Source organism: Poriferisphaera corsica, from assembly GCF_007747445.1.
Taxonomy (GTDB): Bacteria; Planctomycetota; Phycisphaerae; order Phycisphaerales; family Phycisphaeraceae; genus Poriferisphaera; species Poriferisphaera corsica.
The window spans coordinates 4036181-4093851 of sequence record NZ_CP036425.1; the positions used below are offsets into that span (position 1 = coordinate 4036181).

The window sequence follows — 57671 nt, forward strand, 5'->3', positions numbered from 1 at the left end:
AATATCCTCCAAAAAGCCGCATGGTATACTATTCAAAAGTACCAAAAAGAAAACAAAATCCCGGTCACTGCCAAACAAGCTGAACTAATCGTTCAATAGAGACAATGCCCAAGCAATCATCTACAAACGGACAACTCCTTGAGAAGATGGAAACCTTCCTCTTCTCGCTCCCTCACGTGTTCGCAACCATCCAATGGGGCGGTAAAGCCTACAAGCTCCCCGACACCAAAGGCAATAAAAGCAAACCCAAACTCTTCATCTTCTCAACGCTCGGCTCAGACGACGACGGCTCATACCTGCACGCCGAATTCAAACTCCCACTTCAACAAGCCAACGACGCTGTCGAAAAATACGATTGGCTCAACTTTTCTACCTTCGGTAATTGGGCCAAAAACGGCTGGTGCTCCGCCAAAATCCGCAAAACCGCTCACCTCAAGCCGCTCCTCGCACTCTTCAAAATCACCTACGAAAATCTGCCCAAACCAGCCGAAACATCAGAACCTAAAACTGCAAAACGTCCTTCCAACTCAAAGAACAAACAACAACAGACAACCTCGTCTCCAATCGCACGTAAAATTGATCGCGTCATGGATCAGATCACCCTACCGCCTGATGACGAAGCCTTCGATCGGCTGTAAAATACCTCGCTACATACAACCACACCGTGTTGTATGCATGCCCTAACCGCATGCCTTTTTTCGTCATCGACCTTTGCCTGTGAGTCCACGATGCCCGACACCTATATCATTGCCGCTCTCTACCACTTCACCAAGCTCGAAGATTTCAAAGATCTGCGCGTCCCTCTAATGGACCACTGCAAGCAGTACAACATCACCGGCACACTCCTCCTCGCCGCAGAAGGCATCAACGGCACCATCGCAGGCTCACGATCCGACATCGACTCGATCCTCACCTATCTCCGTTCCGATCCACGTCTCGCCAACCTCGATCACAAAGAATCAACCGACACGCAAAACCCATTCCGCCGCATGAAGGTTCGGCTCAAAAAAGAAATCGTCACCATGGGCGTCCCCGACATCGACCCCAATCAAACCGTTGGCACGTACGTCTCACCACAAGACTGGAACAACCTGCTCAACGATCCCGACACCATTCTCGTCGACACCCGCAACGACTACGAGTACGCCATCGGCACCTTCAAAAACGCGATCGACCCACAAACCGAATCCTTCCGTGAGTTCCCTGAATGGATCAAGCAGAACCTCCCCACAGAGCAGTACAAAGACAAAAAAATCGCCATGTTCTGCACCGGCGGCATCCGCTGTGAAAAAGCCACCGCATACATGCGTCAGTTAGGCTTCCCAAACGTCTACCACCTCAAAGGCGGCATCCTCAAATATCTCGAAACCGTCCCCGAAGAACAATCCCTCTGGGAAGGTGATTGCTACGTCTTCGACGGCCGCGTCTCCGTCAAACACAATCTCGTCCCCGGCAACTTCGACATGTGTTACGCCTGCGGCCTCCCCATCACACAATCCGATACCACCCACGCCGACTACGAGCCCGGTGTCTCCTGCCCCACATGCATCAGCCAGACCACCGACAAGCAAAAAGACCGCTTCCGTGACCGCCAAAGACAACTCACCACCACCCAATCATGACTCACACTCCTCCCGCCTTGTAACCGACCCCCAAGACACATTAAAATACAGTCTCAGTGGAACCCCTGTTATCGCCTGCTAATCACGCAAAGGAACCAACCATGCCGCGATTGCGTCCACTATCCATTTGTCTTCTATTTATCCTCTTCGCCACGTCTTCTGTCTTCGCACAAACCGGCAACACCCCTGAAGATAAAGGCCCCATCCAAGTCTTCATCCTTTCCGGGCAATCCAACATGGATGGCCGCGGCGTCCCCGAAAAACTCACGCCCGATCAACTCAAACTCGTCACTCCTTCTCCCGACATCCTCTACTACTTCCACCTCATGCCCGGCCTCGACTACGCCGAAATCGGCAACCACAAATGGGAACAACTCGCCATTTTCACCAATCGCTGGAAAGCAAAACAGTTCGGCCCAGAAATCACTTTCGCCAAATCCATCGCAAAAAACATGCCTAATCAAAAGATAGCCATCCTCAAACTCTCACAAGGCGGCGCAAACCTCTACCGCGATTTCTCTCCCACCATCAACGACGAGGAAATCCACGGCTACCATCTCTACCCATGGCTTACACGCACGGCTCACCGCGCAATCGGCCGCCTCGAGCAAATGGGCTATCAACCCAAGATCAACGCATTCATCTGGGTTCATGGCTGGTCAGATGCTTTCGCCTCCGAAGCCTCTGCCAACAATTATGAAAAAAACCTCACCGAGTTTTTTCAGTATGTTCGTCGTGATTTCGACAACCCCAAACTCCCCATCGTTTTTTCACAGATCAACCCCGACATCAAAGTGAAATGGGCCCCGCCCGTTCTCTCCGCTCAGACCGCAGTCGCCGCCGCTGATCAAAACAGCATCATGATTCCTTCCACCGACCTTACCCTCCTCGAGGACGGCGCTCACTTCACCCCCGACTCCTACATCACCCTCGGCAACAACCTCGCCAACGCTTACATCAAACTCAAATCCCAACTGGATGAAGCCGAGAAGGAAGCGAAGACCACCGAAGCAATCTCCGAATAAACCTCATCCAATTATCAGCTAATAAACCCGCCCACAAATGCGTGCGGGTTTTTCTTTGCCAAACAATCTTATGCCACATTGATCCAACAATTGCCTCTCGAAACCTTACTTAAAGGCCCACCATCTTCAATCAAATCCACCTCAACCATGAAAAAACCCGCTAAAAATAGCGGGTTTTCTTACATCCATATCTTTACCAACTCATCCCACTCTACGCCGCATCAATCCCAACACCCCACCAACACCAAGCAGCATCAACCCACTCGGCTCAGGAATCTGCATCGTAAATACACCACTCGAATGATCCATAAACACTAGCCCGATCGCCAACATGCCATCACTATTCAACCAAAAACTATGCTCATCAATCGTTTTAATCTCACGCATATCCCCACCACCAACATCAAACAAATCCCCTTCCTTCACGAGCAGCGACAATACACCTTCCGTGTCATACAGCAACACGCCATGCCCAACGCCACCATCCGCCTCAACACTTGAATTGAAAACCATATTCCCAACAGCATCCGTAAATAGTTCAATGCCTTCTTCATACTGAGGCATATGATTTTCATACCGAGATCCGTGATAAACAAACTCACGCCCATTCGTCCCCACATACGTCTCATCCGCATCCGCCGCCACAATCAATTCATCCCCTTCCCATACAATTAACTCAAAATCACGAGACGGCCAACTATCGGGCACATATCCAATTAGCCCAACGCGTCCATTCTCAGAAATCACCATCTCATCCTGAAAACGAAATTCCGACAAGCCTTCCTTGTTTGCCCAGCTATCCTTGTAACTTAATAACCGACCAGCATGCACTAACTCACCATCTCGCTTAACTAATAAATCAATACATGCCATATAATCTGTATCAGAAACCGATGACATCGCTATGAACGCCAGATCACCCCGTGAATTGGTCGCCAATGGATATGGCAACGCATACCCATCCATACTCGCAGAAACCGATCCATCCACCGCATTAACCACATCTTCCCCAGTCACCAACGTTTCAAATCCCTCCCCATTAAACTTCACAATCTTGCTCCCCTCATCAGTCCGAAGCCCCATCACCAACCCACCATCAGCACTCGGCTTGTAAATCTCCGTCATCCCCTCCGGGTTAGGCCGCAACATCACCTGCAACCCCAGCCTATCTTCACTTGAAGTCGTGCTCGTCGATGCGATCACCCGATCCTCGCCGGTTTCAGCCGAACGATAAACAAATGCATCATCATATCCCTGATGAGCGCCAACCTGCCTGACCGTCCCCATCCCCATCTGATATATCCCAGTCACCCCCTTATCGACCGCATCTGATGCACCCGGCTCATTACGATATATCTCACTAACCCCGCCATCGTTCCATTCGTAATATAGATTCGCCCTGTCCTCCGCCAGGCTGCCCGACTTACTGCCAAAATAAAGATTCCCATTCATCCACTGCAACTTCGTATGCAGCCATGCCTGCGTCTCTTCATATAAAACCGTCCCACCAATATTTCCATCACTATCAAACCGTTTGACCAACATTCGGCTATCAGAATCTACATCATATAAATCAACCGTATCAACAAACCCAATCTGCCCATCATCACCTATCGCCGCCATCGCGTAATGGTACGCTTCCTGATTCTTCTCAAGCTCCCCATAATCGATCGATGCCTCAAAATGATCAACCGTATTCCAACTCATCACTGCCCCGCTAGATACACTGCACAGCAGCACACCAGCAACTAAGCTACTACTCAACGCGCACAAGTTCATGACTTTCCCTCTCGCTCAACGATCCAAATTAATGCCTATACACCGCCACACACATCCTATCTGCCTCAAAATAATAACACATATTTACCCGGCAACCTATCGGCAGCAAACTTTACTCATCCAAATGCAACATCTTTTCGTTAACAATTAATTTAAAAAAAGGCCGCAATACTTTGCGGCCTTTTACCATTGTTTTCTAGCATGATTTCGCCATCAACTCACCCCACTCTACGACGCACCAATCCTAACACCCCACCAACACCCAGCAGCACCATCCCGCTCGGCTCAGGTATCTGCATTGTAAACACACCCTGCGATCCATCCGTAAAAATCAAACCAACTGCCAATAGTCCCCGATCATTCATCGACAAACTATATTCATTGATGAACGAAATCTCACGCAGATCCTCACCCACTCCCGCATCAACATCAAACAGATCCCCTGCTTTCACAAGTAGCGAAAGCACCCCGTCTGTGTCATACCAAACGATACCACCATACAACTCACCATTCTCCTCAACGACCGTATTGAAAACAATATTGCCCGTCAAGTCATTGAACATGTTTGTATTATCACCTCGATTGCCCTCCACTAGTCCATTCTTCCTACCAGCAAACACAAACGCTCTACCATTCTTCCCGACATAAGTCTCACCAATTTGTCCCGCAATTCTCAGCTCACCATCCTCAACTACGTAAAAGGCCTGCTCATTATCAAAATCACCAATTTGATCACTTGCCACAAAAGCATACCGACTATCCTCAGTCAACACTGCAGCATCAACCGAGTAAATTAACGGACCACCATCGACCTGCCACGGACTACTATTCGCATCAAGACGCCCCAAAGCCACGATATGCTCAAGATCATCCCCTTGCTTAAAAAACAAATCATACCCATACCGCTTACCACTCAATTCACTATAAGTAACGAATGCCATATCTCCGCTCTCATTGAACGCAACCCCTTGCCGGCTCTGCTCATAAGCACCATCAACTTGCGTTCTGATCGCTCCATCTACTTTACCGACCAGATCATCGCCCGTGATGTAATCTTCAATCGTCTGCCCATCAAATCTCATGATCGCACTAGAGCCATCTTTCTTCTGCACACTCAGAAGCCGTGATCCATCTTCCAAACTAAAAACCTGATCCATCCAAGACGAGATTTTATCGCCATAGTACAATGGCGACTTCAAATATTGAACATTCAGTGCATCCCCATAAGCAGCATTCTCATCCCCGGTATAAGCAATGACCTTTGGCGCTGCATCCCAGCCCGAATAATAAGCATAAAAAACTTCTTCATTTTGTAAGAAACTCGCGATGTAACTCCCATCCTCCTGCAACCCACTTACCCCTAAAACTCGCTCAGCTTCAATACCAAAATCCCCAATCCCCTTCACATGCAATGCTTCCCCATTAAAATAAGTAAGCTTCTCCTCCCACTCCCACGTATCATTGTCAATCTCAATCAACTTCGTAAGAATCCTCCCACCCGCTATAACGTCGTGTTGTTGAAACATAAAGGAATGATTCTGATATCGATATATTGGCGTCATCTGTTTATTCGGTGAATACACACGAGATTCAGAATATTTCAGTTCTCCACCTGCAAAAATATTTTCAGCAATATACGTGCGATAAAAAATCTGACCAGCATCGTCAACATTCACATAATGATTCTGCCAATACGCCTCATCCCTTTGTTCATAATACGCATCCTTATAAACATCAACCGTATCCCACACGTATGGCTCAGCCACCACCCTATCGCCCACACTACCCAACAATCCAGCCATACCAATAGCCAACCCGAAACGTCTACTTACACCATAGCCCATATTTATTTCCCTCAGAATATATCACTGTAATCCTAGAATCTAACAATCGTATCTTATCAAAACTCAACCCCATCAAGCAACAACGACCAAAGCGAAGTTGAATGATCGCGATTTTAACGATGCACATCTCTCTAACTTCTTGTCCATTTTGCCCATCTTCACAAAAAGCCCGCATTTCTGCTGGCTTTTATAGATTTACATGTTTTTAACTGACGAACCTAAAAATCCCAAACTAACTCATGGTTAGCCACGCATTCAGCCAGCTGCATATAATCCTGCGCACCATTACAATTGACATCATAATCAAAGATCGACTGACCAAACGACGGCGACTCCGCCAACTTAATATTTCTGCGAATCGGCGGATCAAAAATCTTTGCCTGCGACCAAGGCTCATCCCCACCCTGCGCCCCCTCTAAAAACCCTTCTAAATCACCGATCACTTCACCCGCCAAAATCGTCTGCCCTTCATGCATACAAAGCACGATCCCCGCAACCTGCAAGTTTGGATTGAAACCCTGCCTCAACATCGTAATCGTCTCAAACAATTTACCCATCCCCTGCAACGCCAAGAAGTGCGCCTGCATCGGCACAATCACTTCCTTCGATAACGTCAACGCGTTAATCGTCAACAAACCCAGCGACGGCGGGCAATCAAGTAATATAAAATCATACTCCTTCGCAATCGGCTTCACCTTCGTTCGAAGCACCGACTGCGCCGCGCCCGTCACCACTTTATCCGCCAACTCACTCTCCACTCCAGCCAGACTCACATCCGCCGGCAAAACATCCAGTTTCTCATAACCTTCAATCGACTGCCGTATATCCGCCGCCGTCACCTCATCATCAACCAACAAGTCATAAATCGTCTGCTCCAACTGTTCCGGATCAACACCCAAGTACAACGTCAGATGCGCCTGAGGATCTAAATCCAATAACAACACCCGATATCCAAGCCGCCCAAGCGCCGCACCAAGATTAACCGCCGTCGTTGTCTTACCCACCCCGCCTTTCTGATTCATGAGCGCAATCACGCGCGGCGACTTCAATCGCTTCACTTCACCGCCCTGCTTCTTGACCGGCTTCTCAACCGCCACCTCTTGCTCCGACTTCTCCGATTGCTCAGCAGGCTCGTCAACCTCATTCTTTTCTTCTTGCCCCGTTCGCTCATCCAGCGATTCCAACAATTCATCCGCGCTCACCATCTGAATCTCAGCTAGCTTCTCATCACCAATCACATCTCCCCCGCCTTCAACCTCGCGACTGACTATCTCATGATTAGTCTCGCCCGCCATATCCATACCATGATTTTCTATCGCATGGTTAGCCTGAACATCTGCCGCCCGCCTGATCTCAATCTCCTCCACCTTCATACCACTATCCTCACCCCCACTCCCCCCGCCATTCCCCATGGGCATCTCTTCCATCAATTGACCATCACCCACAAATTCCTCCGCATCAGGACCAAGCCCCGCGCTCACACTCACTGCGCCAATCCCCCACATCTCTCCAACCCCCATATCATCTCCGCCACCCAAAACTTCCACCTGTTTCTTTTCTTCCTCATCAGCACTGACCACCTGCCCCGCATTCACAACCTCTTCACGCGCTGCCGGAATGGACCACGATCCTCCGCCCGTCATGATCCCCCCCACAACTGATTCACCCACGCCATCACTTACCACGCCAACAGATTCATCAGCCACCCCCTCCACGTTCGCCTGATCGCTTCCCACCTCCACAGGCTTGCCCACCGGGATATTCATCCCTTCACCGCTACCCGCGCTGTTGGATTCAAATGCGTACTCAGAATGATTCGTTGGCTGGTCGGTCACGGCCGCCTCCCTGCTTGCTGGTCTTCTCAAATTTCCTGCTCACAGTATATCAACACAGCCCCCGACTGTGCCCCGATAAATCACCTCATCTTCCTCCAAAATCCCCCTTCCAAACCCCTTATCCACACTTTATTGCCCCTGTTCACACCGCATCACAGCCCATCGGCTAGCCCATACCCTCAATCTGTGAACAATTTCTGCACAACCAGGCCGATAACATTCCCATTTCTACACACTCCCCCCCAACTCAGCCGATACATAGGGTTATACCTGCTCTCAACAAGGGACATTTCCATCGAATGTTCCCCACTCATCGCCTCTAATCTTAACCCCAATCCCCTGCTCTAACCCGCACCCCCGCAACCCGCTTCACAGCCCCAAAAATCGCACTTTTGTGCCTCCTCCGCAGGATTTGGCAAAACGAACATATATAGTTACGCTTAACCACTCAGTGCAAGACGCTTGATCGCTCTTTCTGGTCTAAGTCTGTGTAAAACAAGGAATAATAAAATATGTCCACGGCTACAGCACAGGGTACGGTCTCTCAGGTCATCGGCTCCACCTTCGATGCCCAGTTCCCAGAAGACCAAATGCCCGAAATCTACAACGCACTCGAGATCGATCTCGAAGTTGAAGGCACAACCAAAAAACTCGTCGGCGAAGTGCAGCAGCACCTCGGCGGCGGACGCGTTCGTGCTGTCGCACTCGGCTCAACAGACGGCATGTCACGCGGTATGCCCGTCCTCGACACCGGCGCTCCCGTTTCCGTGCCCGTCGGTGAAGAAGTCCTTGGCCGCGTCTTTAACCTGCTCGGCGAACCTGTCGACAAAAAAGGCCCCGTCAACGCGACCCGTACCCGCGCCATCCACCAAGAACCACCTAAATTCACCTCACTTTCCGCAAAGACCGAAATCCTCGAGACCGGCATTAAGGTCATCGACCTGCTCTGCCCATTCGTCCGCGGCGGTAAGATCGGCCTCTTCGGCGGTGCAGGTGTCGGCAAAACCGTCATCATTCAGGAAATGATCGCTCGTGTTGCCCGTGAGTTCGGCGGCTACTCCGTCTTTGCTGGCGTCGGCGAACGTACCCGTGAAGGTAACGACCTCTGGCGTGAAATGGCTGAAGCGGAGTACACCGATTCAGAAGGCAACACCTCGCGCGTTCTCGATAAAGTCGCCATGGTCTTCGGCCAAATGAATGAGCCTCCCGGAGCACGTCTCCGCGTCGCACTCTCAGGCCTCTCCATGTGTGAGGACTTCCGTAACTCCGGCAAAGAAACACTACTCTTCGTCGATAACGTCTTCCGTTTCACGCAGGCGGGCTCTGAAGTCTCCGCACTTCTCGGCCGCATGCCTTCTGCTGTGGGCTATCAGCCAACACTGGCAACCGAAATGGGTGAACTCCAAGAGCGAATTACCTCGACCGAACAGGGCGCAATTACTTCGATTCAAGCGGTTTACGTCCCAGCCGACGACTACACCGACCCCGCTCCCGCAACGACCTTCTCTCACCTTGATGCATTCGTTGTTCTCGCACGTGGCATCGCTGAGAAAGGCATCTACCCTGCGGTTGACCCGCTGGCATCAACCTCACGTATCCTCGACCCAAGTGTTCTCGGCGAAGAACACTATGAGGTTTCTCGTCAGGTTCAAACGATCTTGCAGCGATATAAATCCTTGCAGGACATCATCGCAATTCTCGGTGTCGACGAGCTTTCCGAAGAAGATAAGTTAGTCGTTAGCCGTGCACGTAAGATTGAACGCTTCTTGAGCCAGCCGTTCTTCGTGGCTGAGCAGTTCACAGGCTTTGCAGGCAACTACACGCCGCTGAGTGAGACAATCGACAGCTTCAAGCGTATCTGTGCTGGTGAAGTGGACGAGCTGCCAGAAGCTGCGTTCATGTACGTCGGTAACTTGGACGAGGCGAAAGCCAAGGCCGAGAAGATGGCCGCCAACGTGTAAGCCCCCGCCTCCCCCCCGCTCCCGGAAGGTGGACAAGCTTCAAACTGAAACCTGTTCTAACTAACGGTTAGGAATAAAAAATTAGAAGCTGCGGATCATTGTTTGTCCGCAGCTTTTTTTGTGCGCATACGGACGTCTATTCACAAGTTATACGCTGGATTTTACACAAGCAATTTTGCGCGCGTTCTGCGCAGCAGTTGAACATGGGATTTACAAACAGTTTTAGGTCAACGGGTTACAGAATCCAACTTGTGCGCGAGGCGCGACTCGCAGAATTGCGAAAATGGGCTGTATTGGCCAAAAAACATCTGGTTTGGTTCGGTTTTGATGTGTTTTGGACAAAAAGCAGCTAGATATAGTAAGCAAAACGTGCGCACAAAACCGATCACTCAACATTCTGTGCGATCCCTCCATCCCCCCGGATTCTCCCCTCTTCTCCCCTTATTCTCCCCCCCCGTGGCCGCTCGGGGTTGTCTGAGAAATGTGTATCAAAACTCATGACATTGAACGAATGATCTTCATGAACAGGCCTGCGTTTGTTGACTTACTTTGTATGTATTGGCGCGCCGCGAAGTGTCGCGGCGGCTAACTAGTACAACTAGCAATCATGCAAACTGCACGTGAATTGATTTCGGTTCAGCAGTGATGATGCGTTTTTCGATGAGGTGGAAGGGGTGGATCGTTTTGGTTTCGGAAAGCTGAATGAAGTAGACGGGGTTGTTTTTTGAGTCGGGGACAAAATCCCATTTCAGGTGAAGGGTTGGGTTGGTTTTGATGAGTGTTTGGCCGAGGTAAGCGGCCCAGTAGGGGATGAGTGAGGCGAGCTCTTCGGCGGGGATGTTGCCTGCATGGAAGTGGGTGTGGATTTGCGTGAGGATATCGTCTAACCGTTCAATAGACTGCGGTGAATAGTCGAGGTTGATATCGAATTGCTTTTTGGCGGAACGGACTGCGTAGTAGGCATAATCGGGGAATTTACGGGTATAGCGTTTGGCGGAGGCGGGGCTGAATTTCTGAGGTGCGTTATCGGGGCCTAAGTTGCGAGAAGAGCTGAACGGCTTAGGAATAGGGTGGATATATTTCTTGTAGAGAAAGCGGACTGAGCGGTAAAGCGCGATGGCGATCACGAGGATCACCATGAGTTTGAGATCGAATGGGTTCATAGAGGGCATTATAAATAGTGCTAGTGCTAGAGACTAGTGCTAGAAGCGATGAGAATCGGAAGTGCAGAAGGTCGGCGATTTGTAATCGATGATTAATTGGCTTTGATAGGGATGAACGTGGTTGCAGACGGTAGTATGGCGGTTGTAAAACACCCCATGACCGGCGGTCATGGGCTTGATGAAGGAGTGATTATGATGCACTGCGCGCTGGATCAATAAAGTGGGGAGTGAGAATTGCATCGATGATGACACGAACAGGGGAATGGTTTTAGATGTGTGGGTGTATTGACGCGCCGCGAAGTATCGCGGCGGCTAAAAGGGGGAAATGGGGAGGGAAATGATTACGAGCGATTGTCAGTTGGTTGTAAGACACCCCGCCATCGGCCCCCGGAAGATGGCGGGCTTGATTAGAAAGTGATAATGATACGCTGCACGCTTGGTCAGGGGAGATGGATGATACGAACAGAGGAGAGATGAGGGGGAGCAAATAGATTAGTGGTGCGCTGCCAATCAGGGGGGGGAGGATATGAAAGCTACCTGATACGAACAGGGGGGGGGGGGGGTGGATGGGGTGGGGGAAACGCTAGTTATATGCTGTTTTTGTGGGATGATTGGGTAATCGAGCGATAGTGTAAATGGTGGGGATGTTGTGCGGCAAGCATGAGCGGCTGTGGAAGTATCGTGATACGAACAGGAGGGGATGGGGCATGGAGATCATGAGATGGCGCAGACGGTTGTAGAACATGTGTTATGGTGGTTGAAGCAGGTTGGGATTAAGGACGTGTTTGGCGTGCCGGGGGATTTTTCATTTCCGGTGACGGATGCGATTATTGAAGATAAAGAAGTGCGGTGGGTGGGGTGTACGAATGAATTGAATTCAGCGTATGCGGCGGATGGCTATGCGCGTATTAGAGGGATGAGTGCGCTTTGCACGACGTATGGGGTGGGGGAATTGAGCGCGATTAATGGTGTGGCGGGTGCTTATAGCGAGTACTTGCCGATTGTTCACATTGTGGGGATGCCGGGGATGAAAACGCAGGCGGGAAAGAAGGTGATTCATCATTCGTTGGGGAATGGTGAATTTGATTTTTATTATCACATGACGAAGCCGGTGGTTTGTGCGCGGACGATATTGACGGCTGAGAATTGCGTGAGTGAGATGGCGCGAGTGATGGGGTGTGCTGTGAGGGAGAGGCGGCCGGTGTATATTGCGATCCCGAAAGATTGTGCGGAGATGAAGGTGGTTGGGAATGCGGGTGCTGGTAATAGCGAGATTGAGATGAAGAGTGATCAGGAGCGGCTCAAGGCTGCGGTGGATGATATCTTAGCGCGTATTAGAGGGGTTGAGGGTAGAGGCGTGTTTTTGCCGGGGATCATGGCGTACCGGATTGGCGTGGGGAAGGTTTTGCAGCGGCTCGTTGAGAAAACGGGGTTTGGGTTTGCAACGATGTTTCACGACAAGTCGGTGCTAGACGAGACACATGAGCAGTATGTGGGGATGTATGACGGGCAGTTGATGAATCAGCATGTGCGGGAGTATGTGGAGGAGGCGGATCTGGTGATTAATGTGGGGGCTTTGTGGGGTGATTTTAATACAGGGATGTTTACGTCGAATCTGGACGGACATAAAACGATTGATATATATCTGGATCATGCGCAGGTGGGATATGCGGTGTATGAGCAGGTTTATATGAAGGATCTAATCAGCGCATTGGCTGATCGGGTGAGCGGGCAGGATTATGTCTCGGAACTCCGGGCGGAAGGTCTGGGCGAGGCAGAAGGGAAAGCGGACGATAAGATCACGGCAAAGTATTTGTATCCACGGTGGGAACAGTTCTTGAGAGAGGGGGATTTGTTGGTGTGTGATACGGGGACGGTATCGATGGGGATGGGTTTTGCAAAGTTGCCGAAGGGTGCGGTATTTTGTAATCAGACTTTGTGGGGGGCGATTGGGTGGGGGACACCGGCGGCGTTTGGTGCGGCAATCGGAGCGGAAGAGAAACGTGTGATTTTGATGACTGGGGACGGTGCGCATCAGATGACGGCAACGGAGGTGGGTCAGTTTGCTGCGAATGGACTGAAGCCAGTGATTTTTGTGCTGAATAATGATGGATACACGATTGAGCGATTGTTGTGTCGAGTGCCGGAGTATGCGTATAACGATGTGACGGGTTGGCGGTATGCAGATTTGCCGCGAGCGATGGGGTGTAAGGAGTGGATCTGCGCGCGAGTGGAAACGAATGGGGAGTTAGACAGGGTATTGAAGAAGATTAATGAGAATGGGCATGCGGCGTATGTGGAGGTAGTCATAGATCAGATGGAGGTGCCGCCGCTGGCGAAGAAGATTGGGAATGAACTGGGGATGAAGTAGTGCTAGCTTTTTTGTGTGGTTAACGGTGATTGCATGGGGGTTGTAAGAAGGAAAGTGTATTGGCTCGCCGCGAGGTGTCGCGGCGGCTATTGGGAAGAAGTGATTGCAGGCAAATGAAAATTGATTGTAAGACACCCCGCCACCGGTGGTGACGGGCTTGATGGGTTGCGCGCAGGGTCAGAAATGAGCTTGAAAAATTGATGACACGAACAGGGGGGGGGGGGATGGGGGTTAGCGGATTTTGATGGTGGCGAGGGCGAGGGCCGTGAAGAGAGCAGTGAGGAGCCAGAAGCGGACGACGACTTGTTGTTCGGTCCAGCCGAGGAGGTGGAAGTGGTGATGAACGGGTGCGCATTTGAAGACGCGGCGTTTGCCCTTGGTGAGTTTGAAGGTGGCGACCTGGATGATGACGGAGAAGGCTTCGAAGACGAAGATGCCGCCGATGAGGAGGAGTAGGAATTCCTGCCGGATGACGACGGCGATGAAGGCGATGAGGCCGCCGAGGGTGAGGGAGCCGGTGTCGCCCATGAAGACCTGGGCGGGGTGGCAGTTGAACCACATGAAACCGAGACAGGCGCCGGCCATAGCGCCGGCGACGACAGCGAGTTCATCGGCTTCGGGGATGTAGGGGACGAGGAGATGTTTGGAGAGAACGAAGTCCTGATCTTGGTAGCCGGCGATGAGGGCGAGGATCATGAAGGAAGATGCGACGATGACCATGTTGCCGGAGGCGAGGCCGTCCATGCCGTCGGTGAGGTTAACGGCGTTGGAGAAGAAGGTGATGATGAGGGTTGCGATGAGGATGAATGTGCCTGTGCCGAGGATGAACATGTTGGGGTTGGGGATGAACTCGCCCGCGGTGTGGTTCCATGTTTTGAGGAAGGGGAGGTTGAGGGCGTGGGACATGATCTGAGTGTTTTCAGGATCGATGGTGTATTTGGAGAGGCCGTGATGGTGGATGAAGTAGGCGAGAATGGCGGCGAGGCAGATCTGGCAGAGGAATTTTTCTTTGGAGTAGAGGCCTTCACGGGAACCGGGCTTGCGGCGGGCGGAGGTGAGCTTGAGCCAATCATCGGCGAAGCCGATGGCGGCGAAGGCAACGGCGGCGATAAGCGCCATGCGGATGTAGAAAGATGAGAGATCAGCGAGGAGTAGCGTGGAGATGAAGATGGCGATGACGATGAGGAGGCCGCCCATGGTGGGGGTGTTGGCCTTTTGCTTCATGAGTTGGTTGAGGTCTTTGTGATAGAACTCGGGGTTGTCGCCGACCTTTTGTTTGACGAGCCAGAGGATGGTGCGTTTGCCGAAGGCGGTAACGATGAGGAAGGAGAGGACGATGGAGGCGACGGCGCGGAACTCGACCCAACGCAGGACGTTAAGGGGGCCAAGGAAGGAGGATGAGTTGATGAATTCTTGGAAGTATGAATAGATGAGGTAAATCATGTCACCACTTTCCATCCCCATCCCCATCCCCCCTGTTTTAGTTTAAGGCGTAGATACCATTAGGGGTGGAAAGAGCGAGGGACTGGTTTTGATCAATCCGTTGATACAGAGCGCGGGATGATTGCAACGATCGCGCTCAATGAGAAGGCTTCATGATACTCGAAATGGGAGGTTTTTATAGGGAGAAATGTGGTGTGGAATGGATGGGGAGAGAGCTTAATGTTGGGTGTGACGTGAGGGGGTGGGAGAGGAGATGGGGGGGATGGTTATGGGGTTGCGGCGGCGATGGGAAGGAAAGATTCGATGTTCATGAGAAGGATGACAAGGAAGGTGGCGGCGAGGCCAAAGTATTGAACTTTGGAGATGGGCTCTTTCCAGTAAAGACGAGCGATGAGGATATTGAAGGCGATGATGGCGACGGAAACTGTGGGAAGGACGATAGTTGAAGAAAGTACGTCGAGTGAGAGGACGAGGAAAATACAGATGGCGACGTTGGCGATCCCTGCGACTGATCCGGTGGTGTAGGTGGCGAGTTTGTGGCGCTTACGTTCAAAGACGAGGACATGGGCACCGTTACAGATCGTGCCGGTGATGAAGATGACGGATGTATAGGCGAGGAAGCCGGCGTTTACGTTGTCGTCGAAACGGGGGACAGCGTCATGGATGATTGCAAAGAGGGTTTGTGTGAGTGCGGTCGCGAGGAGAATAAAGAGGACGAAAAGTGCGTTTGGTTTTGAGGAAGTTGCGGTTTGCGGTTCGGTGAGTGTGGCTGTCGCTGCGGGTGAATCGGAAGATTGTGGCTGGGCTTGTTCGGGAACAGACTGAGTGAGTTGATCGGGCGTTTCTTTCGGGCGCATGAGCAGAAGTGCGGGGGGAATGATGGCGAGGCCGATCCATTGGATAGCAGAGATGTGCTGGCCGTAAAAAGCCCATGCGTAGATAGCGGCGAGTGTCACGCCCATTTGAATGAGCGCTGAGGTGATGCCGACGCCAAAGAAGTTGTAGGCACGGAAGAGTACAAAGAGGTAGACATAGAAGATGGTGCCCATGGCGATGCCGCCGATTAAGGCGACGGTCGTGAGATGCTGAGGGGTGATGAAGACATGTGCGATGATCAGGAGGAGGATGGAGAGAAGAGCGCCAACGGCGTAGTTGATGGCGGAGACTGTCATTTCGGAAAGCTTTTTGACCTGACCAAAACGGAGGGCCTGGAAGAAAATGACAGTAGCGATGATGTTTAGTGCGAGGTAGAGCATAGCGGGGCAATTGTAACGATATTAGGGTGCTGGCGAAATTGTTCAGGTTGTAGAAATACGCGGAATAGGTGTGAGAAGTTTGTTGGGGGTTATGTATTATTGCTATTTATGGTTAAGAAATGCTGTGTACAAGTGGGCAAATGGGGTATAGTCGCGTGTGGCTGTTTGTTAGGATCGGGGTAGAGGTGCTTGAGCAGAAAGGAATGGATGTGAAGTGTGTTGTGGTGATGTTTGATACGTTGAACAGACGGCACTTGCCGGGGTACGGATGCGATTGGGTGAAGGCTCCGAATTTTGAGCGACTGGCTGAAAAGAGTGTGCAGTTTAATCAGAGTTATGTTTGCTCGATGCCGTGTATGCCGGCGAGACGTGATTTTCATACGGCGCGGCCGAATTTTTTGCATCGGAGTTGGGGGCCGTTGGAGCCGTTTGATGACAGCGTGCCTGAGATGTTGAAGGAAGCGGGTGTGTATACGCATTTGTGTACGGATCACTATCACTATTTCGAGGATGGCGGGGGGACGTATCACAATCGGTATCGCTCGTATGAGTTTAATCGCGGGCAAGAGGGAGATTTATGGAAAGGGGTTGTGAAGGGGGAAGTTGAAGGGCCAGAGGGTTATGCAGGGAGGGGGCCGGGGAGCGGGGTGTACGAGCGGCAAAACTGGGTGAATCGTGGGTATCAGCATGAGGAAAGTGATTGGCCGGTAGCGAAGACGTTTCGGCATGGCATGGCGTTTATTGAAACAAATTGGGCGGAGGACGATTGGTGTTTGACGATTGAAACGTTTGATCCTCACGAGCCATTCTATTCGTGTGATAGATACAAGGAAGCGTATGCGGAACATTACGAGGGATATCGTGGGCCGTTTTTTGATTGGCCGGAGTATGATCGGGTGAAGGAGGGAGATGAGGCGGTGGCTCATTTGCGGTATGAGTATGCGTCGCTGGTGAGTATGTGCGATGCGAAGTTGGGTGAGGTTTTGGACACGTTTGATCGGTATGAGTTGTGGGAAGATACGATGTTGGTGGTTTGGACGGATCATGGGTTTATGTTGGGGGAACGGGATATGTGGGCGAAGTGCTGGATGCCGTTTTATGATGAGGTGGCGCGGACGCCGTTTTATGTGTGGGACCCGAGGTGTGGTAAGAAAGGGGAGGTACGTGAATCGTTGGTGCAGCCGGCAATTGATCTGGGGCCAACACTGCTTAGGTATTTTGGTGTTGAAGGGACAAAAGATATGCTGGGGAAGGATTTAGCTGAGGTGATCGAGAACGATGAGGTCGTAAGAGAGGCGGGGATATTTGGGATGCATGGCGGGCATGTGAATGTGACGGATGGGCGATATGTTTATATGCGAGGGGCGGCTGAATCTACTAATCAACCACTGTATAACTATACGTTGATGCCAACTCATATGCGCGGGTTTGTGGGGTGTGATGTGCTTGGTGAAGCGGAGCTTGTTACGGGATTTGGGTTTATGAAGGGATGCAAGGTATTGAAGCTGGCAGCGAAAGGATGGGAGCATCCGGGAGTCAGTGAGCAAGAAAGAGGTACGATGCTGTTTGATTTGGCAAAAGATGCGGGGCAGGAAGTTAATATAAAGGATGAGGCGGTTGAATCTCGGATGGTGGATTGTCTGATTGAGTTAATGCGTGAGGCGGAAGCGCCGAGTGAGCAATATGAACGTTTGGGGTTAAACAATAAAAAAACGCAGCCTATCGATTAGATAGACTGCGAGCGCAGGCATAGCTTGGCTGCGATTAACACCGCCCGCGGAGAGATCGGTGTTAATTATTTTCTATTTGAAGCTCAGGTTCGATCGTTGTAGTTTCAATAGCAAATCCGTTGTTTGTGAGCTGGGTAGTGATGGTTTGGGTAATGACATCGCCGAGGGTATCTTTAGCGAGTTCTTTACGTTTCTCGGCGATAAAGGCTTGACGTTTCATCTCGAGTTCGGCTATCTGTTTTTGAATTTTTTCACGTTCTTCTTTGGTGATTTTGACGTGTTCAATACGCTGTTCAGGGGTCATTGCCTGCATTGCTTTGGGCAGCTCTTCGGTGGCAACGGTTGCGAGTTCTTCAAGCTTATCTTTATCACCGAAGGTATCGACGAGATCACGGCCAGAATTGTTGTACACTTGTTTTTTAGACTTTGATGCAACACGTTCGGCTATAGCCATGCCGCCCATGTTCATCATATTTTTATCTTGCTTGAGTTGATTTTGAGCACGTGATCGGCGAACTTCAGTAACACCGAAGTAGAGATAGGTGCCGTTGATTTGCGAATTGAGTTCTAAGAATTTGTCGTCGTAGGGGGTCTTGATATTGGCGACTTGACGGTCATGGTTGATGTTGAGGTACTTGCCGGCTGCGAGAATGGCACCGGCCTGCCATGAACCATTGATACCTTCATTGGCGTCGCCGCAATGGATGGTATTGACGATAATATCTTTGGATTTTGCGGTTGAGCAGGCTTGCGAGAAGGGGAATTGACCTTGTGTGAAGGGTTCGTTGCCGGCGATGTAGATGGCGCGGTAATCGTCGGGGTTGGTTGACCAGTCTAATCGTTTGATCGCTTCATTGATGACAAGGCCGCAGTATTCATCGCCACCGTTTGTGGTGAGTGAGAAGAGAGCTTGAGAGACGGCATCGAGATCGTTTGTGAATGGAAGGACTTGGCGGATGTAGCCTTCGGAGGCGGGGAGGCCGGAGTTGCCGTATTCAAAAATGGCGATGGTGAGGTTTGGTGCGAGGCCGTTATAGGTCGCTTTGCCGCATTGGTTAACGATTGTCCAGAGTTGAGCTTTTGCCTGATTGATGAGGCCAGACATTGAGGAGGAGGTGTCGAGGAGGATGGCTATCTGAAGGTTAGGGTTGTCAATTGAGGGAGGGGTGGGTTTGACTTCGATGGTGATTTCGATGGATTCGGCCGTGGCAGGTGCGGGGATGGTCGTTGTGGTTGTGGTTGGGGCGGATTGTTGCGCGATTTTTTTCGCGGAGAGTGGTGCGGAGAGAATCAGGCTGGAGAGAATGGGCAATAGGATCGCTGCTCGCATCATGGTGCTGCCTTTCGTTTTAATTGAAATATGGACTGCTTTATGTGTTTGACGTGATACGCGAGGAAAAGTTCCCGGGCGAGCATATTTTTTAGAATGTATTTTGTTTTCTCAAAGAAAGTGATTTGAGATTGAGATTAGCAAGGGTTTTTGCGATTTTGAGGCCTGCATTACCGGAGCCATAGGGATGGGTCATGCGGGAGAGGTTTAGCGTGAGCGCTTTATCTGCAGCGGTAAGGACGGGCTTGATGCCGTAGGGAGAATCAATCACGGAGCGGGGTTTTTCGCGGCCATTCTGGCGAGGGCCGATATTGACTGCAGGTGTTTTTAGGGCGGCGGCTTCGATCAGGGCGGCGGAAGAGTTTCCGAGGATGAGTTTGGCGTTCTTAAGATGGGCAAGGAACTGAGGGCGAGGTAGATGTGTGAGATGTGTAGTATTACGATTTGCTTGAGGCTTTTTCATGAAAGAATCAATAGCGGTGTTGATGCCGGTTGTGCCGGGATCAGCATTGGGTGAGAGTATGAGGATTTTAAAGTTGTGCTGTTGAGCAAGTTTGCGAGCGGCTGAAAGGGTTTGCGCCATGTGGGATTGCTCTTGCTTTGGTGAGTCTCCGACAGGATGCTGCAAAACAATGATATCTGTGGAGCTTTCTATCTGATGGATAGATAAAACGAGATCGTCGATGGATGGAGAGCCGTGGAGATGGATGGTGCTAGGTAACTCGCCGAGCTTTCTTATGCGCGTGGCGGATTGTTTGGAGGCGGGGAAGTGGATGTGGGCCAATTTGGTGATGGCGTGACGCATGGATTCATCGGCGATCCCTTCTGCGCGATCGCCGCCATGGATATGGGCAAGGTGTATGTTTGAGATTGCGGCGGCGGAGGCGGCGGCGAAAGCCTCGATGCGGTCGCCGAGAACGAGGACGAGGTGTGTTGGGTGTGAGGCGAAATCTGTTGCGAACGAAGCAATTCCACGAGCTAGAGCTTGTGCATCAGCTGCGTAGCCGGAATCATTCTTAGTCTGCATGCGAACTTTTGCGTCTATTTGAAAATCTGATTTGAGAATATCTTTGTATGAACCGGTCGTCAGATGTTGTCCGGCGGCAATGAGACGTAGCTGCAGCTTTGGATGTGCGCTGATCGCGGCGATTACAGATCGAAGGAGGCCGAACTCTGCGCGTGTGCCGGTCACGACGGTGATGTACTTTGTTTGTTTGGAGGTAGGGCGTGTTGTATTTGTCATGACTAATCGTTAAATAGATTGGCGCTGATCTGAGAGAATCGCTTCGGCGATTTTTAGGTCAATGGCAGTGTCGATATCCACAACATCGTGAGGCTGTGTGATGATGGCACGACGATCTGAGCCGAGGAAAGCATGGGGCTGATCGGGGCTGGTTGTCTGTAGCGATTGACGTGTGAGTGCAATGACACCGCCATCAAGCATATAGACTGGGGGGAGATCTTGCCGGCGGTAGATATTGTTGTCTTGGTACATGAGAAGGCGAGAGTCGTCGTCAACACGCTTCATCCAATAGGGATGATTCTTCTCGACAGGATAGACTGATTGAACTGAATCACAATTAGTTTCGGTAAGCTTGTTGATAGCACGATCTGTTAGATCGTGAGGACGTACCGGCACATTACCATATAGAATGGCGATACAGCCGAAGGTTAGGCTGGTTTGTTTTTCGTACTCCGTCAAAGCGTGGCGGGCGGCTGCGTCCACTGTTGCGGTCGAGGTTGCGAGATCGTCTGGTCGTAGGATCGTTGGGATATTGTTATGTTTGGCAATTTGGGCGAGATGAGGGCCATCGGTACTGAGGATGGTGTGTGTAATAGATGTTGAGGCGAGCGCGTGATCGAATGTGTATTGCAGCATAGGCTTGCCGGCGAGAATGAGGCCGTTCTTGTTGGGGAGACCTTGAGAGCCTGCACGGGCGAGGATAATGGCGAGTGTATTCATGCGTTAGACTTCTTGATTAGTTTAAGGACGAAACCATTCAGAACAAGAGGCGCAGAGTTTATTGCAATCAAAGCAATGCTGCGTGTGTGATGCATAAATGGTGAATTGCGATTGCCAGAGTTCTAAAAGCGGCTGCTGAGACATATTGCCTAATGGAGATTGGGCGGTGATATCCTGATCGCATTGAAGAACGGAGCCGTCAGAAAGAATTGTAAGGCGGTTGGCAAGCTGACTGCATGGTTTACGCTTAGGAGGTTGCATGGGAACCGGGGAGAGATCGGGGAGCTTGCCAATGGCGGTCTGGAAGGGGCGGATAAGGGCATGCTTCGCGTGATACATCCAGCGTGCAAAAAAACTGTCCATATCCTCAAGATTAAGCTTTGTCTTTAGAAATGAGGGGATGATCCATGGGATAAAGGCGGGGTTGAAATCTCGCTGACGTTGGAGGCGGGTATTGAGAAGACTTTCAATGTTAAAGAAAGGCGTGTTGTAATCTGATGAGTTCATGACACGCTGGTAGGCTTGCTCAGAATCCGCGTTGAGGTTTGTGATGAGCAAGTCGATGGGGAGATCATGAAGCGAGGCGAGTTGATCTGGGTTGTTGATATGCAGATCGGTTTCAAGTGCGATGCCGAGAACACCGGCGTCATGAGCGGCGATGATGATTTCTTTGTATTGAGGATGAAGAAGTGAATCGCCAACACCTGCAAATGTAAGCACAATGTCGTTGTTGGGATCAACGGCAATCTGTTTAATCACTTTGTGTGCGTGATCAATCGTGATCGGCTCACGGTCGGGGGTGATGTAGTGCTGAACAGTGAGCGGGCCATCTAACGATCGATTAGGCGTAAGCTCTAATGTTATCTGCTGAGGCAGGGACTGGTAATGAAGCAGCGGATTGGAGGTTTCGATTTCGTTGGCCGCGGTGGCAATTTGCAGATTTGTTGCGGAGATGAGTGATTTGCCGAGATGGCTGGCGAGCTGGTTGACGAGCGCGACTGATCGGGCGGTGTCATAGACAAAACGGCGGTTGCAGTCGCGAACAGCGGGAGGAATGGCGATATTCGCATCACGTGAGATGGGGTCGAGCATCGGCTGACTGTGAGAGTAGCCGAGGATTTGACCAAAAGAGGCGTTGTGGTCGGTGAACTGCTGAAATGTTGACTGTGAGGCGATGTAACCTGCCAACCCGGGAGGGGATTGGGTGAAACAGAAACGAAGCGCTTCAGGCGCTTCGCGATGTCGTGTGATCAGCTGTGAGGCGGATTGAAGATCGAAAAGTGGCCAATCGGCACGAACGATGAAGGCGGCGTCTTGTTTGTAATGAGCTAAGGCGTCGGCGAGAGGTTTAGCGGGAAGCGATTCATCAAAGATGGATGACCAACCGAGACCGCCTCGCCATGCGGTGAGTGCCCACTTACGACCAGATTGCCAATTGCGATGCGTAACGTTTGGCGTGTGATTGTGAGGAAAGTAATACAGCGGTTTATCGATGCTTGTGGTAATGAGCGATTGAGGTGCTTGGGATTCAGGGTGCACAATGATAATCTGATCTATCTCTGGAATAGAGGCGAGCCGCGTTAATGTGATATCAAGAATGGTGCGATCCAAAAGTTCATCGGCGATACGAGAAGGGAGGCCGAGGAAGGAATGCTGTGTGTCAGCGATAATGATAGCGGGGAAAGACATGCGGGGTGTAACTCCGGGTTGAGTGAGATAAATCAAGCGGGCTGTGGGGATTGATGTTGAATGAGAGCGTGGGATAGACGCTGCATTGCCTGTTCGAAGATTGTGATGGCTTCATCACAGGATTGAACAATCCAGTCGAGGTTTTCAGCATCACGTTCAAGCTGCTTGTATTGCCTTTCATAGGGATCGTTTGTCGTTATTTCGAGAAGACGATCTTTCTTTTGCCGCTTGTAAGCGCCGAGGACGTTTAGTTTGGTGATGAGATTGAATGCGTGGGCGAGATCATTGGTGGCGTGCTCACGTTGCTCGGTTAATTGGTCAAAGAGGCGAACCATCTTGGCTTTGTTTCGCTGATTTTTCATCATGTCTTCGATAGTGGCGATGGTTTGAACCGTTGTCTGGCGAAGCTCGTTGATATCTGTCATGCGGTTGCCGATTTGTTTTTCGACCTCAGACAGACGATCGGAATCGAGGTGCGTGCTGGGAAGTGGGATTGAGGGGGTTGGTTCTGTCGCGTGTTTTTCGAGTGATTCTGCAAAAGGCATGGCGATGGTATGCTCTTTGGGGAGTCCGCCTTCTGTGGCATCAATGATGGTTTGCGGGGCGTTTGAGAAGTCACGCTCGAATTGTTTGTGGTAGGTGGCCATTTGTTCATCGGTGTAGATTGTGCGGCCGTGATGGTCGGTTGCTTCGCGTAGATGGCCACGCATGCGCATGACACGGATGTACTCCATCATTTCGATTGTGTTGTGAGCGTTGATTTCGGATGACCAGACTTGGTGGACAGCGGTGCCGGGTGCGTAGTAGAGGCCATCGGAAAAGGCGAGATCTTGGCCGATGAACATGATGGGGTCACAGCCGATGTATTGAGCGAGATAGAGAGAGAGATGCGCGACGGTTCCGCCGGCTGGGAGAGAATCTTTGGGCGTGGCCATATCGCCGAGCAGAACGTCATTAAATTCATTACTTAAGGTGCGAACTGGGCCGGGGTAACTGTCGAGGATGGTACAGTGAGCTTTGGGTTCTGCGACAAGTGTGACGGTGGGGAGTGGGGGGAGGTCTTCGTAGAACCGGGCACTGATTTGTGAATAATCGAGTGCGGTGACGAAGTCGGGGGTGATGCCGCGATCGAGGAGTGGGCGGAGTGCGGTCTGAACGGCGATGACGATGATGTTTTTGCGAATCTCTGGGTTTTGGAGGAGATGAACGTTTTTAACGAGTGATGGGCCGGCAGCAACACAGACTGCGGGGAAACCTTTGGCGAAGTCTTTGAGTTCGTTGATGGATGCGCCCGCTGCGTAGAGTGGGAGATTGGCGGTGAGGTTTTCATGGGTGCGGAGATTATTCACCAGCGCGGTGGCGATGCATGTACGCGCGTAGGCGACGATGTCCTTGGCGTGATTATTGAGCTCGGTGAGTTGCTCTGGGAAAAGGCGGCGATAGGCGGGGTGCTCGAAGAGACGAAGACCCTGCGTGATCGCGAACGCGTAGGGTTCGACTTTGGTTTGGAAGGTTGTGCGATCGGGCTGGCCGGTGAAGATGATGAGGTGCTGGCGTGAGAGCCAGGGCGTATGGTCGACGTGCGTCAGCGCGACCAAAAGATTGGCAGGGTCTGGCTCCCAGACGATGAGCAGCCCTTTGGGGCCAAGTCTTTTGGAAACCTCAGCGACGTGGTAGCCGAGCCCGATGCCCATGACAAAGACGGTGGCGGACTCAGAATAGTCAACCTGATCGGCCATGCGCGTGGCTTCTTTAATGGGGTCGTACTTTGAGCAAAGCGCAACGGCTTGGCCGTCTACAGTAAGTGAAGCTGCGGGCAGATCAGATTTTGAATCGGAGATCTTGAATGATTCAGCTGGCTGAAGATCAGCGAGCTCACATGCCAATTCCGGGGCATGATTCTTCAAGAGTGCGAGATTCAACGATAATATGTTTTGCTTGTTTAACATCGTACTACAGGGAGAATTATCGGGCAGTCATGGGTGTGATCTTGAAAGTGAATGAGGTAAAGGGGCAATGGTTGAGTGTGGTTTCCGCAAACATTTGCTGCGCTAGCCTGTAGGTCGTTACGGCTAGATGTTTTTAGAAATTGATTTGTTGCCGCTTGCGGTATGGGCAAGGTGGAAAGTCATAGACAATTTGCTCTAACAGGAGGTGTGAGAATTGACCTAGTCGAGTGAATGGGGGAGGGAAGAGGACGTTTTGATGAAGTTGTGCTATTTGAAAACTTTGGCGGATATTTTTCAAACAACCTGTCACCGACAGTGGCAAGATTGAGTACAAATCGGAAGTGTAGTTACCAAACAGGGGGGGGATTGGGTATGATTCGTTGACGTGATTTGGGGTGTGGGAAGAGGTTAACACTGTTTGTTTGGAGCAAAATGATGGCTGTTGAGCATATTGTCTGGGTAAAATTCAACGATGGCGTGAGCGAAGAGAAGAAAGCGGAATTGGTTGATGGATTAAAGGGTTTGGAGTCAAAGGTGCCAGGGATTGAGCGGTTTACGATCGGAAAAAATTTCACGGACCGCGCGAAGGGGTTTGGGCTTGGATTTGTGGTTACATTGGAATCCAAGGAAGCTCTAAAGGTTTATGCGGAGCATCCGGAGCATGTGAAAGTGGCGGTTGAGCTTAAAGCAAATGCTGAGCTGATGGCAATGGACTATGAGTTTTAGAGCGCTTTGTGTAAATAATCACGCAATCTGCTCTAATTACTTAAGATAGATACGAAATAAAAAAACCGCTTTTAAAAGCGGTTTTTTTGATAATCCGGGTGAATCTCGCTCAGGATTGAGATTTCATGTCGGCGATTTGCGTTGCGAGATCCTGTAATTTGGGCGACGCTGGATTGATTTGGCGAAGATGGTTCATATAGGTTTCCGCATCCTTGGCGTTGCCGGCAATGATGTAGTACTGGGATGCAAGCGCGGTGGCGGCTTCGTTCGCGGGGTCTGCTTTTACAAGCTGCGCAAAATAGAGAGCGGCCTGATCGGGCTGGCCGAGATCATTCCAAACTTCGCCGATTTGCGCAAGTACTTCGGGTTGCATCCGAGCGGATGTGGTCATTTCTGCGATGAGCGGGAGCGCCTCTTCGGGCTTGCCTTGCTCGGTTAGCATTTGTGCATATTTAAAAAGATAGATGGAGTGCTGACGTTGCAGTTTTGAATTGTTGGACTGCTCAAGAGCGATCTCGTACTCACGCGAAGCGGCATCGAAAAGCTCACGCTTGCGGTAGAGATCTGCAAGTGAAGCGTGAGCTTGTGGGAGGTTACGGTCAATCGCAATTGCTCGATTGAGGTAATCGAAGGCTTCCTCGGCCATATCCTGCTGTGCGCGGATCTGAGCGAGATATAGCAGTGGTTCTGGATTAGTTTTATTGAGCTGCGAAGCGCGTTCAAAGTGCTTCACGGCGTTTTCCAGATTATTCAGATTGTCGTAGGCAATCGTGCCCGTGAGCATTTCGGTTTGATATTGATTGGGATCAAGCTGTAGCGCACGCTCAAGCGCATCATAGGCGGCTTGGAAGTTGCGGATGTAGAGCTGAGCCTGACCATCAAGAACCTGAGCCGATGCTGAATCTGGGTTTTCTTTGGCGTATGCAGCAATCTCACCGATCAGCTCGGGAGCGGGCCTTTGATTTTCCATCGCAAGGACGAAGCTGTTTTGTAGCTTGTCGAGGCGATCGGCGAGTTCGACTTGCTTGTCCGCAATCTGCTCTGGCGTTGGCTCTTCGGAATCGAAAAGAAAAATATATGTGCCAAAACACATCGCAATCACGGCGATGAAAACGGCAAACGCAGCGAAGAGGGTCTTATTTGAGCTTGTTTCTGACATAACACATCCGCATAGCTGTCATTGTGCTGGTGAAGACGAACCGCACGAGATCGATTCATCGACGTACAAGTAAGCGTATCCGAGCGAAGGGGATTCGTCACGGAATGAACATAAATCAGCGGATTAATTGTGATTTATTAACGGTTTAGAGTGATTTCTGCTGTGTTATCGGCCCGAGAAGCAGCCAATTCGATCTTGGAGACGGTTTGAAGTCGGCCATCCTCGCCGAGATTGATCCATGCATCACCCGTAGGCAGCGCGCCACCAAAAAGGATGAGGGTATAGACAAGAATTGATGTTTTGATCAGCTTGGGCATGCTCACACCATGAGGAAAAATGTCTGCCGCTGAAAGATGCGGCAACCGTGCTTCGGTAATCATGCAATTAATGTGAGAGAAGTACAAATCATTTTTGCGTAAAAAAAGTGTTAATCGCTTCTAGAGCGTTTTGCGTCAATACCTTCAGCGTTGATTAGTAGGTCGTTACGCGAAAAACAGTCATAGCGTGGATCGGCTGTTTAATGATGTGTATACAGATCCTATAGATAACCACGCAAGCTGCCCTAGAAATACACAGTAAACAAGTTCGTGCAGGAATGACAGAGCCCACGCTATAATGCTCCACATGTTGGAATTACAGCGAAGAGTAAGGATGTGTGTCACTGATGGATCAGCAGCAGGCGGGGTTTTGCCACCAGAAGCAACGGAAAAATTTAACACCTGGGGCGGCTGGCCTGCGATGCGTGGGCTTAGCAGATGGTATGAGGTGGAAGTGATCTGCAAGGGGGATGCAGACGAAACGGGGTACTTCATCAACATTAGTGAGATTGACCAGGCGGTCCGCGAGCAGACATTGCCTTACTTGCAGGACATGATCAGCGGGCCTGGAGATCCGGCAAGCGCGCCGATAGGTGAGGTGGTACGTGGAATGATTAACGGTCTTCAGCCGTTATTACAAGAGGCGGTCGCTGAAGTGCGGCTGCATCTGACACCGATGTTGAGTATGGGGATTGAGAGCGAAAACATGGATAAGGTCACAATACGACACGAATATGAGTTTTCTGCTGCTCACAGGCTGCACTGTGATTCGCTGAGCGATGAGGCAAACCGTGAAGTGTTCGGCAAATGCAATAACCCCGAAGGGCATGGTCACAACTACGTTGTGCAAGTCGCGGTTGCGATGCCGATCGACCCCATGGGGGATGTGGCTCATGTCGAAGAACTCGACGAACTTGTCGATACGGTCGTCATCAAACCTTTTGACCACAAGCACTTAAACAAAGACACAGAAGAATTCGCTGCTTTGAATCCTACGGTTGAGAATATTACAAAGATGGTTTGGGAGAAGCTGACGGGCAAGGTCGATGACCTAGGCTCCATGCCTGGCGCGGAACTGGTGGAGGTCAAAGTCTGGGAAACCCAGAAGACCAGTTGCGTCTATCGTGGCGAGTGATCTACAAAACACTTCCATTTATTCACATATGCGCGTTAAAATAAATACCATGATCAACAGCATCACACTCCCTGTCGCCATGACCTTCATTGGACAGCAAACGGCTGACCCAACCCGCGATCATGTCTTTAAAGAGATGGCGAATCGTTATAGCATCGGGGTGTTCTGGATCGTGATTTTGGGTGTTTTGGGTGTCGTCTCCATCGTATGCCTGACCTTCCTTTGGCATCGCTACCGCAAACGCATGAATCGGCTAGAGCAGAAAATCAATGAGCGACGTGAAAGCACCTCTCCGCTCGCCAGTGCGTGGGAATCTGCAGCCGATCGCATGGACGACAAAAAAGTCATGGCTGAGTTTGGTGAAACCGATGCCCCACCACCGCAAGGCGCGGAAATCGATGATGCACTCGAAGCAGAGTACGACGAATCAGATTGGGATCAGCCCGACTGGGATCCGGATAATGAAGATAAAGGCAATCTGGATGATGACCCCAAAGATGGACCGCGGTATTGGTGATTGATCGATATTCGACGCGTGCAAATTATTCTGGCTTTTGAAGCTTGCATCGACCAGTGCCTTTGCATGACTCACATTCGTCAGCAGCACCTTCAATATGCGATAGGCAATGCTCAATCCGTGACGAGATTACATCGCGCATCATCGGATGCAAGCCGATCGGTGCTGTGACAACAAACGAAACATCTGGATACTTCTTTGCAGCAGCCTTGGTCAGATCTGGGATATCCTGATGCCAATGCTTCCCCGGCAGTAAAAAGTATGGGCACACCAAAACCTTTTTCGCACCTCTTGCAATACACTTATCAAACGCCGTTTCGATTGATGGCTCTGCCAACTCCATATGAGCAGGCTCAACGATCGAGTATTCGGTCTCTTCCGCAAAAGCTTCAACAAAAGCTTCCAGCATTTTATTCGATGCCTCGCGGCGTGAGCCGTGATCAACAATAATGATCCCCGTATGGGCCAGATCATGATCGTTTGGATTGAGTTCAGTGGGCGTCTGATTCATACACTTCATAATAGAGTAGAACGAGCTATGTGAATATCTGGCACAGTTAAAAAATGGACGATTCAGCAGTCGACTCGTGCTATAACTACTTTTTATCGAAACGACCTACTTCCAGAGCCAGCCAACGATCCAAGTATTTTCGCAAAACGCTCTAGAAACTGCAAATTTCTCAAATTCATTCAACCTATACATTGAGATTCCAAGGTCTTTAGACAAGCTACAAGTTTTTTAGTGTAAAGGTGAGTTTCAGCATTTGCTGCCCGCGCACAACGAATAACTCAATCTGTTTACCTGTATCCAGCCCTTGGATAACGGTCATCAAACGATTCATATCCTTAATCTGAACACCATTAATCTGGACAATCTGATCACCCTGCTTTAGCCGCAGCGAAACGAGCAGCTTGCTGATCGGCGTCCAGTAAATCTTAAATCCACTTGCGTTTGTCTCTTTGGCCTTTAGATCCCGGCGACGCATCGCTGTCACATCTGCGGTATACCAATTTAAAAATGAGCCATTAACCAAACCGCTATCCGAATCAGATTCAGTATCACGGTAAGCCAATCCTGAATCTCGTGTCACCAGATCAGACAACATCAATTGTGATAACGCCAGTAGCTTCGCTGCTCCCTCAGCATTAATCTTGTCCGAGGTATCTGACACACGATGGTAATCCTCATGCATACCGCTGAAGAAGAGAACTGCGGGGATCTGTTGGCCGATAAACGAGTTGTGATCTGACATGCCCGGACAATTCTCTCTGATCTTTAAATCAAAGCCTATCTTATGATTAGCCTCTACCGCAATATCTTGCCATGCCGAACACGTCTGCGACTCAAACATTTCAATTGCGTTCTCTCGTATCCGGCCCACCATGTCATAGTTCATCATGGCCACAACCTTAAACCCCTCAGACAGCGCGAGCTGATCTAAATGATTCACCATATATCGTGAACCCCATAACCCACGTTCCTCTGCGGAGAAAAACGTAAAAACAACCGTTCGTCTTCGATCAGTCTGATGCTCAAGCACATACTGTTGATACTTCTCAGCAAGCATCATGACCAGCGCACTACCCGATGCATTATCATCCGCACCGTTATGAATAGCATGTATACCTGAACGCGAGGCAACCTCACCGTACCCCAGATGATCGTAATGAGCACCAACAACAACCACTTCACTTGCTAAATCACCGGCCCCATCCACAATACCAATCACATTATCAACCTGCCCATTCTGGCGGTCTACAACTACCGTACCCGAAAGCTTGATCTGCTGAAACTCAACTGGCTCATCTTCACCACGATTCGCCTTAGATTCAAGACGTTTCATCATCACCTTCTGTTTCCCCTCCAGCTCAAGCATCTGCTCGAACAATTCTGCTTTCATGTGATACACCGGAATCGAAACAGCCTTCTCACCATAATCTGAAGCGTCAGTTGGAATCAATGACGAATATCTAAAGCTAGGGGGATCAACAATCACAACCGCAGAAGCGCCACGCCCTTCCGCTTGTTTTACCTTTTGTGGAATCGATGCATGCTCCGTCCACGGCACCTTAATCTTCAGATCTTTCGCCCACTGGCTCTTGCGTTCAGTCATAGGCTCATATCGAAACATCACAACCACTGCATCATCTACATCCACATCACCATAACTATCATATTCGTACGCGTCCGCAACAATGCCATACCCCACAAACACTACACGTTTATTTACAAACGATTGACTTGAAGACAAACCCAGTACATTCATTTTATTAGAATCAAAAACAATTTCATTTATCACTTCATGACTTTGAGTGACACGAAGTGATTTTTCTTTCGCAACCACTGGCATGCGAATCGACAATCTCTGTGTATATTGATTAGACGCTGCCTGTTCATTGATTATCCCCGGCCGCACTGCCATCTCTTCTAAATTCACGATCAGATAATCTCTTGCTTTCACAAGACCTGAATACCCTACACCCCTGCCCTGCAACTCATCCGATGCAAGATAATCAACCATGGCTTGATATCGTTCTGTATCGGAAGCCGATGCGACTTTTATTCTTTGAGTACCAACCGAAACCTGACTTACGCACCCAACGGATAACGCCAACATCAATCCGATTGCACAAAAATATAAACGCGTTTTATACACCGAGATTAAATGAAAGGTAATCATGCCGCCGATTATACCAACCGCAACAACACGACACAGGACCACAAATTCCTAATCTGAAACGATATCGCGTCAATTCCGTCATATTGATAGAGCAACGAGGAAAGCTCTAAAATTCCAAATTGATAACACAGCCTTCGCTGACAACCATTTGTGTATGATGGTTGTGCGCGACCGCATACCAGAAAGGACACACCATGCTCACAACACTCAGTGTTACAGTTAAAACCATGTTTCTTGAAAACCCTTGGCCACTCGCCGCCTCCATGGGTGTTTGCGGGTTTGCTTTCCTGGTCATGGCTTCCCGGCAAGGCAACAAACGCTATCTCAGCACCGGCATCACTGCCTTCATACTCGCAGCCATCACCATCACAATGGCCTACGTCGTCACCACACCCCGCGAAATCATCCTCAACAACACACGTCTTCTTGTTGCCGCCACTTCACCACTCGAAATGAAGCAGGTCGATCATTACATCGATCCATATGCCGTCCTATACGGCCCAAACAAAACCGCTTGGCTGACCTACGATCAAATCCAAAACATCCTCCCCACGGTCGTCAGTAAGCACAGTATCAAAGAGCAGAGCATCCGTTTACTCAACGCACAAGAAACCAACGACAACACCGTCGTCGCATGGTTCGGCCTCAGCAGCAAAATTGCCCAAGGCTTCCCCGTTCGCACCGATTGGCAACTCGTCTGGACCCGTCTCCCCGATAACCAGTGGAAGGTCATTGAAATCCACTTCCTTAAATTCCAAGGCAAATCCCCAACAGACGGAATCTGGAATCAATAACCAACTCTACCTGACACAAAGCACATTTCACGCACTTGGCAACAAAAACCGCTACCCGCATCAACATTTGGCCGATAAACTGCTAGTATCAACACCTATGGCCGCTATCCTTTAGCGGCCATTCACACAACAACTATTCCACGGTTAGAGTAGGTTGCATCATTACGTGCCATATGTCCTGCGAAACAATCGAAAGCAGGCTCATGATAAGATGCATTTTTACGTAACGACCCACTGGTCAACGAGCAAGTAACTTCGCAAGACGCTCTAGACATCCAATATCGAAAGATTCGTGGCCATGAACAAACCGATCACTTTACTATTGACGCTTCTCACCATTCTCACAGCCTACTCATCCTCCCTCATCGCTCAGGATCAGCAAGCAACCTATGATCTGCGCCCAGCCACGTGGAAAGCCAACCAAACAACGCGGTACGAATTCTGGAACCGCCGTGACCGCAACATCAACATGAGCTTCGCTGGCGATAGCCGCGATAGCACCGATGCTTATGAAAGTACTGGTGAAACCACATGGATCGTTGATCGTGTGAACGCCGATGGCTCAAGTACTTGCCGCATGAAAATCGATTGGCTCAAAATCACACTCATCGGCCCAACTGGTGACGAAGTCGCTGTCGATTCAAGAGAAAACAATCCGGCACCATACGAAGAATACGGCAACCTGCTCAAAGCCATGTGCTCCGCTTGGCTTACCTACGAAATCGGGGCCGATGGCTCAGTCAACTCTGTCTCCGGTATGGATCAAATGGTTTCACAAGTCGACAATCCCGACGATTTACCAACCGAACTCGACTTCATCGAATCCGCCAGCGACCTCGCCCAACTCATCGGCCCGCCCCCCGCACTCGTCATCGGTGGATCATGGCAGCACGATTTCAGATGGTCATACAACGTCGGCCTCCCCGGCGTTAAAGCCTTCATGAACTACGATATGGATTTCACACTAACCAATGTTGAGGACATCGAAACCATCCCTGTCGCCACCGTCGACGGTACCGGCAGCATGACGCTCGAAATCGATCAAGCATCCATCCCAGCTGAAGCTCCGCCTGTCAATATCCGTTTAATCAACTCTTCTCTCCAAAGCCAGGTTCTGTTTGACCTAACCCGTTCAGAAGCCGTTGGCCGCAACCTCTCGCAAGACGAAACAATCAACATCACAATCAGCACACCTAATGGCGAATTACTACAGGTTATCCAGACCAAACATCAGGGTCAGGTCTTGCGTCTAAGTGAGGAATAGCTCCCGATACTTGCATCCATATCACTCAATCCAAGCGTAAGTATATTCTCTCAGGCTCACCACACGCATCATGCGATATATAAACATATAGCGTGGTGATTGCCTGCCTATAATGGCTTGGAGAATCGTTATGATGCGCTCAAAACAAAAACTATTACTCTCAATCACCACGCTCGTTACATCCGCGTTCGCTTTCGGCTGTGCCTCGAATCAACCAACTCAAGAAGAGTATGCAGACGCTGAACAAAGAATCGCTGAAATCCGTGAAGCGCAACGCCGTGGTTTTTATCGCTACGAATACGATAGTATGCCAGGCCTCGCCATCGAATATCAAGTCTTCAACAACTCCTTCCGTGCACGCCCCGACATGCCGCTCGGCTACGAAGATATGTATCGAACCGATATGGAAATTGAAGAAACTGAAGATCCCATTAAGCGACAGGAAGAAGAGTTGCTCAGAGAAGAGGAAGCAGAAAAAGTCGAAGGTGAACACGAAAGCTCACCTGGCACAGACGACCGACGTCAATAACAATCTATTCACAAATTAGATTATGCCCGCGGATGAAACCGTGTCACCACCTCTTTTAACCGCGACCGATCCACATGCGTATACAACTCCGTAGTCGCAATATTCGAATGCCCGAGCACTTCCTGCACCACACGTAAATCTGCCCCACCTGCAAGCAGATGCGTCGCACATGAATGCCGTAACGTATGCGGATGCACATCAGCCAACCCCGCCGCCTTCGCATGACGCTTGATTATCTGCCAAACCACGACCCGCGTAATCGGCAACCCTGTTCGTGACAAAAACACATGCCGTTGATGCTTCTTGCCACCCAACAACTTCGGCCTCGCCTCCATCACATACTCACCCAGCGCACGCATCGCCGCATCCCCAATCGGCACGACCCGCTCTTTGTTCCCTTTACCCAATACCCTCGCCGCACCCATATCCCAATGCAGATCGCGCTCTTTCATATTCGACAACTCACTCGCGCGCAAACCCGACGCATACAACAGCTCCATCAACGCCACGTCCCTCACACCCAGCACGTCCTCCCGATTCGGCGCCGAAAGTAATGCCTCAATCTGCTCCTGCCCCAGCACATTCGGCAACCTTCGCCAAACCTTCGGCTGAACCATTTTCTCAGCTGGATCAACTTCAACATATCCACGCACCGACATAAATCGACTAAACACCCGTATCGTCGCAACATGCCGCGCAATAGACGTATCCACCAACCGTTGCTTCTCATGCAACCACGCCAAATGCTCCGCAATCATCTCCAAAGTCAGCTTCGCCCACGTACCAATACCCCGATCAAGCAGCCAATTCTGCAGATCATACAAATCCGCGCCGTACGCCATCAGCGTCGCCTGCGCAAAACCACACTCTAATCGACAATATTCAAGAAATTCACGAACCGGTTGCTCGAAGGGAACCGTATCCACCGCCATAACCGCTGCCTGACATACAGCCGACCCGTCCCCCACCAAACCGGGCATCACGGTACTCGCCGCATGCCTTGCCTTGTATCGTGATGGATTGGGTGCGGACTTCAACTACCGCCTTCTCCTTACGACTCTGCTCCGCCGTCATTTTTTGATACGTCGGGCACGTCATCGGGTTGTTCAGACAAATATGGAAAGCCTCGCTCAGATGCGCGAGATTAAACCGTGATGCACACCGCGAGTCTTTCGCGTTGATAAACGGGCACTGTGATGATTCTTCCTTGGATCTTGGCATGACTCCATTCTGCCTATATCAAACCATGGGAATTTATCGGCCATCACCCTCCTATAACCTAAATTATTCGCAACCCGACTTTCTTACTCCCCACCTCACACCACATCACTTTCCTATCCCCCTATCACAACTCCAGTTATCCACACCTCTCACCAAAATACCGTGGATAAGCAAGAATCACACCCACCATCATCCCCTCCGAGTTGATCCACTCGCAAAGTCCTTTACAATATCTCAACCAAATCCGTCCTCGGACGGCCCCATACGGCGACGTAGCTCAGTCGGTAGAGCGGGGGATTCATAAGCCCTAGGTCACAGGTTCAAGTCCTGTCGTCGCCATTACAAAATCACGCTGCTTGCGAGCAGCGTTTTTTTATGCCCTTTTTCACCCAAAACTACACATTCACACCAATCAAACCTCGGCAAATCATGTATCTACCTGCCCCCTTCATTCAGATACAATCCACACAACCTGCCATTATTTGATTCATATCCGTTACGCAGGCTCAGCAGCGATCCATTTTTACCTTCTCTTTCGCTGCACAAATATTTTAGTTCCGCTCGTACTCACCACACACCTTTCGCCACGTTATCGCTGCGCCACCCCTTCTCCCAGCCAGAGAACCAATCAAATGTCGGAAACGACTCAAACACTTGAAAACAAATCATTTACCCTTCCTCCCCCGCAACACAATCCAGCCCTCACCCTTTCCTCATCCGCTAGCCCTAGGTTAACCATACTCATCCTCATTCTCACCGACGCTTTCGCGCTCCTCTTTGCCGCCATTCTCGCCCTCATCATCCGCACCCCCTTCCAAAACGGCGTCTCCATCCCTAGCTATCTCCCCATCGTCCCCATCATCACGCTCTGCATCCCCGCTTTCGCCCTCGCCCGCCTCTATCCCGGCATCCCCCTCACCCCTGCCCGCGAACTCCGCACCATCACCCTCACCATCTCACTTTTCGCACTCACACTCGCTGCTCTCACTTTCCTCCTCAAAGAAGGTCCAACCTATTCTCGCGCCATGCTCCTTCTTTCATGGATGTTTGCCATCATTCTCGTCCCCTTCGCTCGCGCCATGACTCGCTCCATCTTCTCCCATCGCCCATTTTGGGGCTCCCCCGCCGTCATCATCGGCTCAGGCACCACCGCAAGAACCCTCCTTCGCTCACTCATCCATCGCCCAGAAATCGGCCTCAAGCCCATCGCCATCATGCGATCCCCCTACTCCTTCTCCGCACGATCCATCTTTCAAACCATCCCCGTCATCACAGATCTAAGCCCTGCCATCAACAACCCCAAACTCCTCCGCCGCGCCACCGCCGTCATCGCATTCGCCGATTTTGACTCCGATCAATACGAAAAAATCCTCAACATTACCTCACAAAATTTCCGTTCCACAATCCTTCTCCCCGCCATCCAACACCACGCCTCACTCTGGGTCACTACCACCGACATCGATGGCCAACTCTCACTCAAAATCCGTCACCACCTCATCAATCCCGCAAAAAGACTCACCAAAAACATCCTCGAAACCATCCTCATCCTCATCATCACACCCATCCTCTTCCCCATCTTTTCTCTCATCTGCATCCTCATCAAGCTCGACTCCAAAGGCCCCATCTTCTTCTTCCAAACCCGCATCGGTAAGCACGGCCTCCCCTTCCAAATGATCAAATTTCGTACCATGCAAACCGACTCACACCACCGACTCGAAGAGTACCTCAACCTCAACCCCAGTAAACGCATCGAATGGAACCGTACCCACAAACTCCAACACGACCCCCGCATCACACGCATCGGCCGCTTCCTACGCAAAACCTCCCTCGATGAACTCCCCCAACTCATCAACGTCATCCTCAGCGACATGGCCATCGTCGGCCCCCGCCCTATCTTTCCCAAAGACGTCAAACGCTATCAAGCCGACTTCGACACCTACACGCTCGTCCGACCCGGCATCACCGGCATGTGGCAAACCCACGGCCGAAACACGCTCACATATCCCGAACGCGTTCAACTCGATCTCTACTACGTCCGCAACTGGTCTATCTGGCTCGACCTCCACATCCTCATCAAAACCATACCCACCGTCCTCTTTGGCAAAGGCGCCTACTAAATCCCCTCCCCCCCCTGTTCGTATCACACAACTTCCAACTCCGCCCCTGACCTGCAGCGCACCACAATCATCCTCTTCATCAACTCCGCCCTTATCCCTGTTCGCATCACACAACTTCCAACTCCGCCCCTGACCTGCAGCACGCCACAACACCTTCCTCACCAAGCCCGCCACCGCTGGTGGCGGGGTGTCATACAACCAACGCCCAATCGCCTGCAACAAACAGCACCGCACCCGTATCTTCATGAGCACTCCAATCCCCCACCTTCATCTCCTAATCATCGATTAGTCTATTCGTACGAATTTCGCACCCCTAAAAAACCCTACAATTTATTGCAAATTGCCTACGAGAGCAGTTTGCATGAATACCCATAGACCTTGCCAGTAAATTACAGCAGCCAAGGATTGGTGAAATACCTTCGCCTTATGCGATCGACCTGCTGCTCAACACACGAATAACCACACAAAACGCTCTAAACACCTTTGTCTCCCCTGATTCCCCTCGCTATCATGCATTCTTTGTACTTTCTCAGTTATTCTTGAATATAGTTTCGTATCCATGCTCGCCAACGCATTTCTCGGCTGCAGCTCTGTACCATCAAAGTGAATCATCATGAACGCCCTCGAATCAAACACAGCTCAATGGATCGACAGCCAACAACAAAGCATGGTGCAACAACTCTGCGCTCTCGCTGAAATCAATTCCCACACCTACAACATCCCCGGCATCAACGCTGTCGCTGAACTCGTCACACAATTCGCCGCACCACTCGAACTCGAAGCCTCAACGCTCGCACCAAAACCCATCCCCAATATCGACTCAGATGGCAACTTCACACAAACACCCGTTGCCCCCATCCTCAAATTCACTAAACGGCCCAACGCGCCCATCCAAGCGCTACTCATGATCCACCTCGACACCGTCTACCCCGCAGACCACCCCTTCCAGTCACTCACATGGATCGACGACAACACCCTCAACGGCCCCGGCGTCCTCGACGCCAAAGGCGGCATCATCACCATGCTCACCGCACTCCAAGCCTTCGAGCAATCCCCCCACGCCCAAAACCTCGGCTACACCATCCTCTTCAACACCGATGAAGAAGTCGGCTCGCTCGGCTCCGTCGATCACATCCATCAACACGCAAAACAAGCAGACTTCGCACTCGTCTACGAACCCTCACTGCCCAACGGCCACCTCGTCTCCACACGAAAAGGTTCCGGCAATTTCTCCGTCGTCATCCACGGCCAGGCCGCACACGCCGGACGCGACTTCTTTGCAGGCCAAAACGCACTCTCCCAAGCCGCAAAACTCGCCACACAACTCGAAACGCTCATCAACCCCCAAAACGAAACAACCCTAAACATCGGTTACATCCACGGCGGCGGCCCCGTCAACGTCGTCCCCGACAAAGCCGTACTCAAATTCAATGCACGCATCCACGAACTCGAAACCCAAAACCAGCTCACCGCCCAAATCGACCATCTCATCGAGCAAATCAACCAAACCCCCGGCTTCTCCGCAACACTACACGGCTCCTTCTACAACCCGCCCAAACAACAAACCACAGCCCTTGCACAAATGATGCACGACATCCAAACGCTCGCCAAACAACTAAACATCGACGTACAATATCAATCCTCCGGCGGCGTCTGCGATGGCAACAAAATCGCCGCCGTCGGAACACCCGTCATCGACACACTCGGCCCCACCGGCAACCACATGCACAACACCAAAGAATTTGTACTCATCAACACACTCCCCCAACGCGCAAAACTCTCCGCCGCAATCCTCGCCGCCTACGCCTCCCAGCAGCTCCCATGCCCTCAATAAAACCCTCCCCGTACGCTTTCCCTCACCCCCATCAACAAACATAATAACCGTCCCACGCTTGTGTATGACGATTCATTAGAGCAGTTTGCATCATTATTTGCCGTATAAGCAGAAGCATCATCGACAGTAGGTTCACGTTAATAAGCATTCAATACGTAACGACCAACTAGTCAACACGGAAAATATTTACGCAAGACGCTCTAGAGGACACCACCATGACAAATACCGCTAACAAACCCGCGACTGCAGCCAACAAACTTATGCTCGACCCGCGCGTCACCCAAGCCAAAGCACTTCTACACGAAGCGCTCGCCGACCATGCCGCGCCCCTGAACAACGTCCGCCCACCCGTCGAAGAACTCAAAATCCCATATGAGCAAGCCCTTGAGCACACCGCAGCACTCCGCGGCGGTGGCCTCTTCTTCCCATACCTCGGCTCAGGCCTTGGCAACGGCCCATTCGTCGAGCTCGGGGACGGCTCCGTCAAACTCGACTTCATCACCGGCATCGGTGTCCATTTCTATGGCCACAACCACCCAGACCTCGTCGACACCTCCGTCGACGCCGCCCTCCAAGACACCATCATGCAGGGCAACCTTCAGCAAAACCTCGACACCCGCACACTCCTCGACCTGCTCATGCAGCTCGCGAAACTCAACCCCGAATCAAACCTCCAACATTGCTTCATGACCTCATCCGGCTCCATGGCCAACGACAACGCATTCAAACTCGCACTACAAAAAAACCATCCCGCAAGCCGGATCCTCGCATTCGAGCACAACTTCTGCGGCCGAACCATCGCCATGTCCTCCGTCACCGATAAAGCCGCCTACCGTGTCGGCCTCCCCACCACCCTCAACGTCGACTACGTTCCGTACTTTGATGAAACCGACCCCGAAGGCTCAACCGCCCTCGCCGTCAAAACGCTCAAACGTCACCTCAAACGCTACCCCGATCGCTACGCGCTCATGAAATTCGAAATCATCCAAGGTGAAGGTGGCTACAACCTCGCCTCGCGCGATTTCCACGTCCAACTCATGGAAATCTGCAAGGAAAACAACATCGCCGTCTTCGCAGACGAGATCCAAACCTTTGGCCGAACCACCAAACCATTCGCATTCCAACACTACAACCTCGACAAATACATCGACATCGTCAACATCGGCAAACTCTCACAAGTCTGCGCCACCTTCTTCACCGAACAATACAAACCCAAGCCCGGCCTCCTCTCCCAAACATTCACCTCATCCGGCGCTCAAATCCGCGCAGGCATCCGCATCGCCGATGAATTCCTCAACGGCGACCTCTTCGGTGACTCCGGCAAAATCATGACCCTCTCAAACCTCATGCGTGACAAGCTCCAAGCCCTCGCCGACAAACACCCCGGCAAAATCGCCGGCCCATTCGGCCTCGGCGCCATGATCGCCTTCACCCCTTACGACGGCTCACTCGACAAAGCCAAACAACTCATGATGAACCTCTACAACGACGGCCTGCTCTGCTTCCTCGCAGGCGGCAACCCAACATGGCGTCTCCGTATGCTCCCACCTATCCCTGCGATAGACGAATCACACATCAACCTCGCCATCGATCTCCTCGACAACGCACTCTCAAAAATGGACTAATCTTCGATTAGAAATAAACCTATCAAAAGGACGCTCGTTATGAGCGTCCTTTTTCATACCCTTTTCCACATCATTTTCCGGCCCCCTCAGTATTCTCCCTTATATAACCTCGCCTATCGATTTTAAACCCTCACAACCGGCTCCACGTACCCCAAAACGCTTCTTTTACCCTTATCACAACACAATAAACCGATACCATTCCTATATGCACATCATCCGACCGATCACCAAAAATGATGGCGAAGCAGTCCTCAAACTCGCTTCTCAAGCTGGCTATGGCTTCACCTCACTCCTCCCGCAAAAATCCTACATCCACGAACGCATCGAAGCATCCATCCACGGTAAGAACCTCCTCTTTGTTCTCGAAGATCTCTCCTCAAACACCGTCATAGGCACATCCGCCATCAAACCCAGCGCTGGCAAACCCAAAAAACCCTTCTACTCATTCCGCATCGAAACAGCATTCCGTAAATCCGAAACACTGGGCGTCAACCACGCCGTTCGCACACTCCATCTCTACCCCCAATTCAAAGGCCCCACCGAACTCGGCTCACTCATGATCCTCCAACAACACCGCAACTCACGCATCGGTCTCGGCCGCCTCGCTTCCCTTTCACGCTTCCTCTACATCGCTGAATCACCCTCGCATTTCAACCACAACATCGTTGCCGAAATCCGTGGCTTCTCCGACGCACACGGCCACTCTCCATTCTGGGATGCCATCGGCAAGCACTTTTTCAAAACCGACTTCGTCTCCGCAGACCGACTCTCCGCCATCGACAAACAATTCATCGCTGACCTCATGCCCATCTACCCCATCTACATTCCGCTTCTTCCTCAAACCGCCCGTAATGTCATTGCAAAACCTCACCCTCAAGCCCTGCCCGCTCAAAAAATGCTCCTCTCCGAAGGTTTCCGCTTCATCGACCTCGTCGACATCTTCGACGCCGGCCCCTCCATGCAAGCCTCGCGTGATACGATTCGCACTGTTCGTGAATCCGCACATTTCACCATCAAAGACATCGCCCCCGTTTCTTCCCCCGAACTCCTCGGCCGACATCTCGATCAACCCGACTCGCCCCGCAAAAACAACACACTCATCATCGCCACATTCACACCTACCTTCATCGCCACACTCACTCAAGCCCAAATCATCAAAGGAAAACGCGGCATCCGCATACCCCTCGAAACCGCACAAGCCCTTAATATCGACATCGGCGACACCGTCCGATTAGCACCCATCTATCCAGCCCCGTCTAATCTCCTGTTAGACGCCCATCCGCCAACGATCTAACCACCCAACGCACTATGTCAAACTCCCATCCTATCATCGAAGCCTCACTCGAAGGGCTCATCGGCCCCACCCACAATTACGCCGGCCTATCCCCTGGAAATGTCGCATCGCAATCTAACAAAGACCTCACCTCTCACCCCAAAACCGCCGCACTTCAAGCCCTCAATAAAGCAAAATTCCTTCTCGACCTTGGCATCCCGATCATTGTCTGCCCCCCCCAACCGCGCCCCCGAACAGATATCCTTCGCACCCTCGGTTTCCTCGGCACAGATAAACAAATCATCACCGAAGCTCACAAATCTTCCCCCCATCTGCTGGCCGCAATCTATTCTGCCTCCGCCATGTGGACTGCCAACGCCGCCACCGTCACCCCATCCCCCGATACCACCGACCAACGCGCATATTTCACCCCAGCCAACCTCACCTCCAACTTCCATCGCTCACTAGAAACAGCACACACTGCACGCATCCTCAAACAAATCTTCTTTAACCCCGACCATTTCCATCACTACCCGCCTCTTCCTTCCTGTCCAGCCTTATCCGACGAGGGCGCCGCCAATCACACCCGTCTATGCGCTGATTATACCTCGCCCGGCCTGCACCTCTTCACATACAACACAACAACCAATCCTCACCACACCCAAACTGGCACCTCCAAACTAACAATTTCTGAAGGAACTGACAGGCAATCTCTCGAAGCCTCCCACGCTGTCGCACGCCAGCATCACCTCACCCCCGAACGAACCCTCTTCATCCAACAGAACCCGAAAGCCGTCAATGCGGGCGTTTTTCACAACGACGTCATCGCCACCGGCAACCGCAATCTCTTCCTCTACCATGAAGCCGCCTATTTCAACCCCGACATCAACCAAACCATCACAAACGCTTACCAAAACCTCTCTAACCAACCGCTGCATATGTTACAAATATCCGAGGAGCTGCTCCCCCTCAACGATGCCATCGCTTCTTACTTCTTCAATTCACAGCTTATCTCACCTAAATCTGCTCCCCATTCGCAAATCCTCATCGCCCCTCAGGAAGTCAAGCAAACAACCACCGCCCACGCCCTTGTCAACCAACTGCTTGATGACAAAATACTATCTTCCGCTCACTATCTCGACGTCCGTCAATCCATGCAAAACGGCGGCGGCCCCGCATGTCTACGTCTCCGCGTCCCTCTCTCCGATCATCAATTCAATCATCTACACACCCCCGCAATCCTCACACCCGCACTCTACCAAACCCTCACCAATATCATCACCGATCACTACCCCGAAACCCTCTCACCTGACGACCTCGCCGACCCTTCCCTGCTCACTTCCGCACTAAACGCGATAACCCACATCTACAACGCGCTCTATCTATCGATTAGCTGATTATCTTTCAGCCATGCCTCATCAAACCAAACCTTCGTTTCCAGCGGCTCGTACAATTCGCGATCAATCACCTGCTCCTTCTTATTCAAATTCACCCGTACCTCTAACAGCACACGATTGCCTTGCATATACTGACAACCAACCGCCGACATATTCCCCCAAAACTTCGTCGCAATACCCTTTCCCTCCAAAATCGGCCGCAACTTCTCAAATTCCCGACCCAATTCATACATCCCTAATTTCACACCTTCATATTTTTTCCCATACCGCCACGCCCACCACAGCTGACCCGCCGCACCACGACTAATCGACTGATAGAACATATTCCGCATCTCCCAATACTCCGGCTCACGATTATCCGTGTTACCAAAGTCCGCCATACTAAACCCCTGCGGCACAACCCAAACGCCTTCCTCCCGCGCCCACACACTCGAACTACGCTTCTCCTGCCACGCTAACCCAATCATCTCATTCACCACACCAATCCCAAATCGACTCCCTCCATTCTTCAAGAAAAATGGATACGGGTCAGGCATCAAAATATCCGCACACGCGCCATACTCACGCAAACCCGCCGCAGTATTATTAACCAAAATCGATGGATGGTATGGATCCTCCTCACGCACTATTTCTCGAACCTTTCTCAGTCGATCCACCCGTGCGGATTTCAACTCCGGCTCATCTGCGATATACCAAGCCAATAACGCTTCATGATCTCTCAACCGCGCAACCAGCTCTCTAATCCCGCGTTCTTCCTCTTGACTAAGCGCGCGCTGCAAAGCCGACTCACTCACCATCTCACGATCCGGATACACATAAATCACAACCTTCATCCCCAATCCCGCCAGCTTGTCCAGCTTTCGCTTCTGCTCCCCCAAATCATCCATCGCGATCTCATAATCCATCAACGTATTACAACCTGTCTCCTTCGCTTCTTCCCAATCCGCCTCCGGAACACTGTACCAACCAAACGGGTAAAAACGTTCGCCATCAACCTCCAACTGTCGCCCGCGCATCCGTACCAATGACCTCTCCCCATCCAACCATCTCACCCGCCGCTGCTCCATCGCAACCTCACGACCTTTATACAGCAATCGCCCCTCAATCACCCGCTCTTGCCACTTCTCATCTCCATCCGCAAATAAATACAAATATCGCCATGCCCCATCATCCTTAAACCACTTCGCCTTCACCTCTTCACCAGCCGCATCACTGAGCTCAAACGCAAATTCAAAATTCCTATCATCTTCAATCCCCCAAACGTGATTCTTAACTTCCCAATCCAATTGCGTGCCAAAATCATCCGGATAAAGCACATCTTTCGTCTGTATCGCAAACGCGCCCCGCCCACCCTTAACGTTCACAAAGGTTCGCCTGACAACCCGATCACTTAATCTGTCATCACCATCCCCCGCCTCACACCTGATCTCAATCTCGACCCGTCGCCCCACCTCACCTTCTTTCAAATCAAACCAGCCCGCCCATTCACCATCCTCGTAATCCAACCTCACCCACTCACCCGCCTGCGTTCCCCCATTACTTCCCTCACGCTCACGCAACAAACGGCCATACACCACATACTGCCGATCATCCCTTCCCTCATCAAGCCTCATCCCCACTCTGACTTGATTCCGTGCCCCAACCTTATTGATCAACCATTCTTTCTTAACCCAGCGCCGCGCCTCCGGCTCCTCCTCAAACCCACACCAATACGCCTTTAAATCCAATCCACGAAAACCAATCAACGAATACTGACGTGGCTCTAAAAACCTTTTCAACTGACTCGAACTACTTACCTCCCACGCACCACCCGCGTAACGCTCTCGCGCCACATTCAATTTCCAAACTCCCTGCCACTGATCTTGCCGCTCAATATCCGACTCATTAATTCCCAAACTCGAAATCGGTATGGCCATCTCCACCCCCCACCAATCCTCACCCACCTCACTCGCGACCTCCAAACCAATACAATCCCACGCTTTATTCCCCATATACCCGCCCTGTGTCCGTGAATCATCAAACACAACCCCCTTGCTATTCACAATAAAATGAAAATACTCCCCCCAACTCCCCGGCTTCCCCAACATTAATTCAACACAATCATCAACATTAATCTCCCCATCGCGCACGTCCTTACTCGCCCGAATTCCCTCAACATTCGGCTCATCACATCTCACACCCACATATACATATTCCTCATCAAAGCCTATCTTGTACTTAGTCCCCGCCCACACATCTTCATCAGCCCCCTGCTTCTGCATCTCGACCCGTTTCTCATCAACTCTCACATCCTCTTGATAAACCCAAAATCCCTCTCGCCACACAACACCCTCCCAACCCGCATCACCTTCAACTCGGCCATCAATCGCCACCCTCACGCGCCCCTCCCCCGCCTCCATCCGCTCAACCAAATCAATCTGCCTGTCGCGATACCTCATCTTCCACAAATTCGTCGGATGCATACCCAACACATCTTCATCGGCATCAATCCCAATCTGTTGAACCGTTCGCCGAATAGCCTCAGCCTCTTCGCGCACATCGCGTTCTTCGCCGCCGCAACCCGCAACATTCAGCATCACCACACCCCCCAAAACAGCAGTCACCTTCAGCAGCTTTTTCATCTCAGCCTGGCATCCTCTCATCGTCAAATATTCATGACCTCTCAACCGAGCATCCCCATTCTATAAAGAGCATTTTGTGTGACCATTCACAGGTTGAGCATTGGGTCGGTCACATGAAACGAAGGTATTTAACCGATCCTTCACTGCCGTCATGCATTGGCAAGATCAATGGGTATTCACGCAAACTGTTCTAGAGCAGATTGCATGAATACTTGCCGTATAAACAGAAACACCATCAACAGCAGATTCACTTCGATAAGCATTCAATCAATACGTAACGACCAACTAGTCAACACGGAAAGCAACTACGAAAAACGCTCTAGACCACATCACCCTACACACTCATCATACTTCTAGCGATCGATTTCGCCGACCTCAACTTACCTTCGTGCGCACACTTTGTGAGCCTCAACCGCGCGCACAGCAAGATTTCTGTCCATTCTCTACTCAAAACCGAATAGAGTTTAGGATTTTTCGTTCTTTTTCTGCAAAAACCGTGGAAAATCACTCATTTTCTCAACCCTGCAACTCAACCCCACCATAGCTCATAAATCTTTCAATGGATTGGATTTATATCCAATATTATTCGTGCGCACACAAACTTTGCGCACAATCAATCCATCAAATGAACCCATAGATCTCACCACTTAGCAGCCATCGACAGCAACCTTGAGATCCCCTCCGATACTGATACAATTCGTTCTTCTACAAGAGTCTGCGCTTTATTGCAGGTTCACGGAGAGGTGGCCGAGTGGCTGAAGGCAACGGTTTGCTAAATCGTCGTACGGGTTCTCCTCGTACCGCGGGTTCGAATCCCGCCCTCTCCGCTTAATTCTCTTAACCCCTTGTTTTACAAGGGGTTTTGTTTTGCGCTCCCGGAAGTTTTGCCCACTTTCATTCCGCAAGTTTTCTCCTTTAAATTGCATTTGATTGCACAAAAATGCACCAGATTGGCCGAGAAGCGCACCATACGGCGCACCACTCTGCTCCTCATTTTCATCCAATCCACCCCCACAACCTCCCCCCGTCCCATCCGGCTCTGGCTCATCATCCCCGCCCATATATTCCTCAATCCACATCGGCTCATTATCAACCTGTTCAACTTCCCGTTTTGCCAAATGCTTAATCACATCCTCTGCATTCACTTTCATAGGCGCAGACACACCCATATCGCTCATGCTTGGGATTTGGGTTAGAGCTTCTTGTACTTGCCCGTCTTGCAAGTGTGTGTAGTGGTCGAGGGTGAGCTTGATGTTGCAGTGGCGGGCCATTTCCTGTGCAACTTTAGGGTTCACGTTGGAAGAACTCAGCAAAGTGATATAGGTGTGGCGTAGGCAATGGAAGTTGAGAACTTCGCCTTTTTCGTTTTCGTATACGATCCCTGCGCCTTCAAAATCTTTGCGGAAGCGTTTGGCTACATTCGACTTACTCGGCATATTGAACACGGGTTCATCGGGTAACAACGTGGCGATATGTCTCCGTAGTGGTTCGATCAAATCGGGGTGTAATTGAATGCGGTCGTGCTTACCTCGCTTGGAAGTTTTGGCATGGATGCATACGGTGGGCGGATTGCTTGTCAGATCGAATGATGAGCGTGTGAGGCTGGCGAGTTCGCTTGAGCGCAAGCCGGTATACATGGCGACCAGATACAGCAGCTTACGTTCTGCGGGCTGCATTTTGGATTGTTTGTGTTTGGATTGATTATCTAACCACTTAAACAGCTTGCCGAGTTCATCCGTTGTCATGGCTCGGCGTGGGGTTGCGTCTATGTCCGGATTGAGTTTGCTAAGGTGTTCAACGGGTGAGCTTGTGGCTCTGCCCTCGCGGATCACCCAGCGGCAAAATTGCTGCATGGCCTGCATGTAAAAATTGCTGGTGCGTGTTGTGATGCCTTTGATGGTTTTGATTGACTGGTTGCCTTCTGCATCGGTTGTTACTTCGCGGGCTGGTTGCCTGAGTTTATATAAGAAATTTTCAATCGTTGAGGGAGTGATTTGTTGATACGTGAAGAAGTCGCAGCCTTCAATGATTCGTTTTAAGCGGTTGTATGTTTGCTCGGCGTAGTTGCCGCGTGTGTTCTTGGCAATCAAATGTTGCTTGTAATCCTTGATGTGCTGCATGAGCGATTCGCTTGCTGCAATGTATTGCCTGCCAAGTAAATTTTCTTTGGCAAGTTTCTTGCGTAACTTGAGCGGCAAGCATTCGAGCCAATCTTGCAATTCAGCATTGGGAGGTAAATTTGTGATGCGGTATTGCACCAGCATTTCTAATTTACGTAGTAAATCCTCGGATCGTTTCTTATCACTAAATGCTGCCCACCTGCAATTTACGCCTTCGTGGTTCGTGAAACGAATATAGTAATTTGCGGATTCAACAATTTGCCCCGCCTTATTCTTTCTTGTTTTCTTAAAAATTGCCATTGCTTTACTCAATCCTCTTTATTTACGCCGGAATGCGTATTTTTTATCAGACAACCGTTTTCTTGTTTCTATGTAACGATGCAGTAAATTGCTTATTTGGGTTATTGCAATTCCAGTACTGCGTTATTCGTTGCTGAGTAAATATGCTGTAAGTTGTTTCGTATTTACTCAGTGCTTCCGTGTTTCTTTGAAGCGTGTTACTTAACAGTTTTCTGTTTCCTTGTTTTTTACTTTATAGCCTGAAAACTCATTTGGTTTTGTTTACTGTTTTTTTCATACTCATGATGAGCGTTTATTCTTTTTCTGCGTGCTACGCAGTAAATTACTTGTGCTTCAGTCGGCCTTGCCGTATGCCAGCAAGCTACGTAATTCCCGATTCATAACATGGGAACAAGCAAATTACGTAGCTGCTAGCTTTACTGGCTTAGTACCCTACGTACCCTTCATGCCCTATCGCTTCACGGGCTAGGACGGAAGGGACGGTAGGGCACGTTTCTAATGCAGGTATGTACTCGGTATTTGGCGTTACTTGTAGCAAATCCAAATCTTGCTGCGTAATGGTTTGTTGCTGCGTTTCTTGCTTGGGTAAATCAAGGTCAAGACCATAGTTTTGCTGGATGCGCTGGAAATCTTTGCGTGAGATATTGTTGTAAATACGTTTGCCGTTGGATTTCTGAGTGGTGAGACCATACGCCTTGAGAATGGATGCGGTTTTGCGTGGTGTGATGCGATCGAATGTTTCTGCTTCATCAAGCCTTGCGCAATTGATGATTTCCTGTGCGGTTGGCGCGATTGTCTGCGTAAGGATCATTCGTGCAGCAATACGCAATAGCGTTGCATCAATGTCGGTAGCTTTGTCTTGTTTGCCTTGCTCGTGGTTGTAATAGGCAAAATCAAGCACGCCGGCGTGTAAATCCGCTACGCCTTGCGATTCAAAGAAGCTGGCAAGTGATAGTAGTGGTTGCCATAGCTCGTAATCTCGGCCATGCAGATTGGGGCATACATCGGTGCGTTTTGCTAGCTGCAACCATACAACGCCTTGCTCAAGTGTTAATGTATGTAGCTTGTCGCGTGCCTGTTGCCAATGTTTGGCTTGCTCATCTATGCGGCGCTTATAGCATTGCGAATCTTTGCCCGCTCGAAACATCATGATTCGGATACATCGCGTGGATAGCGCGTGTGGCAGGCCTTCAATACATGCAAGTGCTTTGGGGCTGTAGACGTTAAACTCGCGTGAAGCGTGGTTATCACCTTCGCAGCGTGCGGCCTTGCCGTCTTTCTTGTAGCCTGCTAGCAGGATTGAGCGAAGTTCGCTTACTTCGGGGGTTCGCTCTTGCATGCGTTCGGCTTCATCAAGCAGTAACGTGCCGCCTTGCTCGTCTAACTGTCTGAATAATGGGGCGGGTGTTGTGTTGGATACGTTCATGGGACGATAGACAAGCCTGTTTAACACTTCAAATACACGCGATTTACCCGAACCGGCGGGGCCATTGATATGCAGGTACGGCGTTGCTTCCCATGCACCATAAATGTGGGTATGCATGATCCAGAGCGTAAGCGTGTTCACGATGCCTTCAGCCTGATCGTGATTAAAGTCGATATAGCGCGTGATTAGATTGTGTACGGTATTGAATGTTTCGGTGGGGTCGTTTTGCGTGCCTGCTTCCAGCCATTGCTTGCGTGCCTTGGCTGACCAGCCAGATGATTTTGCTATGGCTGGGGGCGATGGGAAGGGATGGAAGTAATAGGTTGTTCCTGCTGGGGTTTGCAGGGTTGTATCGAGCTTGGAGACTTCACGCGATCCATCGGGAAACTGCTGGTATAGCTGCCATTGCCCGATGGGTTCGCCTTCCTGTGTGGTGATGATGGGGATTGTGAAGGCTGCAATATTTTTTTGAATGATTTGGTTGGGACGAATAATGTAACGCGGATCAACTTCATTCAAGTGATCGTGTGATTGATCCTGCTTGTTTGTTTGCTGACTGACTGCGTAGTTAATGAGTTGTTGGTTCAGCTAATTTTGATTCATAAATTGATTGAGTTTGTATGCTTGCCCCACAAAACGCTTACACTGATTAGCATTTGATAGTTGTCCATCGTTTTATTCTCTCCTGTTTTTGCACCTGCCTACATGTTTATGCCACCTTTAACCTGCTTTGAAAATTGATTCTTCATTGATTTATGTTGTTTTTTACTTTTTAAAAAGGGATTGCAGTCATCGCCTTTAACTGCAATCCCGTCCCCCCCCTCATTCCGCCCCCGTCCGATTCGACCTTAGCACGATTGCTACCTATAGCCCTGCCATTGTTTGGATTCTGGCATTTGCCCCCATTGCCTCAAATTGGGTGCGCCCATTTCCAACCACTTTTCAGTTCCTCTTGAATCCAACGAATTTGCCTTTCATCTTTATGGACAAAAATGATTTACGATCTTGCTAACACACAAAAACAATTGACCACATGAAATTAAAAAATCAATTAATTTCTTAGCCATCTCTACAACTTCCTTTTGATTTAGTAACCGACCATAACATCCCAATCCGCTCACACCGTTAGACATACACCTGTCTCCTTTCAAATAACTATTAGAAAACCTTCCCAGCCCATACCGTATGGGTTGCTCACGTGTTTTCTAAATTTTGTTTTATCCTTGCCTCTTGAATGCTGGTGCAATTTGCTACATGCTCTTGCACTCTTCCTCAATCATTGTGTATAGGTTATGACATTAGCCCGCTCACAATGGACAACTTTTTAGTCGACTTCAGATTTTTTTTCACAATCTATATTGCTATTGCTCCGCATTGCCCGTTTCAAACGGATTCAACCCCTTAGCTGCTAGGGCTCATAAATCATGCCCTTTTCCCACTGATTTAGATATAGCCTATCAAACGCAGCCGCATAACATGGAAACATCGCATGAAAATTCGTCTTAGCTCCTTAAGGTTGCCGTTGTAAGTACGTCCCTTTCTTCATTGATAAATACAAGTTATCACACGACACCCCCTGAGAATGGAAACATCGAGTAAGTTTTTTTGACTACAGGCAGCGTAATGTCAGTTTGGCGGAATTAGTTCTTTGAGCGTATCCCATCGGCCTACTGCTTGAAACAGAATATGCTTGATCTCTGCTTCACCTGCGCGGTCGATGAAGTTTGCTGTGTGCGTAGGCAGTTCGGGCAAGTTATCGAGGTCGGGCAGATCGTCACCGATCATGTCGAGAAGAAAAAGAAGCTTGAGGTGAGAGATGGTTGCGGGTGACAGTGAAGAAGAAGCTGGCTTGGCTGGAGGGGCATTAAGAATACGGGTGATTTGGTCGGCGTGGATTTGCTGAAAAGGGTTTGGGACGTTGTCGCAATGAATCTTGACATTCTCGCCACAGTTCGGACAGAAAACGAGGTGTAACATGGCTGTGAACCTCCGGCCTATCGCACAAGCAGGCGCATAAAAAAGGGGTGCTGTTTGTGTGTCTTACAGAGAGGCCTACCACAGCCCACACGTGAAACACGACAAGACAGCACCCTATCCGGGTGCGTGATTCTTGCGCGTTCACGTGTTAGAAAAGTGGTAGTTTCTCTGTAAACGCAGCAAGTTCTACGCAGAACTTACTTTTTCAGTTGTCGGCAGCCATGAATGAGCATGCGTGCGGGGAAATACCGCGTAGCCGCCATTCGTGGCTCCAATACATATTATGGCATAAACATAGATATGTGTGAAGAATGATATTGAGCAATAGATAATGGCCAAAGCATTTTGCAGCTTTGGCCATTTTATTTTCATTAACCCAACTCGATCTATAGCTTAGAAAAGCAAGTTTAAACCTACAGTGAGGTTCTGTGTCTTCAGGCTGCTACGATGTTCATATGAGTAATCGAGGGATGCTTTGAGTTTATCGCTTATTTGATAATCGAAGCCTGCACCGAATTCGATTGCGACTTTATCAGCTTCGATGCCAGTCGTTTGGAATGGTGTTGAGCCGAATGCTTGGAAGGTTGACTCGACTGTTGGTGCATCGTTTGTGAAGTCATATTTATAGAGCAATAGGCCATTGAAGGTGAGTTGATCATTATATTGATATTCAGCTTTTGCCCCCACGGTTGCTGTAACAATATCGCTGCTGAATGAATCCACATCTAAACCCAAGCTACCCGCATTCGATTCGGAGTAGGACTCTTGCGTGAAGTAGGTATAAGCTAATTGAGCGTTAGGCGTAAATGAGATTCGACCATCATTGAAATTCATTTGATAGCTTGTGCCAATATAATTGGTGAATGAATGTGAGAGGACATCGTTAGCTTCTGCGGTTCGGTTGAGCGCTGTTTCACGTTCATAATCTGACATGCCGAGTGTGTAAATAGAACCGGCTTCATACTTGAATTTTGATGGTTGATAGGCAAAATAAAGACCTGCGGTAAGTGCATCTAGCTTGGTTGAGCTGTTTGAATTGTGTGTATCTACGTCGGCATTAGCATAACCGAGAGCGAACCCGATGAGTGCATTTTCACTTTGACGGTCAATGCCGACGAGGGAACCGACGGCGGTGGAGCGGTAGCCGAGGATATTGTCTTGATCATCCTGATCGGTATAGCTACCGAAGGCCGATGTCCATACTTCGTAGCCATCCTGATCGCGTAATGACGGGCCAGACAGCAGCAGGGCGTAAGTATCACTGTCTGCTTTAGTGGCGGCATTGGCGAGACCACTGGATCGGCCGGTGAATTTACCGACAACGCTTATCGCTGCACTGGTCGTGGCATTGGCAGTAGTGAGCGATGACTGAGGCCCGATCTTGTTAAGTTCTTCGCGAAGCTCATCTTCAGTCATGTCCTGAAACTGGTCGAGGATGTCCTCGAGGTCGTCGCCGTCAGCGAGCTGGTCGAGGGCATTTTGTAGTGAAGTTGCAGCGTTAAATGCTGTGCCGTTGGCAAATTCCTGAAGATCGGCAAATGTTGAAGCTTCAATAAGAAGGTTATTGCCGTCGAGAGAGAGTTTGCCTTTGTAGTCAATGAGTGCTGTATCGAGGACATTGATGAGATCTGCGACGTCTCCGGAGCTGTCAATGGTGATGCCGGTGTCTGTCGTAACCAGGGTAAAGGTGGTGTCCTCAATCAGCACACCATCAAGTTGCGTTCTAATGATTGCGCCTTCGGCGAAGGTTACATTGCCAGCATTGATCGTATCAGTTGTGCCGTCAGCAGAATGGAGGTTGAAGAAGAGACCACCACCAGTTTCGACATTGAGGTTTTCGGTTTGGAGGTTGCCGTTGGTAGCGAGAAGGCCATGCTGAATGTCGATGGTAGTCAAGGTGTTAAGTTGTTGACTGCCATCATCGGCGGCATCGAGGAGGTTGAGGGTCCAAACTTCATCTGTGGCCGAGGTGGTGCCGATGTCTTGCTGAATAACGAGGGTTTCGATGCCGTAGAGGTTGTGATTGAAGGTGCCGGCACCTTGGAGGGTGAGCGTGTCATCGGTGGGAAGATCGCCGGGGCCGGCAGTGTTATCGTTATCACCGAGTCTGATGTCGCCGATGATGTTGGCACCGGATGAGAGGGTAACAGTATCGTCGGAAGCTGCACTACCAGACCAAGCGGAGCCATCCCAGCTTTCGGTGGTAATGGCGGCGGCGTGGCCATCTATGTCGGTGGCGGTAGCGGAGATGGTGCCGGTGATGTTCTGAATGCTGAGCGATGGGGCAAAGATGCCGTAAACGTTGTCAGTACCTTGAGCGGCGATGGTGCCCGCAAAGTTGCCAATGATATTGATGTTACCACTGTTTGAGTAGAGGCCATAGACATCACTGCCAGTTCCTGTGACGTCGATATGGCTGTCGCTAGCGACGGAGCCGATGTTGATATCGCCATTTGCATAGAGGCCGTAAGCGAAGGATTCGTTTGATCCATTTGCACCGGCGTCGACAGTAATATCGCCTGCAAAAGCATTCGTGATATCGATATGACCATTGCTTGCATAAAGACCATAGACCCCGTGGCCAGTACCAGTGACAAGGATTTGACTCCCGCTATTAACAGAACCGATGCTGATGTCGTTCCATGCGTAGAGGCCGTAAGCGGCAGATTCACCTGACCCATTTTGCCCCGCATTCACGATAAGGTCGCCAGCGAAATCATTGGTGATATTAATATCGCCAAGCAGCGCATTAAACCCATATACGGAGTTGCCAGTTCCTGTGACGACGATCTGGCTGTCACTGGTGACGGAATCAAGGTTGATATTGAGTGTTGTATAGAGGCCGTTGGCGAAGGATTGGCCTGATGAATCACCGGCGTTGACGGTGATGTCGCCGGCAAAGGGGTTGGCGATGCTGATGTTACCTCCTGACACCATACCGAAGACAAAATTGCCGGTGCCGGTGATGTCAATGTGGCTGTCGCTGGAGACGGAACCGATGTTGATATCGCCATTTGCATAGAGGCCGTAAGCGTAGGATTCGTTTGATCCATTTGCACCGGCGTCGACAGTAATATCGCCTGCAAAAGCATTCGTGATATCGATATTACCGCTGTCTGAACGAATTCCGTAAACATTGGTACCGGTGCCGGAAACATTGATGCTGCTATCGGTGGTGATGGAGTCGGCAATGATGTCGTTCTGTGCATAGATGCCGTTGGCGAAAGATTGGCCTGATGAATCACCGGAGTTGACGGTAAGGTCACCGGCAAAATCGTTGAGGTTTACGTTGCCTTGGCTTGAGAAGATTGCATAGGTATGAGCCCCAGTCGAGTCAACCTGTAGCAAGGCGGTGTCGGAGAAGTTGAGATTCAGATCGTCTGTGCTGGTAGTATATATGGCATAAAAACCTGGCTTTATGGCGTTGATGGCAACCTTGCCGTCGAAGTTGACGGTGGTAGGCTGGTCAGTTTTGAGCCAGTCACTAATCGCTGGGTTGGTGAGGTCGACCAGATGGCTGCCGTTTGGACCTGCGCCGACGATATCTGCACCGATATCGACGGTGTAAGCTCCGCCACCAACGTTAATGTCATAGGGTTCGGTGCCGGAACCTATTTGATACTCAATATCAAGGGGGGCTGTGGCAACAAAACCGGCAAAAGCGGGGGCGGTGAGGGACATGCTGCAAAAAGCAGCAAGAAGGTACGATGTTTTAAAGGTCACAGGTGAATTCGTCATCAATGATTCCATGCAATAGAAATTTGAACCAATTGCATTGATGTCCAACTAACAAATCAAAGGCATTGGCATGAACATAGTAGAGATGCAAGTACAGACACAGGCTTGCTATCTGATCCTAGTAATATACCTTATTGTTACAGACTTATCACATAAGCATAAACTTATGGCTATAGCTGAAATTCGGTAACTTAAACAATAATATAGTTCGATCGCTTGTAAAAAATATGAATTGCATTGATGGGAAAACGTGAGTTGCTGATGACAATGATGTGTTGAAATAGAATCAATGCTATTACAGTATGGTAGAGTTGGCCTGTATGATGATGCTGATCAGAAACCCATCATTTCCTGAAATTCGACCAGATTCAGATATAGAAAAAGAGAAACGGTACAGATAACAAATTTTGGTCGAAAGCTATTCTGCGCACTCTACATTTTTTTGGTTTTATAAATTCTTTGTATTTCTTCTCTTATGATTCACCGAATGAGAGTTGCCAAATCGTCGTACGGATTCTTCTCGTACCGCGGGTTCGAGTCCCATCTCCCGCTTAATTCCCTTAATCCCTTATTTTCAAGGGTTTTTGTTTTACACTCCGAAGCAATTGTTCTCTTTCATTCTGCACGCGAACTATGTTTGGGAGTGCGGTAGATTTATATCAAAACAAAAAAGTGAGTCGAGTATGGTCTACTCAACTCACTTTACTTTCAATCGTTGCGATATCACTACTGCGTGCTTGGATTCCTTGCTTTTTTAGAACAGAAGATTTAAGCCTAAGGTCAGATTTTGAGTTTTTAAGCTGCTGCGATGTTCGTATGAATAATCACAAGACACTTTGAAACGATCGCTGATTTGATAATCCAGACCGGCACCTAACTCAATTGCGTTCTTGTCTGTTTCAAGTCCTGTGGTTTTGAATGGAGTTGAGCCAACTGATTGGAAGGATGACTCGACTGTGGGGGCGTCATTCACTAAATCGTACTTATATAGAAGCGAGCTGTTGAGGGTTAATTGGTCGCTGTGACGGTATTGGGATTTTATGCCGACGGTTGCGGTGATGATGTCGTTGTTGAATGAATCGACATCAAGTCCGAGGCTGCCGACGCCTGACTCTGAGTATGACTCTTGTGTGAAGTAGGTATATGAGAATTGAGCGTTAGGTGATAGTGAAATCCGGTCATCCTGCAATCTCATTTCATAGCTTGCGCCGATGTAGTTTGTGAATGTATGAGAAAGAACATCGTCTGCTTCGGCAGTCTGATTGAGTGGGACTTCACGTTCAAAGTCTGACATGCCTAACGTGTAAATCGAGCCGGCTTCGTACTTGATTGCTGAAGACTGGTATGCGGCGTAGAAACCTGCGGTGAGTGCGTCCAGCTCCGTTGAGCTGTTTGAGTTATTTGTATCAATGTCAGCGTATGCGTAGCCGAGTGCGAAACCGACCAGAACGTTTTCACCTTGGCGGTCAAGGCCAACGAGTGTGCCGAGTGCTTTTGATTTGTAGCCGTTAATTAGGCCGTCATCATCTTGCTTTGACAATGAGCCAAAGGTTGATGCCCATGCCTGGTAGCCATCTTTATCACGAAGGGCTGGGCCTGCGAGCAGGATCGGGTATTCGTTCGACAGACCTGATTGTGCAAGTGAGCTGCTGCGGCTCGCGGAGCTTGTACGTGAGGTGAGTTGATTTGTAACGCCAGTGGAGACATTGGAAGTTGCATCGGCAACACCAATTGATGCTTGCGGAGACAATTTGCGTACGACTTTATCGATTTCTTCTGCGTTGCTGAGAGTCTGCAGATGGGCAACGTAATCTTTGATCTCTTGGCCTACTGAAGCATTATTCAGTGCAGCCTGGAGCGATGTTGCGATCCCGTCGTTAGAGGATGAGGTTACAGAATCCAGTGATGTAGGAGTTGCTATGATCTGCTTCTTATCACTT

40 protein-coding genes, 2 tRNA genes and 1 pseudogene (2 of these 43 running past the window's edge) are annotated in these 57671 nt (G+C 50.2%); 20 read left to right on the forward strand and 23 right to left on the reverse strand.

Annotated features, from left to right (window positions below):
* The 4 genes from KS4_RS16405 to KS4_RS16420 form a co-directional block, all read left to right on the forward strand.
* Nucleotides 1-99, forward strand: the 3' portion of a protein-coding gene (locus tag KS4_RS16405) for a hypothetical protein (protein WP_145080737.1). Its footprint begins 798 nt before the window's first position; the window shows 99 of its 897 coding nt (coding positions 799-897); its start codon lies beyond the left edge, outside the window; it ends in the stop codon at nt 97-99.
* A gap of 5 nt (nt 100-104) precedes the next feature.
* Nucleotides 105-638, forward strand: a complete 534-nt coding sequence (locus tag KS4_RS16410) for a hypothetical protein (RefSeq protein ID WP_145080740.1) — start codon at nt 105-107, stop codon at nt 636-638.
* 90 nt (nt 639-728) lie between these two features.
* Nucleotides 729-1622 (forward strand): oxygen-dependent tRNA uridine(34) hydroxylase TrhO, encoded by an 894-nt coding sequence (gene trhO / locus KS4_RS16415; protein ID WP_145080743.1) that lies wholly within the window; start codon nt 729-731, stop codon nt 1620-1622.
* 101 nt (nt 1623-1723) lie between these two features.
* Nucleotides 1724-2647 (forward strand): sialate O-acetylesterase, encoded by a 924-nt coding sequence (locus KS4_RS16420; protein WP_145080746.1) that lies wholly within the window; start codon nt 1724-1726, stop codon nt 2645-2647.
* Between the two features lie 201 nt (nt 2648-2848).
* Here KS4_RS16420 and KS4_RS16425 read toward each other — a convergent pair whose 3' ends face one another.
* The 3 genes from KS4_RS16425 to KS4_RS17775 form a co-directional block, all read right to left on the reverse strand.
* Complete coding sequence (locus KS4_RS16425; RefSeq protein WP_145080749.1) at nt 2849-4426, reverse strand: DUF7453 family protein; 1578 nt, start codon at nt 4424-4426, stop codon at nt 2849-2851.
* A gap of 218 nt (nt 4427-4644) precedes the next feature.
* Nucleotides 4645-6270, reverse strand: coding sequence for a DUF7453 family protein (locus KS4_RS16430; RefSeq protein WP_145080752.1), 1626 nt, complete (start codon nt 6268-6270; stop codon nt 4645-4647).
* A gap of 218 nt (nt 6271-6488) precedes the next feature.
* Nucleotides 6489-8105 carry a ParA family protein gene (locus KS4_RS17775; protein ID WP_200761372.1) on the reverse strand — a complete coding sequence of 539 codons (1617 nt, stop codon included), beginning with the start codon at nt 8103-8105 and terminating at the stop codon, nt 6489-6491.
* Nucleotides 8106-8617: 512 nt separating this feature from the next.
* On the opposite strand from KS4_RS17775, the gene atpD reads away from it, so the two are divergent.
* A complete protein-coding gene (atpD, locus tag KS4_RS16440; RefSeq protein WP_145080756.1) occupies nt 8618-10066 on the forward strand; it encodes a F0F1 ATP synthase subunit beta in 1449 nt (482 codons plus the stop codon).
* Nucleotides 10067-10671: 605 nt separating this feature from the next.
* Here atpD and KS4_RS16445 read toward each other — a convergent pair.
* On the reverse strand, nt 10672-11229 hold the full coding sequence (locus KS4_RS16445) for a hypothetical protein (RefSeq protein ID WP_145080759.1): 558 nt from the start codon (nt 11227-11229) through the stop codon (nt 10672-10674).
* Nucleotides 11230-11950: 721 nt separating this feature from the next.
* Between KS4_RS16445 and KS4_RS16450 the strand changes: the two genes are divergently transcribed.
* Nucleotides 11951-13600 (forward strand): alpha-keto acid decarboxylase family protein, encoded by a 1650-nt coding sequence (locus tag KS4_RS16450; protein WP_145080761.1) that lies wholly within the window; start codon nt 11951-11953, stop codon nt 13598-13600.
* 231 nt (nt 13601-13831) lie between these two features.
* Here KS4_RS16450 and mraY read toward each other — a convergent pair whose 3' ends face one another.
* Nucleotides 13832-15058 carry a phospho-N-acetylmuramoyl-pentapeptide-transferase gene (mraY, locus tag KS4_RS16455; RefSeq protein ID WP_200761373.1) on the reverse strand — a complete coding sequence of 409 codons (1227 nt, stop codon included), beginning with the start codon at nt 15056-15058 and terminating at the stop codon, nt 13832-13834.
* A gap of 251 nt (nt 15059-15309) precedes the next feature.
* The gene (locus tag KS4_RS16460) at nt 15310-16299 is read right to left on the reverse strand and encodes a hypothetical protein (RefSeq protein WP_145080767.1); all 990 of its coding nucleotides are present in this window, start codon (nt 16297-16299) and stop codon (nt 15310-15312) included.
* Between the two features lie 185 nt (nt 16300-16484).
* Between KS4_RS16460 and KS4_RS16465 the strand changes: the two genes are divergently transcribed.
* Nucleotides 16485-18029, forward strand: a complete 1545-nt coding sequence (locus tag KS4_RS16465; RefSeq protein WP_200761374.1) for a sulfatase — start codon at nt 16485-16487, stop codon at nt 18027-18029.
* 61 nt (nt 18030-18090) lie between these two features.
* On the opposite strand, the gene KS4_RS16470 is transcribed toward KS4_RS16465, so the two are convergent.
* From KS4_RS16470 to KS4_RS16490, 5 genes are all read right to left on the reverse strand, one after another.
* A complete protein-coding gene (locus tag KS4_RS16470) occupies nt 18091-19359 on the reverse strand; it encodes a vWA domain-containing protein (RefSeq protein WP_145080770.1) in 1269 nt (422 codons plus the stop codon).
* Between the two features lie 91 nt (nt 19360-19450).
* Nucleotides 19451-20602, reverse strand: coding sequence for a UDP-N-acetylglucosamine 2-epimerase (gene neuC, locus KS4_RS16475; protein ID WP_145080773.1), 1152 nt, complete (start codon nt 20600-20602; stop codon nt 19451-19453).
* Between the two features lie 9 nt (nt 20603-20611).
* Nucleotides 20612-21322 carry an acylneuraminate cytidylyltransferase family protein gene (locus tag KS4_RS16480; protein WP_145080776.1) on the reverse strand — a complete coding sequence of 237 codons (711 nt, stop codon included), beginning with the start codon at nt 21320-21322 and terminating at the stop codon, nt 20612-20614.
* A gap of 21 nt (nt 21323-21343) precedes the next feature.
* Nucleotides 21344-23011, reverse strand: a complete 1668-nt coding sequence (locus KS4_RS16485) for a radical SAM/SPASM domain-containing protein (protein WP_145080779.1) — start codon at nt 23009-23011, stop codon at nt 21344-21346.
* A gap of 32 nt (nt 23012-23043) precedes the next feature.
* Nucleotides 23044-24918 carry a motility associated factor glycosyltransferase family protein gene (locus KS4_RS16490; RefSeq protein ID WP_200761375.1) on the reverse strand — a complete coding sequence of 625 codons (1875 nt, stop codon included), beginning with the start codon at nt 24916-24918 and terminating at the stop codon, nt 23044-23046.
* Nucleotides 24919-25395: 477 nt separating this feature from the next.
* Here KS4_RS16490 and KS4_RS16495 point away from each other — a divergent pair, with 477 nt between their 5' ends.
* Nucleotides 25396-25686, forward strand: coding sequence for a Dabb family protein (locus KS4_RS16495; protein ID WP_200761376.1), 291 nt, complete (start codon nt 25396-25398; stop codon nt 25684-25686).
* A gap of 109 nt (nt 25687-25795) precedes the next feature.
* Here the strand turns inward: KS4_RS16495 and KS4_RS16500 are convergent, their stop codons facing one another.
* Nucleotides 25796-26845: a tetratricopeptide repeat protein gene (locus KS4_RS16500; protein WP_145080789.1), complete on the reverse strand. Its 1050-nt coding sequence runs from the start codon at nt 26843-26845 to the stop codon at nt 25796-25798.
* Nucleotides 26846-26982: 137 nt separating this feature from the next.
* The gene (locus KS4_RS16505; protein WP_145080791.1) at nt 26983-27162 is read right to left on the reverse strand and encodes a hypothetical protein; all 180 of its coding nucleotides are present in this window, start codon (nt 27160-27162) and stop codon (nt 26983-26985) included.
* 334 nt (nt 27163-27496) lie between these two features.
* Here KS4_RS16505 and KS4_RS16510 point away from each other — a divergent pair, with 334 nt between their 5' ends.
* Both KS4_RS16510 and KS4_RS16515 read left to right on the forward strand, forming a co-directional pair.
* Complete coding sequence (locus tag KS4_RS16510; RefSeq protein WP_200761377.1) at nt 27497-28297, forward strand: 6-carboxytetrahydropterin synthase; 801 nt, start codon at nt 27497-27499, stop codon at nt 28295-28297.
* 49 nt (nt 28298-28346) lie between these two features.
* A complete protein-coding gene (locus tag KS4_RS16515) occupies nt 28347-28814 on the forward strand; it encodes a hypothetical protein (protein ID WP_145080796.1) in 468 nt (155 codons plus the stop codon).
* A 25-nt stretch (nt 28815-28839) separates the two neighbouring features.
* Here the strand turns inward: KS4_RS16515 and KS4_RS16520 are convergent, their stop codons facing one another.
* Nucleotides 28840-29325, reverse strand: a complete 486-nt coding sequence (locus tag KS4_RS16520; protein WP_200761378.1) for a CbiX/SirB N-terminal domain-containing protein — start codon at nt 29323-29325, stop codon at nt 28840-28842.
* 217 nt (nt 29326-29542) lie between these two features.
* Nucleotides 29543-31432 carry a M20/M25/M40 family metallo-hydrolase gene (locus KS4_RS16525; RefSeq protein WP_200761379.1) on the reverse strand — a complete coding sequence of 630 codons (1890 nt, stop codon included), beginning with the start codon at nt 31430-31432 and terminating at the stop codon, nt 29543-29545.
* A 257-nt stretch (nt 31433-31689) separates the two neighbouring features.
* Here KS4_RS16525 and KS4_RS16530 point away from each other — a divergent pair, with 257 nt between their 5' ends.
* The 3 genes from KS4_RS16530 (at nt 31690) to KS4_RS16540 (ending at nt 34082) form a co-directional block, all read left to right on the forward strand.
* Nucleotides 31690-32289 (forward strand): hypothetical protein, encoded by a 600-nt coding sequence (locus tag KS4_RS16530; RefSeq protein ID WP_145080805.1) that lies wholly within the window; start codon nt 31690-31692, stop codon nt 32287-32289.
* 298 nt (nt 32290-32587) lie between these two features.
* A complete protein-coding gene (locus KS4_RS16535; protein WP_145080808.1) occupies nt 32588-33553 on the forward strand; it encodes a hypothetical protein in 966 nt (321 codons plus the stop codon).
* Between the two features lie 130 nt (nt 33554-33683).
* Complete coding sequence (locus KS4_RS16540; protein WP_145080811.1) at nt 33684-34082, forward strand: hypothetical protein; 399 nt, start codon at nt 33684-33686, stop codon at nt 34080-34082.
* A gap of 20 nt (nt 34083-34102) precedes the next feature.
* Here KS4_RS16540 and KS4_RS16545 read toward each other — a convergent pair whose 3' ends face one another.
* Together KS4_RS16545 and KS4_RS16550 are read right to left on the reverse strand one after the other, a co-directional pair.
* Complete coding sequence (locus KS4_RS16545) at nt 34103-35062, reverse strand: site-specific tyrosine recombinase (protein ID WP_145080814.1); 960 nt, start codon at nt 35060-35062, stop codon at nt 34103-34105.
* Entirely contained in the window at nt 34974-35303 is a 330-nt protein-coding gene (locus tag KS4_RS16550; RefSeq protein ID WP_145080816.1) for a hypothetical protein, read from the reverse strand. The genes KS4_RS16545 and KS4_RS16550 overlap by 89 nt, the downstream gene beginning before the upstream one ends.
* Nucleotides 35304-35569: 266 nt before the next feature.
* On the opposite strand from KS4_RS16550, the gene KS4_RS16555 reads away from it, so the two are divergent.
* From KS4_RS16555 to KS4_RS16580, 6 genes are all read left to right on the forward strand, one after another.
* Nucleotides 35570-35642 (forward strand) — tRNA-Met (locus tag KS4_RS16555).
* Nucleotides 35643-35935: 293 nt separating this feature from the next.
* The gene (gene wbaP, locus KS4_RS16560; RefSeq protein ID WP_145080818.1) at nt 35936-37420 is read left to right on the forward strand and encodes an undecaprenyl-phosphate galactose phosphotransferase WbaP; all 1485 of its coding nucleotides are present in this window, start codon (nt 35936-35938) and stop codon (nt 37418-37420) included.
* A gap of 613 nt (nt 37421-38033) precedes the next feature.
* Nucleotides 38034-39254, forward strand: a complete 1221-nt coding sequence (locus KS4_RS16565) for a hydrolase (RefSeq protein WP_145080821.1) — start codon at nt 38034-38036, stop codon at nt 39252-39254.
* A 215-nt stretch (nt 39255-39469) separates the two neighbouring features.
* Nucleotides 39470-40879, forward strand: coding sequence for an aminotransferase class III-fold pyridoxal phosphate-dependent enzyme (locus tag KS4_RS16570; RefSeq protein WP_145080824.1), 1410 nt, complete (start codon nt 39470-39472; stop codon nt 40877-40879).
* Between the two features lie 205 nt (nt 40880-41084).
* Nucleotides 41085-42173 carry an arginine N-succinyltransferase gene (locus tag KS4_RS16575; RefSeq protein WP_145080827.1) on the forward strand — a complete coding sequence of 363 codons (1089 nt, stop codon included), beginning with the start codon at nt 41085-41087 and terminating at the stop codon, nt 42171-42173.
* Between the two features lie 14 nt (nt 42174-42187).
* Nucleotides 42188-43549: an N-succinylarginine dihydrolase gene (locus tag KS4_RS16580; RefSeq protein WP_145080829.1), complete on the forward strand. Its 1362-nt coding sequence runs from the start codon at nt 42188-42190 to the stop codon at nt 43547-43549.
* On the opposite strand, the gene KS4_RS16585 is transcribed toward KS4_RS16580, so the two are convergent.
* Entirely contained in the window at nt 43531-46170 is a 2640-nt protein-coding gene (locus KS4_RS16585; protein WP_145080832.1) for a hypothetical protein, read from the reverse strand. The two genes, KS4_RS16580 and KS4_RS16585, sit on opposite strands and share 19 nt — an antisense overlap.
* 737 nt (nt 46171-46907) lie before the next feature.
* Between KS4_RS16585 and KS4_RS16590 the strand changes: the two genes are divergently transcribed.
* Nucleotides 46908-46997 (forward strand) — tRNA-Ser (locus tag KS4_RS16590).
* A 399-nt stretch (nt 46998-47396) separates the two neighbouring features.
* Here the strand turns inward: KS4_RS16590 and KS4_RS18190 are convergent.
* The 5 genes and pseudogenes from KS4_RS18190 to KS4_RS16615 all read right to left on the reverse strand — a co-directional run.
* A pseudogene (locus tag KS4_RS18190) lies at nt 47397-48590 on the reverse strand (tyrosine-type recombinase/integrase); the annotation flags it as partial.
* Between the two features lie 424 nt (nt 48591-49014).
* Nucleotides 49015-50535, reverse strand: coding sequence for a hypothetical protein (locus KS4_RS16600; RefSeq protein ID WP_145080835.1), 1521 nt, complete (start codon nt 50533-50535; stop codon nt 49015-49017).
* A 1107-nt stretch (nt 50536-51642) separates the two neighbouring features.
* Nucleotides 51643-51993, reverse strand: coding sequence for a hypothetical protein (locus KS4_RS16605; RefSeq protein WP_145080839.1), 351 nt, complete (start codon nt 51991-51993; stop codon nt 51643-51645).
* Nucleotides 51994-52386: 393 nt separating this feature from the next.
* Nucleotides 52387-55731, reverse strand: a complete 3345-nt coding sequence (locus KS4_RS16610; protein WP_200761380.1) for an autotransporter outer membrane beta-barrel domain-containing protein — start codon at nt 55729-55731, stop codon at nt 52387-52389.
* A gap of 754 nt (nt 55732-56485) precedes the next feature.
* Nucleotides 56486-57671 carry the final stretch of an autotransporter outer membrane beta-barrel domain-containing protein gene (locus KS4_RS16615; protein ID WP_145080846.1) on the reverse strand. Its footprint extends 2459 nt past the window's final position, so 1186 of the gene's 3645 nt are visible here — the last part of the coding sequence; its start codon lies off the right edge, out of view; the stop codon is at nt 56486-56488.

Excerpts from the sequence above, each read along its gene's own strand:
- KS4_RS16580 (WP_145080829.1), top strand. The coding sequence starts at position 42,188 with ATGTCAAACTCCCATCCTATCATCGAAGCCTCACTCGAAGGGCTCATC.
- KS4_RS16585 (WP_145080832.1), bottom strand. The coding sequence starts at position 46,170 with ATGAAAAAGCTGCTGAAGGTGACTGCTGTTTTGGGGGGTGTGGTGATG.
- KS4_RS16525 (WP_200761379.1), bottom strand. The coding sequence starts at position 31,432 with ATGTTGGCGTTATCCGTTGGGTGCGTAAGTCAGGTTTCGGTTGGTACT.
- KS4_RS16470 (WP_145080770.1), bottom strand. The coding sequence starts at position 19,359 with ATGCGAGCAGCGATCCTATTGCCCATTCTCTCCAGCCTGATTCTCTCC.
- KS4_RS16430 (WP_145080752.1), bottom strand. The coding sequence starts at position 6,270 with ATGGGCTATGGTGTAAGTAGACGTTTCGGGTTGGCTATTGGTATGGCT.
- KS4_RS16550 (WP_145080816.1), bottom strand. The coding sequence starts at position 35,303 with ATGCCAAGATCCAAGGAAGAATCATCACAGTGCCCGTTTATCAACGCG.
- KS4_RS16540 (WP_145080811.1), top strand. The coding sequence starts at position 33,684 with ATGATGCGCTCAAAACAAAAACTATTACTCTCAATCACCACGCTCGTT.
- KS4_RS16495 (WP_200761376.1), top strand. The coding sequence starts at position 25,396 with ATGGCTGTTGAGCATATTGTCTGGGTAAAATTCAACGATGGCGTGAGC.
- KS4_RS16575 (WP_145080827.1), top strand. The coding sequence starts at position 41,085 with ATGCACATCATCCGACCGATCACCAAAAATGATGGCGAAGCAGTCCTC.
- KS4_RS16460 (WP_145080767.1), bottom strand. The coding sequence starts at position 16,299 with ATGCTCTACCTCGCACTAAACATCATCGCTACTGTCATTTTCTTCCAG.
- KS4_RS16565 (WP_145080821.1), top strand. The coding sequence starts at position 38,034 with ATGAACGCCCTCGAATCAAACACAGCTCAATGGATCGACAGCCAACAA.
- KS4_RS16445 (WP_145080759.1), bottom strand. The coding sequence starts at position 11,229 with ATGAACCCATTCGATCTCAAACTCATGGTGATCCTCGTGATCGCCATC.
- KS4_RS16535 (WP_145080808.1), top strand. The coding sequence starts at position 32,588 with ATGAACAAACCGATCACTTTACTATTGACGCTTCTCACCATTCTCACA.
- KS4_RS16530 (WP_145080805.1), top strand. The coding sequence starts at position 31,690 with ATGCTCACAACACTCAGTGTTACAGTTAAAACCATGTTTCTTGAAAAC.
- KS4_RS16515 (WP_145080796.1), top strand. The coding sequence starts at position 28,347 with ATGATCAACAGCATCACACTCCCTGTCGCCATGACCTTCATTGGACAG.
- KS4_RS16570 (WP_145080824.1), top strand. The coding sequence starts at position 39,470 with ATGACAAATACCGCTAACAAACCCGCGACTGCAGCCAACAAACTTATG.
- KS4_RS16420 (WP_145080746.1), top strand. The coding sequence starts at position 1,724 with ATGCCGCGATTGCGTCCACTATCCATTTGTCTTCTATTTATCCTCTTC.
- KS4_RS16410 (WP_145080740.1), top strand. The coding sequence starts at position 105 with ATGCCCAAGCAATCATCTACAAACGGACAACTCCTTGAGAAGATGGAA.
- KS4_RS16610 (WP_200761380.1), bottom strand. The coding sequence starts at position 55,731 with ATGACGAATTCACCTGTGACCTTTAAAACATCGTACCTTCTTGCTGCT.
- KS4_RS16520 (WP_200761378.1), bottom strand. The coding sequence starts at position 29,325 with ATGAATCAGACGCCCACTGAACTCAATCCAAACGATCATGATCTGGCC.
- KS4_RS16510 (WP_200761377.1), top strand. The coding sequence starts at position 27,497 with ATGTGTGTCACTGATGGATCAGCAGCAGGCGGGGTTTTGCCACCAGAA.
- KS4_RS16425 (WP_145080749.1), bottom strand. The coding sequence starts at position 4,426 with ATGAACTTGTGCGCGTTGAGTAGTAGCTTAGTTGCTGGTGTGCTGCTG.
- wbaP (WP_145080818.1), top strand. The coding sequence starts at position 35,936 with ATGTCGGAAACGACTCAAACACTTGAAAACAAATCATTTACCCTTCCT.
- trhO (WP_145080743.1), top strand. The coding sequence starts at position 729 with ATGCCCGACACCTATATCATTGCCGCTCTCTACCACTTCACCAAGCTC.
- KS4_RS16545 (WP_145080814.1), bottom strand. The coding sequence starts at position 35,062 with ATGCCCGGTTTGGTGGGGGACGGGTCGGCTGTATGTCAGGCAGCGGTT.
- KS4_RS16505 (WP_145080791.1), bottom strand. The coding sequence starts at position 27,162 with ATGCCCAAGCTGATCAAAACATCAATTCTTGTCTATACCCTCATCCTT.
- KS4_RS16450 (WP_145080761.1), top strand. The coding sequence starts at position 11,951 with ATGGCGCAGACGGTTGTAGAACATGTGTTATGGTGGTTGAAGCAGGTT.
- KS4_RS16500 (WP_145080789.1), bottom strand. The coding sequence starts at position 26,845 with ATGTCAGAAACAAGCTCAAATAAGACCCTCTTCGCTGCGTTTGCCGTT.
- mraY (WP_200761373.1), bottom strand. The coding sequence starts at position 15,058 with ATGGAAAGTGGTGACATGATTTACCTCATCTATTCATACTTCCAAGAA.
- neuC (WP_145080773.1), bottom strand. The coding sequence starts at position 20,602 with ATGACAAATACAACACGCCCTACCTCCAAACAAACAAAGTACATCACC.
- KS4_RS16605 (WP_145080839.1), bottom strand. The coding sequence starts at position 51,993 with ATGTTACACCTCGTTTTCTGTCCGAACTGTGGCGAGAATGTCAAGATT.
- KS4_RS16485 (WP_145080779.1), bottom strand. The coding sequence starts at position 23,011 with ATGTCTTTCCCCGCTATCATTATCGCTGACACACAGCATTCCTTCCTC.
- KS4_RS16480 (WP_145080776.1), bottom strand. The coding sequence starts at position 21,322 with ATGAATACACTCGCCATTATCCTCGCCCGTGCAGGCTCTCAAGGTCTC.
- atpD (WP_145080756.1), top strand. The coding sequence starts at position 8,618 with ATGTCCACGGCTACAGCACAGGGTACGGTCTCTCAGGTCATCGGCTCC.